This window comes from Actinomadura nitritigenes, from assembly GCF_017573545.1.
In the GTDB taxonomy this organism is placed as follows: domain Bacteria; phylum Actinomycetota; class Actinomycetes; order Streptosporangiales; family Streptosporangiaceae; genus Spirillospora; species Spirillospora nitritigenes.
In genome coordinates, this window is record NZ_JAGEOK010000035.1 from 1 (window position 1) to 57,098 (window position 57,098).

49 protein-coding genes and 1 pseudogene (1 of these 50 running past the window's edge) are annotated in these 57,098 nt (G+C 74.5%); 18 read left to right on the forward strand and 32 right to left on the reverse strand.

The genetic code is table 11. The features are described from left to right. Positions 1-126, forward strand: a pseudogene (locus tag J4557_RS39355) (IS481 family transposase); the annotation flags it as partial. On the opposite strand, the gene J4557_RS39360 reads toward J4557_RS39355, so the two are convergent. The 11 genes from J4557_RS39360 to J4557_RS39405 all read right to left on the reverse strand — a co-directional run bounded on the left by J4557_RS39360 (position 123) and on the right by J4557_RS39405 (position 13,070). Further along, a complete protein-coding gene (locus J4557_RS39360) occupies positions 123-521 on the reverse strand; it encodes a hypothetical protein (protein ID WP_208271919.1) in 399 nt (132 codons plus the stop codon). The pseudogene J4557_RS39355 and the gene J4557_RS39360 overlap by 4 nt on opposite strands. Positions 522-663: 142 nt before the next feature. Continuing rightward, positions 664-6,180, reverse strand: a complete 5,517-nt coding sequence (locus J4557_RS39365; protein ID WP_208271920.1) for an ATP-binding protein — start codon at positions 6,178-6,180, stop codon at positions 664-666. Between the two features lie 198 nt (positions 6,181-6,378). After that, positions 6,379-8,430: a SpoIIE family protein phosphatase gene (locus J4557_RS39370; protein WP_208271921.1), complete on the reverse strand. Its 2,052-nt coding sequence runs from the start codon at positions 8,428-8,430 to the stop codon at positions 6,379-6,381. A 70-nt stretch (positions 8,431-8,500) separates the two neighbouring features. Further along, positions 8,501-8,977 (reverse strand): TetR-like C-terminal domain-containing protein, encoded by a 477-nt coding sequence (locus tag J4557_RS39375; RefSeq protein WP_208271922.1) that lies wholly within the window; start codon positions 8,975-8,977, stop codon positions 8,501-8,503. Continuing rightward, entirely contained in the window at positions 8,881-9,150 is a 270-nt protein-coding gene (locus J4557_RS52305) for a helix-turn-helix domain-containing protein (protein WP_208271923.1), read from the reverse strand. Before J4557_RS52305 ends, J4557_RS39375 begins: the two co-directional genes overlap by 97 nt. A gap of 5 nt (positions 9,151-9,155) precedes the next feature. After that, on the reverse strand, positions 9,156-9,452 hold the full coding sequence (locus tag J4557_RS50225) for an FCD domain-containing protein (protein WP_243777077.1): 297 nt from the start codon (positions 9,450-9,452) through the stop codon (positions 9,156-9,158). Continuing rightward, positions 9,404-9,679: a GntR family transcriptional regulator gene (locus J4557_RS50230; RefSeq protein ID WP_307800467.1), complete on the reverse strand. Its 276-nt coding sequence runs from the start codon at positions 9,677-9,679 to the stop codon at positions 9,404-9,406. The genes J4557_RS50225 and J4557_RS50230 overlap by 49 nt, the downstream gene beginning before the upstream one ends. Continuing rightward, the gene (locus J4557_RS39390) at positions 9,676-10,506 is read right to left on the reverse strand and encodes an ABC transporter ATP-binding protein (protein WP_243777078.1); all 831 of its coding nucleotides are present in this window, start codon (positions 10,504-10,506) and stop codon (positions 9,676-9,678) included. The genes J4557_RS50230 and J4557_RS39390 overlap by 4 nt, the downstream gene beginning before the upstream one ends. A gap of 1 nt (position 10,507) precedes the next feature. Further along, complete coding sequence (locus J4557_RS39395; protein WP_307800468.1) at positions 10,508-11,290, reverse strand: ABC transporter permease; 783 nt, start codon at positions 11,288-11,290, stop codon at positions 10,508-10,510. Further along, on the reverse strand, positions 11,287-12,117 hold the full coding sequence (locus J4557_RS39400) for an ABC transporter permease (protein WP_307800469.1): 831 nt from the start codon (positions 12,115-12,117) through the stop codon (positions 11,287-11,289). Before J4557_RS39400 ends, J4557_RS39395 begins: the two co-directional genes overlap by 4 nt. After that, positions 12,114-13,070 carry an ABC transporter substrate-binding protein gene (locus J4557_RS39405; protein WP_208271924.1) on the reverse strand — a complete coding sequence of 319 codons (957 nt, stop codon included), beginning with the start codon at positions 13,068-13,070 and terminating at the stop codon, positions 12,114-12,116. Before J4557_RS39405 ends, J4557_RS39400 begins: the two co-directional genes overlap by 4 nt. 216 nt (positions 13,071-13,286) lie before the next feature. Between J4557_RS39405 and J4557_RS39410 the strand changes: the two genes are divergently transcribed. Both J4557_RS39410 and J4557_RS39415 read left to right on the forward strand, forming a co-directional pair. Continuing rightward, positions 13,287-15,113 (forward strand): tannase/feruloyl esterase family alpha/beta hydrolase, encoded by a 1,827-nt coding sequence (locus J4557_RS39410; protein ID WP_208271925.1) that lies wholly within the window; start codon positions 13,287-13,289, stop codon positions 15,111-15,113. Positions 15,114-15,346: 233 nt separating this feature from the next. Then, a complete protein-coding gene (locus tag J4557_RS39415; protein WP_208271926.1) occupies positions 15,347-16,141 on the forward strand; it encodes an SAM-dependent methyltransferase in 795 nt (264 codons plus the stop codon). 4 nt (positions 16,142-16,145) lie between these two features. On the opposite strand, the gene speB is transcribed toward J4557_RS39415, so the two are convergent. Both speB and J4557_RS39425 read right to left on the reverse strand, forming a co-directional pair. Continuing rightward, entirely contained in the window at positions 16,146-17,171 is a 1,026-nt protein-coding gene (speB, locus tag J4557_RS39420) for an agmatinase (RefSeq protein ID WP_208271927.1), read from the reverse strand. Positions 17,172-17,257: 86 nt separating this feature from the next. After that, on the reverse strand, positions 17,258-18,178 hold the full coding sequence (locus tag J4557_RS39425) for an SDR family oxidoreductase (RefSeq protein ID WP_208271928.1): 921 nt from the start codon (positions 18,176-18,178) through the stop codon (positions 17,258-17,260). A 217-nt stretch (positions 18,179-18,395) separates the two neighbouring features. On the opposite strand from J4557_RS39425, the gene J4557_RS39430 reads away from it, so the two are divergent. Continuing rightward, positions 18,396-19,139: a TetR/AcrR family transcriptional regulator gene (locus J4557_RS39430; RefSeq protein WP_208271929.1), complete on the forward strand. Its 744-nt coding sequence runs from the start codon at positions 18,396-18,398 to the stop codon at positions 19,137-19,139. A 154-nt stretch (positions 19,140-19,293) separates the two neighbouring features. Then, complete coding sequence (locus J4557_RS39435) at positions 19,294-19,701, forward strand: hypothetical protein (protein WP_208271930.1); 408 nt, start codon at positions 19,294-19,296, stop codon at positions 19,699-19,701. Between the two features lie 125 nt (positions 19,702-19,826). On the opposite strand, the gene J4557_RS39440 is transcribed toward J4557_RS39435, so the two are convergent. Next, positions 19,827-20,540 carry a response regulator gene (locus tag J4557_RS39440; protein ID WP_307800470.1) on the reverse strand — a complete coding sequence of 238 codons (714 nt, stop codon included), beginning with the start codon at positions 20,538-20,540 and terminating at the stop codon, positions 19,827-19,829. Beyond that, positions 20,537-21,829, reverse strand: a complete 1,293-nt coding sequence (locus J4557_RS39445) for a sensor histidine kinase (protein WP_243777079.1) — start codon at positions 21,827-21,829, stop codon at positions 20,537-20,539. Before J4557_RS39445 ends, J4557_RS39440 begins: the two co-directional genes overlap by 4 nt. 223 nt (positions 21,830-22,052) lie before the next feature. Between J4557_RS39445 and J4557_RS39450 the strand changes: the two genes are divergently transcribed. Further along, positions 22,053-22,745: an ABC transporter ATP-binding protein gene (locus tag J4557_RS39450; RefSeq protein WP_208271931.1), complete on the forward strand. Its 693-nt coding sequence runs from the start codon at positions 22,053-22,055 to the stop codon at positions 22,743-22,745. After that, on the forward strand, positions 22,742-25,144 hold the full coding sequence (locus tag J4557_RS39455; protein ID WP_208271932.1) for an FtsX-like permease family protein: 2,403 nt from the start codon (positions 22,742-22,744) through the stop codon (positions 25,142-25,144). The genes J4557_RS39450 and J4557_RS39455 overlap by 4 nt, the downstream gene beginning before the upstream one ends. Before the next feature lie 66 nt (positions 25,145-25,210). On the opposite strand, the gene J4557_RS39460 is transcribed toward J4557_RS39455, so the two are convergent. Further along, entirely contained in the window at positions 25,211-26,116 is a 906-nt protein-coding gene (locus J4557_RS39460) for an oxygenase MpaB family protein (RefSeq protein ID WP_243777080.1), read from the reverse strand. Positions 26,117-26,200: 84 nt separating this feature from the next. On the opposite strand from J4557_RS39460, the gene J4557_RS39465 reads away from it, so the two are divergent. Beyond that, entirely contained in the window at positions 26,201-26,818 is a 618-nt protein-coding gene (locus tag J4557_RS39465; RefSeq protein ID WP_208271933.1) for a TetR/AcrR family transcriptional regulator, read from the forward strand. Here the strand turns inward: J4557_RS39465 and J4557_RS39470 are convergent. Beyond that, positions 26,803-27,477, reverse strand: a complete 675-nt coding sequence (locus J4557_RS39470; RefSeq protein WP_208271934.1) for a phosphatase PAP2 family protein — start codon at positions 27,475-27,477, stop codon at positions 26,803-26,805. The genes J4557_RS39465 and J4557_RS39470 overlap by 16 nt on opposite strands. Before the next feature lie 174 nt (positions 27,478-27,651). Between J4557_RS39470 and J4557_RS39475 the strand changes: the two genes are divergently transcribed. Then, positions 27,652-28,917 (forward strand): extracellular catalytic domain type 1 short-chain-length polyhydroxyalkanoate depolymerase, encoded by a 1,266-nt coding sequence (locus tag J4557_RS39475; protein ID WP_208271935.1) that lies wholly within the window; start codon positions 27,652-27,654, stop codon positions 28,915-28,917. Between the two features lie 48 nt (positions 28,918-28,965). On the opposite strand, the gene J4557_RS39480 is transcribed toward J4557_RS39475, so the two are convergent. Together J4557_RS39480 and J4557_RS39485 are read right to left on the reverse strand one after the other, a co-directional pair. Then, positions 28,966-29,886, reverse strand: a complete 921-nt coding sequence (locus J4557_RS39480) for an NADP-dependent oxidoreductase (RefSeq protein ID WP_208271936.1) — start codon at positions 29,884-29,886, stop codon at positions 28,966-28,968. 29 nt (positions 29,887-29,915) lie between these two features. After that, the gene (locus J4557_RS39485) at positions 29,916-31,160 is read right to left on the reverse strand and encodes an MFS transporter (RefSeq protein WP_208271937.1); all 1,245 of its coding nucleotides are present in this window, start codon (positions 31,158-31,160) and stop codon (positions 29,916-29,918) included. A gap of 60 nt (positions 31,161-31,220) precedes the next feature. Between J4557_RS39485 and J4557_RS39490 the strand changes: the two genes are divergently transcribed. Continuing rightward, positions 31,221-32,282: a winged helix-turn-helix domain-containing protein gene (locus tag J4557_RS39490; RefSeq protein WP_208271938.1), complete on the forward strand. Its 1,062-nt coding sequence runs from the start codon at positions 31,221-31,223 to the stop codon at positions 32,280-32,282. Here J4557_RS39490 and J4557_RS39495 read toward each other — a convergent pair. Both J4557_RS39495 and J4557_RS39500 read right to left on the reverse strand, forming a co-directional pair. After that, a complete protein-coding gene (locus J4557_RS39495) occupies positions 32,257-32,628 on the reverse strand; it encodes a hypothetical protein (protein ID WP_208271939.1) in 372 nt (123 codons plus the stop codon). The two genes, J4557_RS39490 and J4557_RS39495, sit on opposite strands and share 26 nt — an antisense overlap. Before the next feature lie 262 nt (positions 32,629-32,890). After that, entirely contained in the window at positions 32,891-33,508 is a 618-nt protein-coding gene (locus tag J4557_RS39500; protein ID WP_208271940.1) for a TetR/AcrR family transcriptional regulator, read from the reverse strand. Positions 33,509-33,660: 152 nt separating this feature from the next. On the opposite strand from J4557_RS39500, the gene J4557_RS39505 reads away from it, so the two are divergent. Next, on the forward strand, positions 33,661-34,830 hold the full coding sequence (locus J4557_RS39505) for an acyl-CoA dehydrogenase family protein (RefSeq protein WP_208271941.1): 1,170 nt from the start codon (positions 33,661-33,663) through the stop codon (positions 34,828-34,830). A 1-nt stretch (position 34,831) separates the two neighbouring features. Next, positions 34,832-36,937: an acetate--CoA ligase family protein gene (locus tag J4557_RS39510; protein ID WP_208271942.1), complete on the forward strand. Its 2,106-nt coding sequence runs from the start codon at positions 34,832-34,834 to the stop codon at positions 36,935-36,937. A gap of 120 nt (positions 36,938-37,057) precedes the next feature. Here J4557_RS39510 and J4557_RS39515 read toward each other — a convergent pair whose 3' ends face one another. Together J4557_RS39515 and J4557_RS39520 are read right to left on the reverse strand one after the other, a co-directional pair. Next, on the reverse strand, positions 37,058-38,209 hold the full coding sequence (locus J4557_RS39515) for a thiolase C-terminal domain-containing protein (protein ID WP_307800472.1): 1,152 nt from the start codon (positions 38,207-38,209) through the stop codon (positions 37,058-37,060). Continuing rightward, positions 38,206-38,637, reverse strand: coding sequence for a Zn-ribbon domain-containing OB-fold protein (locus J4557_RS39520; protein WP_208271943.1), 432 nt, complete (start codon positions 38,635-38,637; stop codon positions 38,206-38,208). Before J4557_RS39520 ends, J4557_RS39515 begins: the two co-directional genes overlap by 4 nt. Positions 38,638-38,771: 134 nt before the next feature. On the opposite strand from J4557_RS39520, the gene J4557_RS39525 reads away from it, so the two are divergent. Beyond that, complete coding sequence (locus J4557_RS39525; protein ID WP_208271944.1) at positions 38,772-40,280, forward strand: MFS transporter; 1,509 nt, start codon at positions 38,772-38,774, stop codon at positions 40,278-40,280. Positions 40,281-40,328: 48 nt separating this feature from the next. On the opposite strand, the gene J4557_RS39530 is transcribed toward J4557_RS39525, so the two are convergent. Beyond that, entirely contained in the window at positions 40,329-43,124 is a 2,796-nt protein-coding gene (locus J4557_RS39530; RefSeq protein WP_208271945.1) for a hypothetical protein, read from the reverse strand. Positions 43,125-43,190: 66 nt separating this feature from the next. Beyond that, positions 43,191-44,363 carry a M20/M25/M40 family metallo-hydrolase gene (locus J4557_RS39535; RefSeq protein WP_208271946.1) on the reverse strand — a complete coding sequence of 391 codons (1,173 nt, stop codon included), beginning with the start codon at positions 44,361-44,363 and terminating at the stop codon, positions 43,191-43,193. 177 nt (positions 44,364-44,540) lie between these two features. Here J4557_RS39535 and J4557_RS39540 point away from each other — a divergent pair, with 177 nt between their 5' ends. Beyond that, a complete protein-coding gene (locus J4557_RS39540) occupies positions 44,541-45,308 on the forward strand; it encodes a GNAT family N-acetyltransferase (protein ID WP_208271947.1) in 768 nt (255 codons plus the stop codon). After that, positions 45,308-46,420 (forward strand): o-succinylbenzoate synthase, encoded by a 1,113-nt coding sequence (gene menC / locus J4557_RS39545; protein ID WP_208271948.1) that lies wholly within the window; start codon positions 45,308-45,310, stop codon positions 46,418-46,420. Before J4557_RS39540 ends, menC begins: the two co-directional genes overlap by 1 nt. 32 nt (positions 46,421-46,452) lie before the next feature. Here the strand turns inward: menC and J4557_RS39550 are convergent, their stop codons facing one another. From J4557_RS39550 to J4557_RS39565, 4 genes are read right to left on the reverse strand one after another with little or no spacing between them, the layout of a single operon-like run. Then, on the reverse strand, positions 46,453-47,238 hold the full coding sequence (locus J4557_RS39550) for a serine hydrolase (protein WP_208271949.1): 786 nt from the start codon (positions 47,236-47,238) through the stop codon (positions 46,453-46,455). 57 nt (positions 47,239-47,295) lie between these two features. Further along, positions 47,296-48,702, reverse strand: coding sequence for an SLC13 family permease (locus J4557_RS39555; protein ID WP_208271950.1), 1,407 nt, complete (start codon positions 48,700-48,702; stop codon positions 47,296-47,298). Positions 48,703-48,762: 60 nt separating this feature from the next. After that, complete coding sequence (locus J4557_RS39560) at positions 48,763-50,358, reverse strand: N-acyl-D-amino-acid deacylase family protein (protein WP_208271951.1); 1,596 nt, start codon at positions 50,356-50,358, stop codon at positions 48,763-48,765. 13 nt (positions 50,359-50,371) lie between these two features. Beyond that, entirely contained in the window at positions 50,372-51,064 is a 693-nt protein-coding gene (locus J4557_RS39565) for a MurR/RpiR family transcriptional regulator (RefSeq protein ID WP_208271952.1), read from the reverse strand. Between the two features lie 270 nt (positions 51,065-51,334). Between J4557_RS39565 and J4557_RS39570 the strand changes: the two genes are divergently transcribed. The 3 genes from J4557_RS39570 (at position 51,335) to J4557_RS39580 (ending at position 54,168) form a co-directional block, all read left to right on the forward strand. Continuing rightward, positions 51,335-51,706, forward strand: coding sequence for a DUF4267 domain-containing protein (locus tag J4557_RS39570; protein ID WP_208271953.1), 372 nt, complete (start codon positions 51,335-51,337; stop codon positions 51,704-51,706). A gap of 168 nt (positions 51,707-51,874) precedes the next feature. Further along, the gene (locus tag J4557_RS39575) at positions 51,875-53,122 is read left to right on the forward strand and encodes an acyltransferase family protein (RefSeq protein ID WP_243777081.1); all 1,248 of its coding nucleotides are present in this window, start codon (positions 51,875-51,877) and stop codon (positions 53,120-53,122) included. 116 nt (positions 53,123-53,238) lie between these two features. After that, complete coding sequence (locus J4557_RS39580; protein ID WP_307800473.1) at positions 53,239-54,168, forward strand: SLAC1 family transporter; 930 nt, start codon at positions 53,239-53,241, stop codon at positions 54,166-54,168. A 27-nt stretch (positions 54,169-54,195) separates the two neighbouring features. Here J4557_RS39580 and J4557_RS39585 read toward each other — a convergent pair whose 3' ends face one another. The 3 genes from J4557_RS39585 to narJ form a co-directional block, all read right to left on the reverse strand. Next, positions 54,196-55,605 (reverse strand): DHA2 family efflux MFS transporter permease subunit, encoded by a 1,410-nt coding sequence (locus tag J4557_RS39585; RefSeq protein WP_208271954.1) that lies wholly within the window; start codon positions 55,603-55,605, stop codon positions 54,196-54,198. 123 nt (positions 55,606-55,728) lie between these two features. Continuing rightward, positions 55,729-56,472 (reverse strand): respiratory nitrate reductase subunit gamma, encoded by a 744-nt coding sequence (gene narI, locus J4557_RS39590; RefSeq protein ID WP_307800474.1) that lies wholly within the window; start codon positions 56,470-56,472, stop codon positions 55,729-55,731. Beyond that, positions 56,469-57,098 carry the 3' portion of a nitrate reductase molybdenum cofactor assembly chaperone gene (narJ, locus tag J4557_RS39595; protein WP_307800475.1) on the reverse strand. The gene runs 21 nt beyond the window's last position, so only the last 630 of its 651 coding nucleotides appear in the window; its start codon lies beyond the right edge, outside the window — the gene reads right to left on this strand; its stop codon occupies positions 56,469-56,471. The genes narI and narJ overlap by 4 nt, the downstream gene beginning before the upstream one ends.

Below are 57,098 nucleotides of genomic sequence, written 5' to 3' on the forward strand. Positions count from 1 at the left end.
GAAGCCGAACGCCGCCGAGCACTCCCGCAATGGCTGCACACCTACAATCACCACCGCGGCCACACCGCACTCGACGGCCAACCACCCGCCAGCCGCGTCCCCAACCTCCATAGACAGAACAGCTAGCCGTCCACGACCTCGCCGGCGGTGCCCGACGCGCCGGTCCCGAGGCGCCGGACGCGCCGCTCGACGTCCTTGCGGGCGCCGTCGGTGCCGGGCGCCGCGTCCGTCTCGAGGTTCCCGGCGTCCGCGCTGGAGCCGGTCCCGATGTGCTTGACGCGCCGCCGCACGTCCGCCCGGGCCTCCCTGGTCCGGGGACCCTCGTCCGGCGGCACGTCGCCGGTGTCCTCGTGCCCGCCGGTCCCCATGTGCCTGATACGGCGCTCGGCGTCCTTCCCGCCGCCGCCGGTCTCCGTGCCGTCGCCGAGCGTCCCGCGCTCGCCGCTCGCGCCGGTGCCGACGTTCCTGACGCGGCGCGCCACGTCCGCCTCGGCGTCCTTCCCGCCGGATGCCCCGCTCATCGCGCTCCCCCGTGGCCGATGTCCGTCCAGGCCGCGCCGGCGCGCGCGCCGGGGCTCCCGCCCTCCTGCACGCGCGCCGTCACGTTCCGGCTGATACCCGGCTGGCCAGGGGGCAAGCCTCCGCGAGGGTCCCCCGGCCGCGTCAGCCCCGGGCGATCCCGGCCTCGATCGCCTCGATGATCCGGGGACGCAGCTCCGCGGCGCCGATGACGGCGTCGACGGAGCCGACCTCGACCGCGCGCCGGATGTCGTGCACGCGGTCGAACTCCGCCGCCACCTCGCCGAGCTTCTCGGCGCGGACCGACGACCGGAGCTCGTCGAGCTCCGCGATCACCGTGGCGCGGCCCGGGCCGGCGGCGGCCGCGACGCGGGCCTCCAGGTCCCGGACGCGGGGATCGGCGGCCGTGCGGGCGTCGACGTCGCGGGCGAACACCGCCGCGGCGGCGGGGGCCCCGCCGAGCACCGAGGCGAACGAGCCCTCCAGCGCGAACACCGTCATGTTCGGGTTCAGCGCCTTGGAGAACACCACGAACGCGCCGCCGTGGTACCGCGAGATCACGCAGAACACGATGGGCCCGCGGAAGTTGACGATCGCGCGGCCGATCTCCGCGCCGTACTCCAGCTGGAGCTTGCGCATCGACTCCGGCGAGCCGTCGAACCCCGACAGGTTCGCCAGCACCACCAGCGGGCGGTTGCCGCTGGCCGCGTTGATCGCCCGCGCGGCCTTCTTCGACGACCGCGGGAACAGCGTTCCCGCGGTGTAGGCGTCCGGGCCGTCGGTGGGCGGGAAGCCGTGCCGCGGCACCGCCCGCGACTCGATGCCGAGCAGGCACACCGGGACGCCGCCGAGATGGACGTCCTGGACGACCGCGGTGTCCGCGTCGGCCATGCCCGCCCAGCGCTCCAGCACCGGGTGGTCCTGGTCGGACAGCGCCCGCATCACGGTGCGGATGTCGAACGGCTTCTTGCGGTCCGGGTTGGCCTCGGCGGAGAAGATCTCGCCGACGGTGGTGAAGTCGCTGCCCTCGACGACGTGCGGGAAGCCGGAGACGTCGCGGTCGGCCGGGTCGGACGTCGGTGCCCGGCGCGGCCCCCGCTCCCCCGGCACGACGTAGGTGTGGTCGTAGTGCGCCATGAGGATGTCCCGCGCGGCGGCCAGGTTCGGCGCCCAGTACTGCGCCTGCCCGTTCGGGCCCATCACCCGGTCGTAGCCGCCGATGCCGAAGTTGTCCTCGGCCGACACGCCGCCGGAGAAGTCGAGCGCCTGCTTGCCGGTCAGCACCATCGCCGAGTCCGGGGTCATCACGAGGACGCCCTTGGTGTGCATCAGCATCGTCGCCTCGGCGTTCCAGTACGGCTGGGCCCCGACGTTGATGCCCGCGACGACGATGTTGATCTCGCCGCCGTCCTGGGTGAACTCGACGATCCGCTTGAGCGCGGCGGCGACCCAGTCCATGTTCTCGGTGCCGGACTCCATGGAGATCCGGGCGCCCGCGGACAGCGCGTACCACTCCAGCGGCACCCGCATCCGCTCGGCCAGGTCCAGCGCGGCGATCACCCGGCGGCACTCCGGCTCCGACAGGGCGCCGAGCGCCTTCGTCGGGTCGCCGAGCAGCACGACCCGGGTGACCCCTTCCGGGTGCCGGGCGGTCGGCGTGGTGACGACGCCCGCGACCATCGCCGCGGTGTTGCGCCCCTTCGGCCGGTCGACCGGGACGAGCACGTGGTTCCCCGCCTCGTCGACGGCGAGGTCGTGCTCGGTGAAGTCGCCGAGCATCCCCGTCAGCTCGTACGGGTACACGGTGTTGCGGCCGCTCGCCCGCAGCACCTTCTGCCGGTAGCCGTCCACCGGCTCGATCGGCTCGTCGGACGGCTCGCCGACGGTCAGCTCGACGCCGCCCGCGGCGTCGAAGGACAGCCGCACCGCGATCTTGGTCAGCTCGCCGGTGCTCCGGTCGCGCTGCCGCCCGATGAGCAGGATCTCCTCCAGCCCGGCGCCCGCGGTCGTCGGCAGCACCCGCCCGACGATCATCTCCAGCTCGGCGCGGGTGAGGTCGATCGGCGGCCACACGTACAGCACGATCCGGTTGGTGTCGAACCGGTTCTTCGACGGCCGCCGCGACCGGGCGCGGCGGATCGAGTCGACGCAGGTCGCGATGGAGTACTCCGCCATCGGCAGGGTGGCGAGCCGGCCCTCGTGGTCGCGCAGCTCGGTCAGGTCGCGGACCTGCGCGAACGCGACGAGGCGGTCGTCGGACGGGTTGTCCCGCGCCACGCACTGGAACAGGTAGACCTCCTCGTCCGCCGACGGCAGCCGGGTGAGGTCGAACCGGTTCAGCCGCTCCAGCTGCATCCGCTGCGCGATGTACGGGTGCAGGCCGCGGATCAGCCGCTCCTCCGCCATCCCGGCGGTGGTCGGGCGGAACGTGAAGTGGTGGTGCATCACGGCGCCGGCGCTGCCCGCGACGGTGGCGGTCAGCCGGCGGACGCGCGGCGGCAGCGGATGCGCGGCGATGACCTCGTGCAGCGCGGCCGCCATCGCGTCGAAGTCCTCGGGCTGGTTCTCCCAGGCCAGGTAGATGTCGGCGTCGATGGCGTCCGCGCCGCCCGCCAGCTCGGCGAGCCCGCGCAGCGCGCCGCCCAGCTCGTCGAAGCGGACCGCGGCGGACACCACCGACGAGCCCTCGCGCTCGGCGACCACGAACGCGCAGCCCGCGCCGTCGGGGTCGTGTCGGTCGGGGGTGAGGACAGTGCGGACGCCGGTGAGGCCCTTGTTGCCGTAGTAGCGCCGGGTCAGCACCTCCAGCATGACCGAGTTGTCCCGGTCGTGGCGGACGAGCCGCTGCCCGAGCAGCCGGACGAGCGGCTCGGTGCTGCGCACCATCTCGGCGATCCGCTCGGCGCGGTCCGGGGCGTCCGGGTGCGCGTCCAGGTGGCGCAGGTGCCGGCGGACGGCGGCGTAGACGCGGGCGCGGTTGCGGCGCAGCAGCGGCTGCGCGAACCAGGCGAACACCACGCCGCACGCGAGGTCGTAGACGACCGGGAAGGGCACCTGCGTCGCGGCGACGAGGCGCTCCAGCGCGAGGCCGACGGGCTCGCGCAGCGCCTCCGCCGGCGGCGGCTCCAGCAGCCACGCGCGCAGCAGCGCCGTGACGACCGCGGCGTCCGTGGACGCGCGCTGCTGGGCCAGGAAGATCCGGAACACCGCCGCCTCCAGCTCCGGCGAGCGCTCCAGGTCGGTGACGCCGTAGTGGCCGAGCGCCTTGGCGAGCCTCGCCCGGAACTCCTCCGGCAGGCCGGCCCGCTCGACGTCGAGGCTCTGCAGGTAGGTGTGGAAGTGCTCGCGGGCGCTGCGCACGTGGCCGGTGCCGGTCCCGTCGGCTCCGTCGGCGCCGCCGGCCGGGGTGTTGCGGGTCAGCTCGGCGAGGTCGGCGAACACGTCGATGAGCGCCAGCTCCTCCTCCACGGGCCGGTGGCCGTCCGCGGCGGCCGCCCCGCGCGCGGCGAGGTAGCCGTCGAGCGCCCGGCGCTCGTCGTGCGGGTCGGCGTCGAAGCCCAGCAGCAGGCTGCGCAGCTCCTCCAGGCCGCGCGCGGCGCGCTCGCGCGCCGGGACCTCGGCGGGCTCGGCGGGCAGGTCGAGCTCGACGGTCCCGGCGACCGCGGCGTCCTCCTCCTCGGTGCCGTCGGCGAGCGGCTCCAGCCGCAGCAGCGGCGCGCCGGTCTCCACCTGGCCGCCGACGGAGACGACGCACTCCTTCAGCCGCGCCCTGAACGGCGCGCGCAGCACCGTCTCCATCTTCATGCTCTCCAGCACCAGCACCGGCGCGCCCGCCTCGACCTCGGCGCCGACCTCCAGCGGCGTCGCGACCACCAGCGCGGGCGCGGGCGAGCGGACGACGCCGCCCTCGTCCCGGCTGACCCGGTGCGTCACGCCGTCCACCTCGACCAGGTGGATCGGCCCGTGCGTGCCGGTGACGATGCGGTACCGGGCGCCGTTGACGACGATCTGCCCGGTGTGCCGGTCGAAGCGGTCGAGCTCGACGGTGGCGGTGCGGACGCCGTCGCCGCCCGCCTCGATGCCGACGCGGAACCGCTGCGCGCCGACCCGCGCGACGCGCACGCGGTACCCGGCGCCGCGCAGCTTGAGGTCGAGGGGCCGGCCGCTCTCGTGCCGGACCTGGGGGCGCCCGCCGGACGCCGTCGACAGCAGCCGCCGCCGCTCGGCCTCCTCCTCCGCCTCGTACGCCTCGATGGCGGCGGCCGCCAGCGCGACGGCGGAGTGCCGGTGCGAGACGAGGTCGCCCTCGCCGCGGACCCGGTCGATCCAGCCGGTGTCGGCGCTGCCGGCGATCACCTCGGGCCGGTCGAGCAGGTCGAGCACGAAGCTCTTGTTGGTCGCGCCGCCCTCGATGATGACGGTGGTCTGCGCCATCGCCCGGCGCAGCCGGCCGAGCGCCTCCTCGCGGTCCCGGCCGTAGGCGATGATCTTGGCGATCATCGAGTCGAAGTCGGCGGGGATGGTGTCGCCCTCGGCGACGCCGGTGTCCACCCGGACGCCGGGCCCGGCGGGCAGGTCCAGCCGGGCGATGCGGCCCGGGGACGGGGCGAAGTCGCGGTCGGGGTCCTCGGCGTTCAGCCGGGCCTCGACGGCGTGCCCGCGCTCCACCGGGGGCGCGCCCTCCAGCCGCCCGCCGGACGCCACGTGCAGCTGCGCCTTGACCAGGTCGAAGCCGGTGGTGGACTCGGTGATCGGGTGCTCGACCTGGAGGCGGGTGTTGACCTCCAGGAACGCCAGCAGGTCCTCGCCCGGGTGGTAGAGGAACTCGACGGTCGCCGCGCCGCGGTAGCCGACCGCGACCGCGAGCCGCTCGGCGGACGCCTTGAGCTCGGCGGCCCGCGCGGGCGGCAGCACCGGCGACGCCGACTCCTCGATGATCTTCTGGTTGCGGCGCTGCACCGAGCAGTCGCGGACGCCGAGCGCCCACGCGGTCTCGCCGTCGGCGATCACCTGGACCTCGACGTGCCGGGCGCCGGTGACCAGGCGTTCCAGGAAGACGACGCCGCTGCCGAACGCGCGCGCGGCCTCCTGGCTGGTGCGCTCGTAGGCGTCGTCGAGCTCGGCCTCGCTGGTGATGACGCGGATGCCGCGCCCGCCGCCGCCGGCGGTCGCCTTCAGCATCAGCGGGTAGCCGATCTCCGCCGCCGCGGCGCGGGCGGCGTCGAGGGTCTCGACGGCGCCGCGGCTCCACGGCGCGACCGGGACCCCGACCTCCTCGGCGATCAGCTTCGCGCCGATCTTGTCGCCGAGCCGGCGCATCGCGTCCGCGCTCGGCCCGACGAAGGTGACGCCGGCCTTCTCGCACACCTCGGCGAACGCCGGGTCCTCGGCGACGAAGCCCCAGCCGACCCAGGCGGCGTCGGCGCCGGTCTCGACCAGCGCGCGTTCGAGCGCCTTCAGGTCGAGGTACGGGCGCGCGGACGCGGGACCGAGGTCGTAGGACAGGTCCGCCTCGCGCACGAAGGTGGCGGTCCGGTCGACGTCGGTGTACAGGGCGACGGTCTCGATCCGTGTCCCGGTCTCCGCGGCGATGTCCCGTACGGCGTGGATGAGCCGCATGGCGGCCTCACCACGGTTGACGATGGCGACACGACTGAACACGCGACCGAGCCCTCCTGTAGACCACGATGTCCGCCGGGAACGACGGCTCTCGGCTGTGCCCACCCTTCCGGTTACCCGCCGGTAGCTCCATGTCGCTGACATCGCATGCTGCGCGGCCCGAGTTGTGGGAAACGTGCAAAAGCCGGACCGCCGCCGGGTGCCGGCGGACTCCCCTCGGGCGGGGCGGCGCCGATCGCTTCAGCGGCCGGCCGGCGGCGGCACGCGCAGGGCGATCATGGCGAGGTCGTCGATGCCGGCGGTCGGCAGGCGGGTGAGCAGCCCGTCGCAGAACGCCGGCAGCGAACGGCGGGCGAGCCGCCCGGCCTGCTCGCACAGCCGCTCCAGCCCCCTGTCCAGATGCTCGCCCGGCCGCTCGACCAGGCCGTCGGTGTAGAGGAGCACCGTGCAGCCGGGCGGCAGGCGGACCTGCGCGCTCCGGTACGGCTCGTCGAACAGCGGCCCGAGGCCGAGGAGCGGGTTGGCGCCGTCCTCCAGCAGGCGGACGCCGCCGTCCGGGCAGACCAGGACGGGCGGCGGGTGCCCGGCCACCGCGTAGTCGAGCCGCATCCCGTCCGGCCCGTCGTCGGCGACGCGGGCCAGGGCGCAGGTGGCCGAGCCGTCCGGGATCAGCGTCTCCATCGCGATGTTCAGCCGGCGCAGGACGTCCCCGGGGCGCTCCCGGCGGTCGACGATCAGGCCCCGCAGGATGTTCCGCAGCTGGCTCATCGCCACCGTCGCGGCGAGGTCGTGCCCGGTGGCGTCCCCGATGGCCAGCACGGCGGCGCCGTCCGGCGGCACGAACGAGTCGTACCAGTCGCCGCCGACCTCGGCGGTCGCCGGGCTGGCCCGGTACCGCGCGACGATCTCCAGGCCGGGCACCACGGGCGGCTCGGCGAGCAGGCCGTGCTGCAGCGCCAGCGCCACCCGCTGGGTGCGGTGGTACTCGATCGCGCTGCTCAGCGCGTCGTGTGCGTGGTCGAACATCTGCCGCATCAGGTCGACGTCGTCGCGGCTCAGCGGCTCGCGCTCCCCGCAGACGGCGGCGGTCACCACGGCCGCCACGGTCCCGTCCACGGTCACCGGCATCACCACCACGCTGTTGGCGCCGGCCGCGGCCAGCCATTCGGTCGTGCCCTCGGGCAGCAGACCCGCCGGCGGACGTCCCTGCGGGAAGGTGTGGTGCAGCGGGCGGCTCCGCTGCACGGTCCGGGTGAACCCGCTGTCGGCGGCGTACCACTCCCGGCCGAACGGCGGCTGCCGCGGCAGGTCCGCCCGCGCGGCCGTGGCGACGCGCTCGGCGAGGAGCGGCGCGCCCGCCGGGCGGTCCACGTAGTCGGGCAGCAGGTGGACGCCGCAGCCGTCGGCCAGCGCCGGGACGAGCACGTCGGCCAGCGCCCCGAGCATCTCCCGCAGCCCGGTGCGCTCGGCGGTCGCGGTGGCGGCTCCGTCGAGCAGCCGCCTGCGGAACTCGCGCTGCCACTGCTGCTCGATGTCGGTGCAGGTGCCCACCCATTCCATCACGACGCCGTTCTCGTGCACCGGCGCGGCGTTGACCTGGAAGTGCCCGTATCCGCCGTCGACCGTCCGGAGCCGGTAGACGTACCGCCAGGGACGGGCCTGCGCGAGCGCCCGCTCCCACGACCGCGCGGTCTCCTCGCGGTCCTCGGGGTGCAGCGCCTGCTGCCAGCCCTTGCCGCGGAACCCCTCCCAGGACTGGCCGGTCACCCGCTCCCAGCCCGGGCTCGGTTCGACGGGCTCCCCCGCCGGGTTCGTCACCCACACGATCTCGGCGCTCACCCGGATGAGGCTCTGGAACCTGCGCAGGGCGCGGTGCTGCTCCCCGGCCGTGCGGCCGGCCCGCCGGGCCGCGCCGGCGTGCTCGCTGACGTCCACGCCCACCGCCAGCACCGCCGGCTCGTCGCCGGGCACCCGGGTCAGGCTGAAGGAGAAGAAGCGCTCCTCGTAGCCGGTGTCGGGGAAGAACAGGCTGATCGGGGCCTCGGCGAGGGTGACCGGCTCCCCGCCGGCCAGCACGCGTTCGAGGAGGTGGAAGTAGCCGCGCTGGACGAGGTCGCCGAACGCCCGGCGGACCGGCTCGCCGATCGACCGCTCGCCGAAGGTCGAGCGGAAGGCGATGTTCGTGTACGCCAGGCGCTGCTCCGGCCCGCTGATGACGGCGACGATGGCGGGCGCGGCGTCGAACGCCTCGGGCGCGAGGCCGCCGTCCCCCTCCTGCCGGTCATCGACCATGGCGTCTCCCCCAGTCGCCGCCCAGGTCGCTATCGGCTCATCTCCACCTCAACATACATCGGGCCCCCTCTCACCGGCGCTCCGGGCTCGCCGGGGCCCGCCCGTCCCCGCCGCCCTCCTCGGGGGCGCGCAGGCCGAGCGCGGGCGCGATCACGTGGTCGACGTAGCCGTGCAGGAAGCCGAGGTCGACGTCCTCGCCGAGGACGGCCTCGCCGCCCAGCGTGCCGAGCAGCATGTACTTGACGTACGGGAGGGCCTTGCAGCCGGCGGGGACCTCGCCCCGAGCGACGCCGCGGGCCAGGACGGCGTCGAGCGCGGCGAGCCCCGGCTCGACGATGGCCTGCCGGACGGCGGCCATCAGCCGGGGGTCGCGGTGGATGGCGTGGGCGACCGCCCGGTTCATGCCGCGGTCCAGGGCGGCCATCTGGTGGTACCGGCCGATGTAGGCCTTCAGGTCGCCGAGCAGGTTCCCGGTGTCGACGGCCTCGACCTCGGGCGGGCCGAGCGAGCGCAGCGCCGCGATGACGAGCTCGGGCTTGCCCCCCACTGCCGGTAGATGGTGGCCTTGCTCATCCGGGCGCGCCCGGCGACGTCCTCCACGCTGAGGGCCTCGTAGCCCACCTCGCGGAGCCGGTCGAGGACGAGCGCGTACAGCTCGGCCGCGCGGTCGGGCGAGATGCGGCTGCGCCTGCGGACCGGGGGTCGCGTCTGCGGGCCCATGGCGGTCAGATCGCCTGGAGGGCGTCGATGACGCCGCGGAGGTGGCGGCGGGCGGCCCGCTCGGCGGCGTCGGGGGCGCGGGCGCAGATCCCGTCGATGATCGCCAGGTGCTCGGCGACGGACACGGCCGGGCGGCCGGGGACGAGCGCGAGCCGGAACCGGTGCCGGACGTTCTGCGCGCGCAGCCGCCGCAGCACCTCTGCGGCGGTGCGCCGGCCGCTGATCTCGGCGATGCGCCCGTGCAGCGCCTTGTTCAGCTCGGAGTACTCCAGCACGTGCCCCTGCGCGACGGCGGCGCGCATGGCGTCGCCGAGGCCGCGCAGCTCGGGCGGTTCTGCACGCGCTCGACCAGGCCCTCGCTGGTGAGCTCGACCAGCGCGGCGCGCACGCTGCCGCGCCCGACGCCGAACATGTCCGACAGGTCCGACTCGACCAGGCGCTGGTCGGGCGCGAAGTCGCCCCGGACGATCGCCTCCCGGATCGCGGCGGCGACGTCCGGGCGCCCCGCCCCTCGTCCCTCCGGCCTCACTCCACCGGCCGGTGGCCGCCCTTCGCCTGCTGGACGAGCGTGTAGATGCGGGTCCGCAGTTCGGCGAACCGGGGCTCGGCGCGGGTGGTGAGCTGGTCGCGCTCGTCCGGCAGGTCGATCGGGACCTCCTCCAGGACGACCGTCGGGGAGTTCGACAGCACGATGACGCGCTGCCCGAGGTACACCGACTCGTCGATGTCGTGGGTGACGAACAGGACGGTGACGCCGAGCCGCTTCCACAGGGATCGGACGAGGTCCTCCAGGTCGGCGCGGGTCTGCGCGTCCACGGCCGCGAACGGCTCGTCCATCAGCAGGATGTGCGGCTCGTAGGCGACCGCGCGGGCGATCGCGACCCGCTGCTGCATGCCGCCGGACAGCTGCCAGGGGTGCGCGTCGTGCGCCTTCGCCAGGCCGACGGCCTCCAGCGCCTCGTCCACGAGCCGCCGCCGCTCGGCCTTCGGGACCCGCTTCTCCTTCAGCGGCCGCTCGACGTTCTGCCGCACGGTCATCCAGGGGAACAGGCTGCGGCCGTACTCCTGGAAGACCACGGCCATGCCGCGGGGCGGGCCCGTCACCCGCTCCCCTTCGAGCACCACCTCCCCGGACGTGCAGCCCAGCAGGCCCGCGACGCAGCGGAGCAGGGTCGTCTTGCCCGCGCCGGACGGCCCGACGATGCAGACGAGCTCGCCCGCGCCGACGGCGAAGGTCAGGTCCCGGACGGCTTCGACGGAGCGTCCCCGCCCCTGGTAGACCTTCCTCAGCCCGCGGACGTCCAGCAGCGCGGTCGAGGTCCCGGGGGTTCCGGCGCCGGTCGGTGCAGTGGTCATCTCAGCCCTCTCGCTGTGCCCGGCGCAGGCCGGTGTACCAGCGCAGCACCCGGGTCTCCACGACGTGGAAGACGGCCGACAGGGCGATGCCGATCAGGCCGAGCAGGATGATCCCGCTCCACATCTGCGGGATCGAGAAGCCGCGCTGGAACTGGATGATGGTGAAGCCGACCCCGTTGCTCGCGGCGAACATCTCGCTGATCACCATGAGGATGATCCCGATGGACAGCGCCTGCCGCGCGCCGGCGGTGATCTGCGGGCTCGCCCCGCGCAGCACCAGGTGGACGAGCCGCGAGCGCGGGCGCATCCGGTAGCAGCGGGCGGTGTCGCGCAGCACCTCGTCGAGCGCGCGCACGCCCTCGACCGTGTTCAGCAGGACGGGCCACACGCAGCCGGAGACGATGACGAGGATCTTCATCCCGTTGCCGATGCCGGCGAACAGCATCAGGATCGGCACGAGCACGGGCGGCGGGATCGCCCGGAAGAACTCCAGGACCGGTTCCAGCAGGGCGCGCAGCACCCGGACGGATCCGATCGCGACGCCGAGCCCGATCCCGAGCGCCAGGGCGAGCAGGTAGCCCGCGACCAGCCGGCCGAGGCTCGGCAGGACGTCGCTCGTGATCCGGCCGTGGAACCAGGTGTCGTCGAAGGTGCCGAGGATCGTGCTCAGCGGCGGCCAGAAGAAGTCGGTGCTGCCCGCCGTCGCGACCCACCAGGCCGCGACGAGCAGGGCCGGCATCCCCAGCAGCAGCAGCGCCCGCCGCAGCGCGGCAAGGACCGTCACGAGGCCACCTCCCGGCGGACGGAGGGGTGCCAGCGCAGCACGCGGCGCTCGACCGCCCGCACGACCACGTTGACCAGGACTCCGATCAGGCCGACCACGATCACCAGGGCGTACATCGACGCGACGGCGCCGGAGCTCTGCGCCACCGCGATCTGCTTGCCGAGGCCCGGCGACCCGATGACCAGCTCGCCGGTGATCTCCAGGATGAGCGCGACCGCGGCGGCCAGCCGGAACCCGGTCATCACGTACGGCAGCGCCGTCGGCCACAGGACGGTCCGCACCTGCGTCAGCGCGCGGAAGCGGTAGGAGCGGGCGGTCTCGCGTGCGACGGGGTCGACGTCCTGCACCCCGTACAGGACCTGCACCAGGACCTGCCAGAAGGAGGCGTAGACGACGAGCAGCAGCGTGGAGCGCATCGTCGTGCCGTACAGCAGGACGGCCAGCGGGATCAGCGCGACCGACGGGATCGGCCGCAGGAACTCGATCGTCGACGCCAGCGCCGCCCGCACCAGCGGGAGGCCGCCGACCGCGACGCCCAGCACCACGCCGACGGCGGTCGCGACGGCGAGGCCGATCGCCCAGCCGGGCAGCGTCTCCAGCAGGGCGCGCCAGAACGCGCCCGTCCCGGCCTCGTCCGCCAGGGCGGACACCATGTCGCTGAACGGCGGCAGGAACCGCTTCTCCACCAGGCCCGCGCGGGGCACAGTCTCGACCAGCGCCATCAGCCCGGCGAGACCGGCCGGGCCGAGGATCCAGGCGGGCACGGCGCGGTGACGGCGTTCGCCCCGGCCGTCCCCCACGGCGTCCGCCGTCACCGCGGCCGTCACGGCAGCAGCTCCTCGGCGTCCGGGGCCTTCGTGATCAGGCCGTCCTGGACGGCGAGATTCTCCAGCGTCCGGAGGCCCGTGCCGTTGACCTGGGTGGGGAACTTCGGCAGCGTCAGCGCGCCCGCCACCGACGGATCGATCTTGGTGTAGGTGCCGAGGATCTTGCGCACCGCCTCGGGGTGCTGGTCGGCGTACCGCAGCGACTTCTGCATCGCCGCGGCGAACCGCTTGACCAGGTCCGGCTTGGACGCCGCGGTCTTCTGCGAGGTGAAGTACGCGGCGATGGTCAGGTCCGGGGCGGTGTCGACGTAGTTGGACGCGACGAGCCGGCCGCCGTTCTTCAGCGCGGTGGTGAGGAACGGCTCGACGACCTGGACGGCGTCGACGTTCCCCTTGTCGAGGGCGGCGAGCATGTCGGGGAAGGCCAGTTCGGTGAACTTGACGTTCCCGGCGTCGCCGCCGTCCTTGCGGATCGAGGCCCGGACCGTCGTGTCGTTGATGTTGTTCAGCGTGTTGACGGCGACGCGCTTGCCGGCGAGGTCCTTGGCGGTCCTGATGGGGCTGCCGGACTTGACGACGACCCCGCCGAAGTCCTTCCTGTCGACGCCGGTCGAGGCGTTGCCGGGGGCGACGACCTTGAGGGGCAGTCCCTTGGACCGGGCGAGCACCAGCGAGGTGTAGTTGCTGAACCCGAAGTCGACCTGGCCGCTGACGACGGCGGGCACGATCGCCGCGCCGCCCTGGGCCGTCTCGAACCGGAGCCTCAGTTTCTGCTCGGCGAAGAAGCCCTGCTGGTTCCCGAGGTAGACGGGCGCCACGTCGACGATCGGGATGACGCTCACCTTCACCGTGGCGGGGCCATTGCCGGAGGCGTTCGAGGTGCCGCCGCCCCCGCCGCACGCGGCGAGGAGGAGTACGGAGGTGGCGGCCAGTGCCGCCCGGATTCGTTTCACGGTGCTTCTCCTGGGCGTCGGTCGGGTGGGGTCCCCTCTGGCGTGACCGCGATGCTAAGGACGCCTCGCCAAGATTGTCAACGATTTGGGTTCCAAAGTAGGTCTCTCGGATTGCTTGTTGGATTGTCAACATTTTTGTAGCATCCGCTTGCGGTTCACCCGGCCGCGGCGGCGCCCGGCGGCGGCCGGCCCGCCCATCCGAGGAGGCGGTACTCCATGAACGGGTTCTTCACTCGGGGCACGGTGTTCGGGGCGGGCGTCCTGAGACGCGCGCGCGGCCGGTTCGGGCCGCCCGGCCGGCCGATCCCGGCGGTGCTCGCCGCGGTGCTCGCCGCGGCCCTGGTGTCGGCGGCGGGGCCCGGCGCCGCGTCGGCGGCGCCGCGACATCAGCGGATCACGGCGGACGGCCTCGCGGACCTCCCCGCGGTGCGGCCGGTGGCGGACTGCGCCGGGCTGGCGGGCCTGCGCCTGGACGGCGTGACCGACGCACCGGTCACCATCACCTCCGCGACCGTCTCGACCGCCGGCGCGCCCGCGCCGTACTGCGACGTCCGGGGCACCATCGCCCCGGCCGACACCATCGTGATGCGCCTGCCCGTCAACGGCTGGACGCAGCGGTACCTGCAGACGGGCTGCGGCGGCGAGTGCGGCAGCTCGAACATCAACTACACGCAGGCGTCCACGTGCGCGCCCGTGCAGGACGGCACCATCGCCAGCGCGACGACCGACATGGGCCACCAGGGATCGCCGGACGGGTCGTGGGCGGCGAACGCCCCGCAGGCGCAGATCGACTTCGCCTACCGGGGCGTGCACGTGACGTCGCAGGTGGCCAAGGCGCTCATCAAGCGGTTCTACGGCCGCTCCCCCGCCTACTCCTACTTCGACGGCTGCTCGGACGGCGGCCGCGAGGCGCTGATGGAGGCCCAGCGGTACCCGGGCGACTTCGACGGCATCGCCGCCGGCGCGCCCGCGAACGACATGGTCGTGCAGAACACCTTCCACCACGCCTGGAACGTCCTGACCAACCTCGACGCCGACGGGCGTTACATCCTGCTCGCCGGGAAGCTCCCGCTGGTCCATCAGGCCGTGCTGAGCGCCTGCGACCGGCTCGACGGGCTGAAGGACGGGCTCATCGACGACCCGCGGCGCTGCGACTTCGACCCGGCGACGCTGGTGTGCGCGTCCGGCCAGGACCCGTCGACGTGCCTCACCAAGGCGGAGGCCGGTGTGGTCCGGCGGCTGCACGACGGCGCGGTCGACGAGCAGGGCCGCCGGCTGGAGCCCGCGATCTCCCACGAGTGGGGCTCCGAACTCGAATGGACGCTGTTCGTCCCGGCCCGGCAGGGGCAGACGGTGGGCAGCCAGAACTTCGTGGAGTCCTTCGCCCGCTACCTCGGCTACACCAACCGGGTGAGACCCGGCTGGAAGCTGTCCGACCTCGAGTTCACCGCCGAGTCGTTCTGGAAGACGGTGCAGTCGTCCTCCTACCTGTCCGCGATGGACCCGGACCTCGGCCGCTTCCAGCGCGGCGGCGGGAAGCTGCTGCTCTGGCACGGCTGGAGCGACCAGCACATCTCGCCGCAGAGCACGCTCGCCTACTACGACGCCATGCGGAAGACCATGGGCCGAGAGGCCGTCGACGACTTCGCCCGGCTCTACCTCTTCCCGGGCGTCGCGCACTGCGGCGGCGGCGAGGGCCCCGACACCTTCGACGTCCTCACCCCCGTGATGGCGTGGACGGAGAGCGGGCGGCGCCCCGGCGCGATCACCGCGTCGAAGATCGCGGACGGCGCGGTCGCCCGCACCCGGCCCGTCTACCCGTACCCGCGGGTCGCCCGCTACGACGGGACGGGCGGCATCGACGACGCGTCCAACTTCGCCCCGAGCACGCCCCGCCACGAGCCGGCCGCCGGCTACCACTGGCTCGGCGAGCGGCTCTACTCCGGCGGCTACCAGACCTGGTGCGCGGCGGACGGAACGCGGCTGGCATGCCGCCCGTCGCAGACCTGGCTGACCCGCAAGGCCGGCGCCATTTCGTCATGAACGGCGCCCAATAGGCCGCTCACCCCCGACCCGGGACGGACCCCGTTCAAGCGGTCATCCGAAACCGGGATCCGCGGTTCGCCCTTTATGCGGCCGGACGAAGACCCGGAACCGTTCGCCCGGCGCCCCGGAATTCCGCGCCGCCCGGGCGCCTGTTCTGCAGGAACAATTCCCGGGATGGGGGCTGCTACTTTTGTTCCCCGAAGGGCGAACCGCGAATTGGGGAGTAAGCCGTGACCGACGAGCCGGGCAGCATCATCGACACGTCCGTGCCGCATTCCGCGCGTATCTGGAACTACTGGCTCGGAGGCAAGGACAACTACCCCGTCGACCGCGCGGCAGGCGACCAGTACGTGCAGGTGTATCCGGGAATCGTGGACGTCGCGCGGGCCGGCCGCAACTTCCTCGCCCGCGCCGTCCGCTACCTGGCGGGCGAGCAGGGCATCCGGCAGTTCCTCGACGTCGGCACGGGGCTGCCGACCGTCGACAACACCCACGAGGTGGCGCAGCGGGTCGCGCCCGAGTCGCACATCGTCTACGTCGACAACGACCCGCTCGTCCTGTCGCACGCGCACGCCCTGCTCACCAGCCGCCCCGAGGGCGAGACCAGCTACATCCAGGCCGACATGCTCGACCCGGAGCAGGTCCTGCGCGCGGCGCGCGACAAGCTCGACTTCGACCGGCCGGTCGCGGTGATGCTCATGGGGGTGCTCGGCCACGTCCAGTCCTACGACGACGTCCTGAACATCATCCGCACGCTGACGGGCGGCCTCTGCTCCGGCAGCCACCTCGCCCTGTACGACGACACCGACACCGACGAGGCGCACAACGAGGCGCAGCAGCAGTACGACGACACGGGCGCCGTCCCCTACCGGCTCCGCCCGCCCGAGCAGATCATCGGCTACTTCGACGGCCTAGAGCTGGTCGAGCCCGGCGTGACGGCGTGCGAGGACTGGCGTCCCGAGCCCAACCCGTTCAACGACGCGCCGAAGACGTCCACCCTCTGCGGCGTCGCCCGCAAGCCGTGATCCCCTAGCGGCCGTCGAGGAGGGGGCGCCGCGGGTCCCAGGACGTGCCGTCGCGGTCGTCGCGGCGGCGCCGCGCGATGCCCGACAGGACCTCGAGGACGACGCGGTTCGCCAGCGCCGAGGTGATGTCGGCGTGGTCGTAGGGCGGTGACACCTCGACCACGTCGACGCCCGCGACCGGCAGCTCGTAGGCGACGCGGCGCACCGCGTCCAGCAGCTGGCGGGCGGTGAGGCCGCCGGGCTCGGGGGTGCCGGTGCCGGGCGCGTGGCCCGGGTCGCACACGTCGATGTCGACGGACAGGAACACCCCGTCGCAGTCGTCGGTGGCGATCGCGAACGCCTCGGTCAGGCACTCCTCCAGCCCGCGCGCGACGATCTCGGCCATCTCGTAGGAGCGCATGCCCTGCCCGGCCATCCACGCGAGGGTCTCGGGGCCCGGCCAGTAGCCGCGCAGGCCGAGCTGCAGGAACCGGTCGCCGCGGACGGCCCCGGACTCCAGCAGCCGCCGCATCGGGGTGCCGTGCCCGACCAGCGAGCCGAACTCGATGTCGCCGGTGTCGGCGTGCGCGTCGAAGTGGATCATCGAGACGCGGCCCTGCCCGACATGCCGCGCCACCCCGGCGGCGTCGGGCCAGGCGATGGTGTGGTCGCCGCCGAGCACCAGCGGGATCGCGCCGTTGCTCGCGATGGCGTACACCGCCTCCTCCAGGTCCCGGACGGAGCGCTCGGCGTCGCCGGAGTACATCTCGACGTCCCCGGCGTCGCGCACGGTGAGGTCGCCCCGGAGCCCGTCCACGCGCAGCGCCAGCGACGGCCGCGACCCGACCTGCGGCAGGTAGCAGGTCTGCCGGATGTACTGCGGGCCGAACCGGGTGCCGGGCCGGTGGGACGTCCCGCCGTCGAACGGGGCGCCGAGGACGACCACGTCGGCATCGGCGTAGGTCGCGGGGTCCGACCAGGTGCAGCGCGGCACTCCGAGGAAGGTGATGTCGGGGCCGTACTGCGGTCCGTACCTGTTCTGCGGGGTCATCCGGGCCCTCCCTGCCACGACGGCGATGCCGGGTGTTCCTTCCCGGTCCGGGCCGGGCCGTCACCTGGGCGCACGGGCCCTGCGGATCATCCCTCCGGGTCGGGGGTGACGCCGTCGGGCAGGACGTTCGGGCGGGCCTTCCCCACCAGCGCGGGGATCACGTCGTCCAGCTCGTGCGGGTCCCAGCGCGCGCCCTTGTCGACGACCGGCCCGGCGCGCCAGCCCTCCGCGACGCTGATCCGCCCGCCGCGCACGTTGAACACCCGGCCGGTTATCCCGCGCGCCCCTGGGCTCGCCAGCCACACCACCAGCGGCGCGATGTTGGACGGGTCCGCCGGGTCGAAGCCCTCGCCCGGGCGCTCGCGGCCCGGCACCAGGTTCTCGGTCATCCGGGTCAGCGCGGCGGGCGCCACCGCGTTCACGGTCACGCCGTACCGCCGCAGCTCGCGCGCCGCGATCACGGTCAGCGCGGCGATCCCCGCCTTGGCCGCGCCGTAGTTGCCCTGCCCGGCGTTGCCGTAGATGCCCGACGACGAGCTGGTGTTGATGACGCGCGCGTCGACCTCGTGGCCCGCCTTGTGCCGCTCCCGCCAGTACGCGGCGGCGTGCCGCAGCGGCGCGAACGTCCCGCGCAGGTGGACGGCCATCACGGCGTCCCACTCCTCCGCGCTCATGTTGACCAGCATCCGGTCGCGGAGGATGCCGGCGTTGTTCACCAGGACGTGCAGGTCCCCGAACCGCTCGACCGTCGACGCCACGAGCCGGCGGGCGCCCTCGAAGTCGGACACGTCGGTGCCGTCGGCGACGGCCTCGCCGCCCATCGCGCGGATCTCGTCCACCACCTCGCCCGCCGGCCCGCCAGACGAGCCGGTCCCGTCGACCTGCGCGCCCAGGTCGTTGACGACCACCCGGGCGCCGTGCCGGGCGAACTCCAGCGCGTGCTCGCGGCCGATGCCCCGGGCCGCCCCGGTCACGATGACCACCCGTCCGTCGGCGATCGCGGTCATGGTCGCTCCCTCCGTCCCGGGCGGGCCGGGTGCCCGGTCGCCGCCGCGCGCTAGAAGCCATTTCTAGAATTGGCTTTCAAAACGATGCGACGGGACGACCGCGATGTCAATGGGCCGCGCGCGGGCGGGCCCGGCGGATCGCCCGCCGGGCCCGCCGCCGGATCCGGATGAACGGGACACCGGCGCCGCGAAGGGTCGATGAGATAGCTTTCCAACAGTGGAAAACGCTGGAGTGTCCGTCGGCGGGGCACGGCGGCCCGGTCGCGACGATGCCCTGCCCGCGGACGGCACGCCCGCCGAAGGCGCGCCCGCCGAGGGCGCCGGGGCCGCGGCGTCCTTCCGCGGGCGCCTGCTGGCGGGCCTGGCCGACTCGATCCGCGAGCGCGGCTACCGCGAGACCACCATCTCCGACATCGTCCGCCACGCCCGCACGTCCCGGCGCACCTTCTACGAGGAGTTCCCGACCAAGGACGCCTGCTTCGTCGAGCTGCTCCAGGTGACGAACCGGATGCTGCGCCGGCGCGTCGCCGAGGCGATCGACCCCGCCGCGCCGTGGGAGACCCAGATCCGCCAGGGCGTCGAGGCGTACGTCGACATGGTCGCCTCCGAACCCGAGATCACGCTGAGCTGGATCCGCGAGCTGCAGGCGCTCGGCGCCAGCACCGCCCGGCGGATGCAGCGCGAGGCCGTCGACACGCTGTTCCGGCTGTTGCAGGACGTGACCGGGAACGCCGGGATGGTCCGCGCCGGGGCCCACCCGATCACCCGCCCGTTCGCCCTGATGCTGATCGGCGGGCTCCGCGAGCTCACCGCCACCCTGATGGAGGACGGAGCGGACGTCCGCGACATCACCGAGGTCGCCGTCGAGGCGACGATCGCGCTGTTCCGCCCGGTGCCGGAAAACCGCGGCGGAGCGCCGTCCGCGCGTTGCCTCGACGGTTTTCCGGATCCCCGGAACTGACCTTTCGGCTTCCGGCCGCGGCACCGCCGAATTTCCCTTCTCCGGCACGGTATGCGGGCGTACCGCACCGTGGTACCGTCCCGTACCACACCACCTCCGTGTCCGTCGGCACGCGAGGCCGCCATGCCGAGAGCATCGTCCAGAAGAGCGCGCGATGACCGACATTGACGAGGACGACTTCACCGATCACGCCGTCCACCTGGAATACACATGGCGGACCTGGCGGTACATGCTCACCAGCGCCACCGCGCCGGCCCTGCTGTGCGTGAGCGCGAACGGCATCCTGCGGCTCGGCAGCTTCGTCGACTGCTCCGCCGCGGAGCGGGTGTTCTGGGACGTGGTCACGCTGGCCATCCAGGACGCCGGCGACCACCTCGCGGACATGCGCGTCAACAGCACCCGGGCCGCCGTCGTCCTGGAGGGCCCGCCGGACGGCCGCGCGCACCTCGCGGTCCGGTCGGCCTCCGGATTCAACCTCGCGCACTGCTACGACACCTCCTACGACGCGCTCGACGCGTGGGCGCAGATGGCGAGCGAACTGGCGCTCGGCCCGTGCGGATGACCCGCACCGGACCGCGTTTCCCGGAAATCGGAGCGAGAACGGCGGCGGGCCGCCGAATCCCGCCGCCCGGCGCCGGAGCCCTTTGAATTCGCCGCGCCGAATGAACGATCTTCGGAACGCGCGGTTCAGCGCGCCGGATCGCCGTTTCCCGACGGCCCGCGCCCCGCGGACACCAGCCCGGTCTCGTAGGCGAGCACGACGGCCTGCACCCGGTCGCGCAGCCCCAGCTTCGACAGGATGCGCGCCACGTGCGTCTTGACCGTCGCGGCGCTGAGCGTGAGGCGGTCGGCGAGCTCGGCGTTCGACAGCCCGGTGGCGAGCAGCCCGAGCACCTCCAGCTCCCGGGGCGTCAGCCGGGACAGGTCGCGGTGCACGGGCCGCGTCCCGCCGCCGGCCTCGTCGCGCGGCGCGAAGCGCTCGATGAGCCGGCGGGTGATGGCGGGCGCGAGGAGCGCGTCCCCGGTCCGGACGAGCCGGACCGACGCGGTCAGCCGCTCGGGCGTCACGTCCTTGAGCAGGAACCCGCTGGCGCCCGCGGTGAGCGCCGCGTAGACGTAGTGGTCCAGGTCGTAGGTGGTGAGGATGAGCACGCGGGCGCCGCCGCCGGCCGCGGTGATCTCCCGGGTCGCCTCGATGCCGTTCATCTCCGGCATCCGGACGTCCATCAGCACGACGTCGGGGCGGGTGCGGCGGACGGCGGCGATCGCCTCGAAGCCGTCCGCGGCCTCGGCGACCACGTCGATGCCGTCGGCGGCGAGGATCATCCGGAAGCCGGTGCGGACGAGCGCCTGGTCGTCGGCGATCACCACCCGCAGGGCCGGGCCGTCCTCCGCCGTCACGGCGTCCTCCAGGGGATCGTCGCGGTGACGCGGAACCCGCCGGCGAGGGTGCGGCCGGACTCCAGCGTCCCGCCGTAGACCGCGAGCCGCTCGCGCAGGTTGATCAGGCCGCGGCCGGTGCCGGTCCGCGCGCCCGGCGGGCCGCCCGTGCCGCCGCCGGGCGCGCCGCCGGTGTCGGTGACCTCGACCCGCAGGTCGTCCCCGTCGCACCGGACCGCCACCGCGGCGGACGCGCCCGACGCGTGCTTCATCGTGTTGGTCAGCGCCTCCTGGACGACCCGGTAGGCGGTGAGGTCGACGCCGGGCGGCAGCGGTCCCGGCGGCGGGTCGAGGTCGGCGGTGACGTGCAGGCCGGTGGCGCGGACCCGGTCGATGAGCGGGGCGAGCCGGTCCAGGCCCGGCTGCGGCACCGGCACGCCGCCGTCCGCCTCCCCGTCGCCGTCCCCGGAGGGCGCCAGCAGGCCCATGACGTGCCGCAGCTCCGCCATCGCGGCCCGCCCGCTCGCCTCCACGTCCAGCATCGCCTTCTTCGACAGCTCGGGGTCGGCGTCCACCACCTTGCGGGCGGCGCCCGTCTGGATCACCATGACGCTCACGTTGTGGGTCACCACGTCGTGCAGCTCCGCCGCGATCCGGGCGCGCTCCACCTCGATCGCGCGGCGCGTCGTCTCCCGCTGCTCCCGCTCGATCTCGGCGAGCCGTCCCCGCCAGGACCGCACCGCCATGGCGAGCACGCCGGCCGCGAGCAGCACGAAGAACGGCGCGGACCAGTTCGGCAGGGAGGCTGCGGTGCCCCGGTAGACGAAGCCGGCGAGGACGGCCGCGGCGCCCAGGCTCGCGACGGCCTGCACGCGGTAGCGGCTGTGGGCGATCGCGCCGAACCCGGCGATCAGGCAGGCCAGCACCGTCACCCAGGTCATCCCGTAGCGCAGCGCCCACGCCGCCACCAGCACCACCCAGAACGCGGCGAGCGGGTGCCGGCGCCGGAACGCGAGGGGCAGGGTCGTGAGGACGGTCAGGGTCCAGGACGGGTGGACGGGCGCCGGGTGCTCCCCGAACCCGGGCGGCGGGACGGGGGCGACGGGCGCGATCGGCCCGCCGAAGTCCGCCCTCTCGGGCTCGTCCCCGCCGCCCGTGTTCGCCACCACGAGCAGCGCCACGGCCGTCATGGCGAGGGCGAGCAGCGCGTCCGCGACGAAGGCCCGGCGCGGCGGGGGCTCCCCCGCCGGGTCGGGCCGGAGCAGGCCGCGCAGCCACCCGCTCCGTTCGCGCGCCGTTCCCACGTGCATGCCCCACATTGTGACCTTCTCCGCGCGAACCCGGTATCGGCTTCGCGGGCGGGACGGTCGGCCTCGCGGCGTACATCGCGAGGATGACGCCCGGCGGGATCGGCCGCACGGCGTACGGAATGTCGGTGCGGCGGCGGACGCCCCGGGCGCCCGGCCGCGCATAGCTTCACGTCGCTGACACCGGGCGGCCGCACGCCGCCCGCACGCGGAGGGCGGGAGCCTCATGGGACATGTGATCGAGCTGGACGGCGCGGCGAAGGCCTACGGCGGCGCGGGCGCGCCGGCGCTCGGGCCGGTGTCGCTGGACGTGGCGGAGGGCGAGGCGCTCGCGGTCGTCGGGCCGTCGGGCAGCGGGAAGTCCACGCTGCTGAACCTGGTCGCCGGGCTGGACCGGCCGACCGCCGGGACGGTGACGGTGGACGGGCGGCGCGTCGACCGGCTCGGCGAGGCGGCGCTCGCCCGGTTCCGGCGCGAGCGGATCGGGTTCGTGTTCCAGTTCTTCAACCTGCTCGACGACCTCACCGTCGCCGACAACGTCCGGCTGCCCGCCCAGCTCGCGGGGATGCCGCGCCGGAAGGCCGCGGACCGCGCCGCCGAGCTGCTGGAGATCCTCGGTGTGGCCGGGCACGCGGGCGCCTATCCGGGACGGCTGTCGGGCGGGGAGCGGCAGCGCGTCGCGGTGGCGCGCGCACTGGTGAACCGTCCGGCGCTGCTGCTCGCCGACGAGCCGACGGGCGCGCTGGACACCGCGTCCGGCCAGGAGGTGCGCGAGCTGCTCGCCGAGGTGCACCGGGGCGGGCAGACGATCGTGCTCGTCACCCATGACATGGCGCTGGCGCGGTCGCTCGCGAGCCGGACGGTCACGCTGGTCGACGGCGCGATCGCGGCCGACGAGCGGGCGGGGGCGGTCCGATGAGCGCGCCCTTCACCGGGTCGGCGCTCGGCCGGGTGGTGCGGTCGGGCGTCGGGCGGCGGCGCGTCCAGACGCTGGTGGTCGCGCTCGCCACGCTGATGTCGGTGGCGTCGGCGGTCGTCGCGGGCTCGCTGGTCGTCGCCTCGTCGGCGCCGTTCGACCACGCGTTCGCGCGGGACCGCGGCGCGCACCTGACCGCGCAGATCGACGCCGGGAAGGCCACGGCGGCGCAGGCGGCGGCGACGGCGCGGCTGCCCGGCGTCACGGCGAGCGCCGGGCCGTTCCCGGTCACGGTCGTCGCGCTCACGGCGCAGGGCGGGGGGCACCTGCCCGAGCTGACCGTGGCCGGGCGCTCCTCCCCCGCCGGCCCGGTGGACCGGCTGGAGATCACGGCGGGCCGGTGGCCGACCGCACCGGACGAGATCGTCATGCCGCCGCAGGGCCCGCCCGACGCGAGCCTCGGGGCGACGGTGACCGCGCCGGGCGGGCGGACCCTGAAGGTCGTCGGGCAGGCCCGCTCGGTCACCGGCTCGGCCGACGCGTGGACGACGCCGGCCGGGGCGGCCGCGCTCCGCTCGGCGAAGGCGCCCGCGACGGCGCAGATGCTGTACCGGTTCTCGGGGTCGCCCGGGAAGTCCGCGCTGGCCGCCGACCGCGCGAAGGTGGCGGCGGCCCTGCCGGCGGGCGCGCTCGCCGGTGCCCAGTCGTACCTGGACGCCAAGTACGTCGCCGACCGGCAGGCGGCCACGTTCGTGCCCTTCCTGATGGCGTTCGGCGCGCTCGGCCTGGGGATGGCGGTCATCGTCGTCGCCGGCGTGGTCGGCGGCATGGTCGGGGCGAACCTGCGCCGGATCGGGATACTGAAGGCCATCGGCTGCACGCCCGCGGAGGTCGTCCGCGCCTATGTCGCGCAGGCGCTCGTCCCGGCCGCCGCCGGCACCCTGCTGGGCGTGGTGCTCGGGAACCTGATCGCGTACCCGCTGCTCGGGGACGTCCAGCAGGTGTACGGGACGACCGGCCTCTCGGTCGCCTGGTGGGTGGACGCCGCCGTCGCGGCGGGCGCGCTGCTGGTCGTGGCGGCCGCCGCGCTCGTCCCGGCGCTGCGGGCGGGACGGCTGCGGACCGTCGAGGCGATCGCGGTCGGCCGCGCGCCGGGCACGGGGCGCGGCCGGCGGGCGCAGCGGATCGCCGGGCGGCTGCCGCTGCCGCGCGCGGTGACGCTCGGGTTCGCGACGCCGTTCGCGCGTCCCGTGCGGTCGGCGTCGATGCTCGCGGCCGTGCTGTTCGGGACCGCCGCCGCGACGTTCGCGATCGGCCTCGCGGTGTCGCTGAACGTCATCGGCGCGGCCCGCGACCCCGCCGCGAACGCCGCCGTCAGCGTGATGAGCGGAGGACCCGCCCCGCAGGGACCGGGACAGGGGCCCGGGCAGGCCCCGCCACCGGCGGCGCCCGGGCAGGGGCTGGGGCAGGGGCCGCCCTTGATGGACGGCGCGAAGGTGGGGGCCGCCATCTCCGCCCAGCCCGGCACGGCGTCGTTCTACGGAACGCGCACGGCGCAGGTGACCGTGACGGGCGTCGTGGGCGCGGTCCAGTTGCGGCTCTACCAGGACGACCTGCGGGCGGGCGCGTACGAGATCATCGCGGGGCACTGGATCACCGGGCCCGGCCAGGCCGTGGTGCCGACGCGCTTCCTCGACATGACCGGCCACCGCATCGGCGACACGATCACCGTGCTGGACCAGGGCACCGCGGTGCGCCTGCGGATCGTGGGCGAGGCGTTCGACCTCCAGAACGACGGGATGCGCGTGCACGCCGCCGCCTCCTCGTTCCCCGTGGCCGGGAAGCGGAACGCGGCCGAGGAGTACCTCGTCCGGCTGAAGCCGGGGGTCTCGACGGCGTCCTACCTGAGCGGGCTGAACCGCGCCCTCGAGCCGCTCGGCGCCCAGGCCGTGCCGACCGCCGACGACGTCAGCAGCGTGATCGTCGTCCTGGACTCGCTGGCGGCGCTGCTCACGCTGATGCTGGTCACCGTCGCGGGGCTCGGCGTGCTCAACGCGGTCGTCCTGGACACCCGGGAGCGCGTGCACGACCTGGGCGTCTGCAAGGCGATCGGGATGTCGCCGCGGCAGACCATCGCGATGGTGCTCGCCTCCGTCGCGGGCCTGGGCGCGGTCGGCGGGCTCGCGGGCCTGCCGGTGGGCGTCGCCCTGCACCACCTGGTGATGCCGCTGATGGGGGACGCGGCGGGCACCCGGCTGACCGCGCACATGGTCGCGGTCTACCACGTCCCGCTGCTGGTCCCGCTCGCGCTCGGCGGCATCGCCATCGCGGTCCTGGGCGCGCTGCTCCCGGCGGGCTGGGCCGCGAAGGCCCGCACCGCCACCGCCCTGCGCACCGAGTGATCCGCTGACATGCGGCGCGTCGTCGTCACGGGGCCGCTCGTGACGACGACTCGCCGCGAGCCGACGTCAGAGGGGCCGGGTGTCCAGGACTTCCCGGAGCCTCTCCTGGGCGCGGGCGGCTTGGCGGGCGCGGTAGGCGATCGGCATGTAGCGGACGCGTTCGGGCAGCAGCGGCGTGCTGCGGCCGATGACCTGCCCGACGGCGCGCAGCCGCCGCTCGTCGGCCTTGCTCCACGCCAGGCCGAGCTTGTCGCGGGCCGCCGGGGGAAGCGTGCCGACGCTGATGAAGCGCCCGAGCCGTCCGGTGGCCGCGACCAGCGGCGCGGCCACCGGACGCAGCGCGGCGGGCATGCCCGGCGGGAGCTTGTCCATCCGGTCGAGGACCTCCAGGGCGACCTTGTGCGGGACGAGGGTGTTCTCCACCATGTCGTCGAAGTACGCCCAGTACTCGTCGATCGTCTTCGGCATCATCCGCTCGGGCACCTGCAGGATGCGGCCGAGGTTCAGGAACTCGTCGAACACCTGCTGCTGCTCGTCCGCGCCCATCGGCTCGGGCGCGAAGTACTTGGACGCGGTGACGGCCGCGTAGAAGCCGGTGAGGTGCACCCACGCCCACGGCTCCGCCGACAGCGCGTGGTGGCTGCGGCCCCCCTCGTCCACCGCGCTGAGCGGCTTGTGCATCTCGCGGAGCCGCCGGCCCTCCTCGATCGCGGTCCGCCCGCCGTACACCCAGGTCTGCACGGACGCGAAGCTGCGCGCGGCGCGGCCGAGCGGGTCGCGGCGGAAGCTCGACAGCCGGTCGACGACGGTGCCGATCGCCGGGTGCATGGTCTGCAGGATGAACACGCTGTTGCCGGCGATGGCCGACGTGTAGAGCCCCATGGTGTCCCACAGGATCGAGCCGGGCTCGAACGGGACGGGCTCGGGGCGCGCGACGGCCCGTGCGGCGGGCGCGTTCTCGGTCATCGTCATGGTCTCGCCTCCCGATGGCGTCTCGGCTACAGTGAAACGCGAATAAGTAGTCGCTTACAAGTCGCGTCCGGGAAGGCCCCGCCGATGCCCCGCCCACCTGCCCTCTCACCGCGCCGGACGCCGCGCCAGGACCGGTCGCGGCACACGGTGGAACGGATCCTGGACGCCGCCACTCGCGTTCTGTCCGAGCGCGGGTACGACGGCGCGTCCACCAACCGCATCGCCCGCGCCGCCGGGATCGGCAACGGCTCGCTCTACCAGTACTTCCCGAACAAGGACGCCATCGTCATCACCGTCATCGACCGGTTCGCCGACCACCTCGCCGACCGGCTCGGCGCGCAGATCGAGTCGACCATGAACGAGTCGTGGCAGGAGGCGGGCCGCGCGCTGCTCGACGTGCAGATCGGGCTGTTCGAGGAGCACGCCGACCTGCTGCGCGTCATCGTCGAGCAGATCCCCCGGCTCGGCCCGTTCGACAAGCTCGCCGCGCTGCAGCGCAGGCTGACCGACCTCGTCCGCGTGTACCTGCTGGTCGACCGGGACGCGTTCCGCGACGACCTGGACGTGGACGCGGCGCTGTGGATCCTCGCCGAGACCGTCGGCACACTGTCGATCCGGTACGTGCTCGACCGGCCGCCGATCCCCCGCGAGCGCATGATCGACGAGCTGGCCGAGCTGGTGATCCGCTATATCCGCGGGTAGCGGCCGCGGACCGGCTCGCCCGGCCACAGCGGGCGGGTGAACGGCTCCGCCGCCACCAGCCCGGCCAGCAGCACCGGGCCGAGCGCCAGGCTGAACAGCACGTCGGTCAGCCAGTGCTCGTCGGCGGCGGTCAGCGCCGCCCCGGTCAGGATCCCGGTGACCAGCGCGAAGTCGCGCCTGCCGCGCACCGTCAGCCACCGGTCGAGGACCGGGAGAACGACGATCAGCAGCTCGATCCCGACCCAGATGAGCAGGAAGCCGTTCAGCGTGTGCCCCGACGGGTAGGCGTCGCCGTGCTTCCACAGCACGTCGGCTCCGCCGGCCGGGTACGTCCGCGGGATCACCGACTTCAGGCCCTCCTGGAGCAGCGACAGCAGGAGCACCACCACGATCGGCACCAGCACGGGACGCAGCGACCGCGCCCGGATCGCCCCGAGGATCGCCAGCGGGACGAGGACGAACCCCGCGATGACGCCCCGCTGCCCGAGCTGGGTGAACACGTGGACCACCGACATCCACCCGCCTTGGACGTGGGCGTCGCAGAACGTGTGGACCGTCATGTCGAGACGGCGGAGCGGGCCGTCCACGAGCACGTCCGCCGTGACGCCGGCCATCACCGCGACGGCCAGGACGTACCAGGCCCACGACCGTCGGCGCATACGGACGGTGTTCCCCGCTCACCTCTCGTGACGCATGGGGTACGGAGCCATAACCGGAACGGGCAGGCATGGGCGCCCGGCACATTTCCCGGGCGGCCCGGATCGGTTTGACTTCCGGATGGGCGCCCCTCCTTCCCGATCCCACCCCGTTCCACCGATCCGGGAGAGCCCCTCATGCATCGACGATCCCCCCGCGTCCTGCGGCGCCTCACGAGACGGCTCGCGTCGTCCGCCGCCTTCGCGCTCCTCGCCGCCGCGTCCGGCATGGCCGGCGTGGCCGGGCTGGCCGCCACCGCCGCGCCCGCTCACGCCGACGGCGGCACCTACCAGCAGGTCACCGGCTTCGGGTCCAATCCCGGGAACCTGCAGATGTACGAGTACGTGCCGGCCGGGCTGCCGTCCGGCGCCCCGCTCGTGGTGGCCCTGCACGGCTGCACGCAGAGCGCCGACGACTACTACGGCCATTCCGGCTGGCCCCAGTACGCCGACCTGTGGAAGTTCGCCGTGGTGTTCCCGCAGACCACCACGTCCAACAACATCCAGAAGTGCTTCCAGTGGTTCGATCCCGCGAAGGACGCGCGCGGCGGCACCGAGGCGGCGTCGATCGTCCAGATGGTGTCCGACGCGGAGCAGCGGCACGGCTCGGACCCGCACCGGGTGTTCGTGACCGGCCTGTCGGCTGGCGGCGGGATGACGGCGGACCTGCTCGCCGCCTACCCGGACGTGTTCGCCGGCGGCGCGGTCGACTCGGGCCTTCCCGCGCAGTGCGCGACCAGCCTCGTCGCCGCCACCGGCTGCCAGATGAACGACCAGAACCTGACGCCCGCGCAGTGGGGCGACAAGGTCCGGAACTCCTATCCCGGATACGCAGGCCCGTGGCCGCGCGTCGCCATCTGGCAGGGCACCGCCGACTACACCGTCTATCCGGTGAACGCCACGGAACTGCGCGACCAGTGGACGAACGTCTGGGGCATCTCGCAGACGCCGTCGAGCACGCAGAGCCTGCCGGGCGGCACGACGCAGAGCGTCTACAACGACGCGAACGGGAAGCCGGCCGTCCAGGTGTACTCCATCTCCGGGATGGGCCACGGCCTCGCCGTCGACCCGGGGTCGGGCGCCGACCAGTGCGGCAGCACGGGCGCGTACTTCCTCGACACCATCTGCTCCACGTCGTACACGGCGAGGTTCTGGGGCCTCGACGGCTCGACCGGGACCGACCCCGGGGACCCGGGCGATCCCGGTGACCCGGGCGGCGGGACGCCGCAGTGCTTCACCGCGACCAACTACGCGCAGGTGGTGGCCGGACGGGCGCACACCACCGGCGGCTACACGTACGCGAACGGCTCGAACCAGAACATGGGCCTCTACAACGTGTTCGTGACGCACACGCTGAAGGAGACGTCCGCGAACTACTACGTCATCGCCGATTCCGGCTGCTGACCCCTGGCCGCGCCGGGCCGCCCGCGGCGGGCGGCCCGGCCGTGCCGGTCACGGCGTGACGACGAGCTTCCCGCGCGTGTGGCCGCCCCGGCTCTCGTCGAAGGCGGCGCCGACCTCGTCGAGGGAGAACGTCCCGGCGATGTCGACGCGCAGCGCGCCGCGCTCGGCCATGGCGGCGAGGTCGGCGAGCTTCGCGCCGTCCGGGCGGACCCAGATCCAGTGGCCGCCGTGCTGCTCCACGCTGTTGTCGGCGACGGACACGTGCCGCCCGCCCTCGGCGAGGACGGCGAGCGTCGCGTCCAGCTGCCCGCCCACGAAGTCGGCGACCGCCGTGACGCCGTCCGGCGCGAGGTCGCGGACCCGCTCCACCAGCCCGTCCCCGTAGGAGACCGGTTCGGCGCCGAGCTCGCGCAGGTAGTCGTGGTTCGCCTCGGACGCGGTGCCGATGACGCGGGCGCCCCGGTCGACGCCGATCCGCACCGCGAGGCCCCCCACTCCCCCGGACGCCGCGTGCACCAGCAGCACGTCGCCCTCGCCGACCTCCAGCCGGTCGAGCGAGCGCTGCGCGGTCATCCCGGCGAGCGGCAGCCCGCCCGCCTCGTTCCAGCCGAGCGCGGCGGGCTTGCGCGCGCAGTGCACGGCCGGGACCGCGACGTACTGCGCGAACGTCCCGGCGTGCACGACGTTCTTGCGGGCGTAGGCCATGACCTCGTCGCCCGGCGCGAACTCCGGCGTGTCCGGCCCGAGCTCCCGGACGACCCCGGCGACGTCCCAGCCGGGGATCACCGGGAAGACCGCGTCCATCATCCCGTCGAGCCCGCCGGCCATCACCTTCCAGTCGACCGGGTTGACGCCCGCCGCCCGCACCTCGATCAGCACCTCGCTCGGGCCGAGCTTCGGGTCGGGGGCCTCGCCGGCGGTGAGGCGGGAGTTGTCGGAGGCATAGGAGTCATAGGTGACGGCACGCATGTCCCTCAACCTGCCTCCGGTCCCGCGCGCTAAACCCGCTGCGCGCTCGCCTCACCGGGCGCCTCACCGGACGCCTCACCGGACGGCTCGCCGGACGGCTCGCCGGACGGCGCCGCGGGGCGCACCCGCAGCGCGGGCGCCAGGGCGGCCGTCACCGCGACCGACGCCACCGCCATCAGCGCCATCCCCGTCGCGGGCGAGGTGAGCTGGGCGGCCCCGCCGGCGAGCGAGGCGCCGACGCCCTGCATGCCGAGCATCCCCGACGAGTGCAGGCCGAGCGCGTGACCGCTCAGGTCGTCCGGGGTCAGCTCCAGCAGCCGCTCCTGGAGCAGCAGGGTCGCGCAGTACCCGACGCTCGCCACGGTGATCGCGGCGACCGCGACGGGCAGCGGCGGGCGCAGGGCGAAGACCAGGTAGGGGGCGGCGAGCACCAGCCGCAACGGCGCGTCGAGGCGCCTGCGCCAGCCCGGCGGGACGAACCGTCCGGCCAGCGTGTCCCCGGCGAGCATCCCGGCCGCGCCGGCCGCGAACAGCAGCCCCGCGTGCCCCGGCGCGTACGGGACGAACAGCGACTCGCAGCCGACGATCAGCCCGTTCGGGACCCACAGCGCGAGGTAGACGGCCCGGCGCCGCGGCGACGACATCAGCCGGACGTTGTTGCGCCACGTCTCGCCCGCGGTCGCCCGCCCCGTGGCGCGCGGTCCGCGGGCGCTCAGCCCGAACCGCCCGGCCGCCGCCGCGGCGAGGTACAGCGCCGCCCCGGCCAGCAGCGTCCCGCGCGGCGACAGCGCGGTGACCATGACGCCCCCGGCCGCGAACCCCGCGATCTGCATCAGGCCGACCGACATGTTGAGCACCGACCGGCCGAGCACGTAGCCCTCCCGGTCGAGGATCTCGTTCAGCAGGCCGTACCGCACCCCGCCGCCGACCGCGCTCGCCGCCCCGAGCACCAGGACGATCGCGAACACGCCCCAGACGGGCAGCCCCGGGACGGCCTGGGCGGCGGTGCCGGCGGCGAACAGCAGCGACAGCCCGGCGAGCGCGGCGCGCGGCGGCAGCCGGTCGGCCGCCGACAGCAGCGCCAGCGCGCCCGCCAGCTGGGCGAGCGCCGGGCCGAACATCGCCAGCGACGACAGCAGCGGCGAGCCGGTCCGGGCGTAGACGAGCGTGCCGAGTGCGAGCCCGCTCACCGTCTGCGCCGCGACGTTGCCCGCCGACGCCAGGAACAGCGGCGCGAACTCGGGCGTGCGGAACAGTTCCCGGTAGGTGCGCATGATCGGAGTCTCCGGGGCGCTCCGCCACGCCGGTTACTCTTTCGCGGGGAGGCGAAACCATTGGGCTGGTGGGAGATCAACGCGGACACCCTCGCCGGGAGCCGGTTCGCCGTCTCGCCGCTCGCGGAGGCCACCGCCTGCCTGAAGGCGCTGCGCTGGGAGCGGGCGGCGAACCCGGCCGAGCGCGCCTGGCTGGACGCCCACCTGCCCGCCTACCGCGCCCGGACGGCCGCCGATCCGGTCACGGCGCTGCTCGTCCGGTCCATGTTCGCCCCCACGTGGAACGCCGACTTCGTCACGACCACCCCGGCCGGCGGGTCCGAGGCGTCCTTCGACGCGGAGCTGGAGCGGATGCGGTCCACGCCGCCCGACGTCGCCCGCGAGGACCTCGCCGTGGCGCTGGACGGCCGCCTCCCGCCCGCGCTCGACCGCGACGACCTGGCGGACCGGGCCGCCGACCTGATCGCGTGGGTGTGGACGGAGACGGTCCGGGCGGACTGGCCCCGGCGCCGCCGGATCTTCGAGGCCGACATCGTGGCCCGCGCCGCGCACCTGAGCCGGGGCGGCTGGGCCGCCGCGCTCGCCGACATGCGCCCGGGCCTGCGCTGGCTCGGCGAGAACCGGCTGCAGATCAACGCCCACGACAACCCGCCCCGCGCCCTGTCGGGGGAACGGCTGGTGTTCGTGCCGGTCACCGTCGGCGAGACCTGGTCGTCCTGGAACCGGGCGCGGTCCCGGTACGCCATCGTCTATCCGTGCTCGGGGGTGCTGGCCGGCGCGGGCGCCGCCCCGTCGCCGGGCGCGCTGGGGGCGCTGCTCGGCCCGGTGCGCGCGTCCGTCCTGCTCCTGCTGGACTCGCCGAAGAGCACCACGCAGCTGGTCGCGCTGACCGGCCGGGGCCTCGGCTCGGTCGGGCGGCATCTGAGGATCCTGCTGGACGCGCGGCTCGTCGAGCGGCGCCGCGCCGGGCGCTCGGTCCTGTACTACCGGACGGAGGCGGGCGAGGCCCTCGTCGCCGCCCAGCACGACGCAGCGCCCCAGCGCGGGACGGCGCCCCAGCGCGGCACGGCGGCCCGGCACGGGGCGGCGGCAGGGGTCAGCAGCGGGCCGTCGTCAGCTTGATCTTCCCGGCCCGGTCCCAGTTCACGCCGGCGATCGCGGTGCCCGCCGCGACGCAGGCGGCCTCGGCGCCGGACCGGTCGTCGACCCTGGCAGCGGCGCCGCCCGCCTGCTCGTTGACGACCGTTCCCCGGCCGCGCCAATTGCTCAGGCCGTAGGTGCCGTACCGGTAGAAGTCGAAGACGTGATATTTGCCGCCATAAGCGACGGTGGCGCACACATGACCGGGGCGGCATTTCGGAATATCGCCCGCATTCCCGTAATTCTTCGCCGGGACGGACGGGAAGGTGGCCGGGGCGGCCGGCGCGTCCCCCGGCGAGGCCGCACCCATGGACGCGGCCAGTGCCACGCCTGCGACCAGGGCGGCTCCGGCCCCACCTACCCCGCGCCGGACGGCCCCACGAGATACCTTCACGAATTTCCTGCCTTCACCCTCACGCGAGCCCGCGGGCCCAGCGGCGATTACCGCTCGTCACCAGCGATCGACATCGGTGACTATAAAGGCGTGCGAGATGGTCCGCAAAGGCACCGCAAGGCATTCGTCATGGCGCCAGAAATTCGACTCCGCTTTTCCCGGAAAAGAGATGTCCGTAACTGCGGGCGGCGGTCGGTCAGGTAGCCGCGGCGGCGCGGTCGAAGCGGCGGATCAGGTCGATCGCCGCGTCGATGACCTCCTGGGCCTCGTCCTCGTCCTCGCTGGTGGCGACCTCGCGTCCGGCCTCGCCGATGACGGTGGTGAGGACGGCGACGGTGAGGCGGTCCATGGGCTCCCCGCCGAGCGCGAGCAGCACGGCGTTCTGCCGGACCCAGTCGCGCCGGCGGGTGCGGCGCATCAGGTCGAAGCCGGGCGGGCCGTCGCCGTCCATGAACAGCCGGGCGAGGTCGCGGCGCTCCCACGAGCCGGCGAGGAACGCGCGGGCGCCCGCGATGAACAGCTCGACCGGGTCGTCGACGCCGGCGGCCTTGGCCTCGGCGACGCTCGCGGTCGCGGACCTCTCGTGCGCGCCCTCGTGCTCCTCCCACAGGGCGAGGAACAGCTCGGTCTTGCCGCCGAAGTGGTGGTAGAGGCTGCCCACGCTGGACCCGGCGCGCTCCACGACCTCGGAGATCGCGGCGTCGGCGAACCCGTGCGCGCAGAACACCTCGCGCGCGGCCTCGAGCATGGTGCGGCGCGTCTGCGCGGTGCGGCTCCATTCCCATCCGCCCCTGCCGCTCGGCTTGCGGGCCATCGGTCCCCCGTCCGGTGCGGCGGCCGCCGTCCGGCCGTCGTTGAAGCAGATTCTAGAAAGCGGGCGGGACGCCTTGACGCCGGGACCGCCCCGCGCGCAGCCTAGAACCGATTCCTAGAAACTGATTCTAGGATTGATCGGAGGACCGGTCCATGGACTTCTCGCTGAGCGCCGAGGAACGACAGATCCGCGACACCGTCCGCTCCTTCGTCGAGAAGGAGGTCATGCCGCTCGAACCCGAGGTGCTGCGCAACGAGCGGGCCGGGCGCCCGGGGCTCGACCCCCAGGTGCTGCGCGACCTGCGCGACAAGGCCCGCAGGTCGGGGTTCTGGGGCATCAACACGCCCGAGGAGTACGGCGGCGCCGCGCTCGGCCCGCTGATGTCGGCCATCGTCGCGATGGAGACGGGCCGGACGTTCGTCCCGTTCAGCTTCGGCGGTACCGCCGACAACATCCTGTACGCCTGCGACGAGGCGCAGAAGCGCGCCTACCTGATCCCGACGATCGAGGGCGAGCGGCGGTCCTGCTTCGCCATCACCGAGCCGGGCGCCGGATCGGACGCGCGGAGCATCCGCACCCGCGCCGTGCGCGACGGCGGCGACTGGGTCATCAACGGCGAGAAGACGTTCATCACCGGCGGCAACGAGGCCGACTTCGTCATGGTGTTCGCCGTCACCGACCCCGCTCTCGGCGCGGACGGCGGTGTGACCTGCTTCCTCGTCGACCGGGACATGGGCTGGAAGTCCGAGCCGATCCCGACCATGGGCGAGTGGGGACCGGCGTCGCTGGTGTTCGAGGACGTCCGGGTGCCGGGCGCCAACGTCCTCGGCGAGGTCGGCAAGGGCTTCGAGCTGGCGATGCGGTGGATCGGGCAGGGCCGCTACATGATCCCGGCGCGGGCGATCGGCGCGGCGGAGCGGATGCTGCAGATGGCGGTCGACTACGCCAAGGTCCGCGTGTCCATGGGCCATCCGATCGCCGACTACCAGGCGATCCAGTGGATGATCGCCGACTCCCAGGTGGAGGTCGAGGCGGCGAAGTGGCTGACGCTGTACGCGGCGTGGCGGGTGCGGGAGGGCCTCGACGCGCGGCACGCCTCGTCCATCGCCAAGCTGAACGGCGCGACGATGGCGAACCGCGTCGTGGACCGGGTGCTGCAGATCCACGGCGGCATGGGGTACACCAAGGAGCTGCCGATCGAGCGCTGGTACCGGGAGCTGCGGCTGCTGCGGATCTTCGAGGGCACCGACGAGATCCAGCGCCGGACCATCGCCCGCAACCTGCTCAAGGGCCACGCCCGCCTCGGCCTCGTCGGGGAGTGAGATGGGCTCCCGCGATCCGCGGGCGGGTGTCCGCGCGCTGTTCAACCCGGGCTCGATCGCGCTGGTCGGGGCGAGCGACAAGTCCGGCTGGTCGGCGAGCACGTTCGGGAACCTGCGGGCGCACGGGTTCGGCGGGCCGGTGCACCTGGTCAACCCGCGCGGCGGGCTCGTCCACGGCCATCCCGCGCACCCGAGCCTGGCGGAGCTGCCCGGTCCGGTCGACCTGGCGTACGTGATGGTGCCGACCCCCGCCGTGCTGCCGGTGCTGCGGGACGGCGCCGCGGCCGGGATCCGGAACTACGTCGTGCTGACCGCCGGGTTCGGCGAGGCGGGCGAGGACGGCGCGCGGCTGGAGGCGGAGGTCGTCGCGTTCGCGCGCGAGGCGGGGCTGACCGTCCTCGGCCCGAACGGCAACGGCTACATCAACGCGGCCGCCGGCATCACCCCCTACGGCCTGCCCGTCCCGCCGCCGCTGCTGCGCGGCCCCGTGGGCGTAGTGCTCCAGAGCGGCGCGCTGGCCAGTTCGGTGCTGGCGTTCGCGCAGGCCCGCAACATCGGGCTCAGCCTGCTCACCTCGATGGGCAACGAGTCGCTGGTCACGGTCCCCGACGTGATCGACTACCTGGTGGACGACCCGGCGACGACGGTCATCGCGCTGTTCCTGGAGTCGGTGCGGGACCCGGACGCGTTCGCGCGCGCGGCGCGGCGGGCCCTGGCGGCGGGCAAGCCGGTCGTCGCGCTGAAGATCGGGCGCAGCCGGCTGGCGTCGCGCACCGCGCGGGCCCACACCGGCGCGCTCGTCGGCGACGACGCCGTGGTCGGAGCGGCGCTCCGGCGGCTCGGCGTCGTGCGGGTCCGGTCGCTGGAGGACCTGATCGTCACCGCGGGGCTGCTCGCGTCCGCCGGGCCGCTGCCGGGGCCCCGGATCGGCGTGGTCACCCCGTCCGGCGGCGCGTCGGAGATCATCGCCGACCGGGCCGAGGACGAGGGCCTCGACCTGCCCGCGTTCGCGCCGGAGACGGCCGCCGCGCTCGCGGAGATCCTGCCGCCGTTCGCGACCGTGCAGAACCCCCTGGACGTCACCGGGTACGTGCTCGTCGACCGGACGCTCCTCGGCCGCGCGCTGGACGTCGTCGCCGCCGATCCCGGCATCGACGCGGTGATGCTGCTGACCGACCTGCCCCGGTTCGCTCCACCCGATCCGTCGGTGCCGATGGCGACCTTCGCGGCGCACGCCCGGCGGATCGCCGCGTCGCCGCGCCCGGTCGTCGTGGTCGGGAACACGCTCACCGACGTGTCGGAGTTCGGGCGCTCGGTGCAGGAGAGGACGGGGTTCCCGCACGTCGTCGGCGGGATCGAGCACGGCGTGCACGCGATCGGCGCGGCCGTCCGCTGGTCGGCCGCGCGGGAGCGCGCGCTCGAGCGGCGTCCTGCGGCCGGCGAGCGCGTCGCGGTGGACGGCGCGACCGGCGTGTGGGCCGAGCACCGCGCCGCCGCACTGCTCGCCGGCGCGGGGCTGCCCGTGGTGCCGTCCGAGCTCGTCGGCGGGGAGGACGCGGCGGTCGCGGCGGCGGACCGGTTCGGCTACCCGGTCGTCCTCAAGGCCGCGGCGGACGGCCTCGCGCACAAGAGCGACATCGGCGGCGTCCGCCTCGGGCTCGCCGGACCGGACGCCGTCCGCACCGCGTACCGGGAGGTGATGGCCGCGCTCTCCGGCCGCGACGGCGCCGGGGCGCTCGTCCAGCCGCAGCGGTCGGGCGGCGTGGAGCTGCTCGCCGGGATCGTCCGCGACCCGGCCTGGGGCCTCACCCTCGCGGTCGGCCTCGGCGGCGTGTGGGTTGAGGCGCTGCGCGACTCCGCGCTGCGCCTGCTGCCGGTGGACGCGCGGGACGTCCGCGAGGCGCTCGGCGAGCTGCGCGGCGCCGCCCTGCTCCGCGGCGCGCGGGGCATGGAGCCCGCCGACCTCGACGCCGTCGCCGGCGTCGTCGCCCGGGTCGCCGCGCTCGCCGCGTCGCTCGGCGACCGCCTCGAATCGCTGGAGATCAACCCGCTCCGCGTCGACGGCGCCGAGGTCGAGATCCTCGACGCCCTCGTCACCTGGGCCTGAGACGCGGATCTGCGGCGTGCCGCCCCGATGACGGCCGGCCGAGGGACGGCACGCCGCGGCTCAGTATCCCCCCGCGAGGGCGCCGGCGGCCCGCTCCTTCCCCGGCGCTCGGTCGACGGCTCAGCGATGGGAGGCCAGCACGAGGACGGCGGCGGACATGAACATGCCGCCGTTGCCGAGCACGACGCTGACCTCCGCGTCCGGGACCTGGGCGGCGGCCTCCTTGCGGAGCTGGCGGACGGCCTCCTGGATCGCGAACATCCCGTACATGCCGGTGTGGGTGTAGGACAGGCCGCCGCCGTTGGTGTTCAGCGGGAGGCGCCCGCCGGGCGAGGTGTGGCCTTCGGCGATGAACGCGCCCGCCTCGCCCCGCCCGACGAAACCCATGTCCTCCAGCCCGTAGATCGGCAGATGCGCGAACGCGTCGTAGATCATCAGATGGTCGACGTCGCCGTGCCCGATGCCCGCCTCGGCGAACGCGGCGCGGGACGCCCGGCGGAACGCGGCCGAGCTGGTCAGGTCGGCCATCTGCGAGATGACCGGCGACTCGGCGGACTCCCCCGCCCCCAGCAGATGGACGAGCGGGCGCCGGGTGCCGAGCGCGCGGGCATGGTCCTCGGACGTGACGACGAGCGCGCCGCCGCCGTCGGTCACCAGGCAGCACTCCAGCAGATGGAACGGGTAGGCGACCATCCGGGACGCGAGGACGTCCTCGACGGTGATCGGGTCGCGGTACATCGCGCGCGGGTTGAGGTTCGCCCAGCGGCGCTGCGCGACGGGCACCTCGGCGAGCTGCTCGTGGGTGAGGCCGGTCTCCTTCATGTACCGCAGCGCGGTGAGGGTGAAGGCGCTCGTCGGGCCGAACACGCCGTACGGGGCCTCGAACTGGCCGCTCAGGGAGTCGGGCGTGCGGGCGTAGCGGGGCGCGCCGACGCGCGAGCGGCCCGACTCGCCGTGCGTGACGAGGACGGTGCGGCACATCCCGGCGCGGATCGCGGCCGCGGCGTGCCGGACGTGGAACAGGAACGACGAGCCGCCGACCTGCGTGCCGTCCAGCCAGGCGGGCTCGATCCCGAGCGAGTGCGCGATCTCCACCGGGCCGGGGGTGCCGACGGCGGCGACGCCGTCGATGTCGTCCTTGGTGAGCCCGGCGTCGGCGAGGGCGTTGCGGGCGGCCTCCAGGTGCAGCTGCCGGGTGGACCGGTCGGGCAGCCGGCCGATCCCGTCGGTCTCCGCGGCCCCGGCGATGACGATGTTCACCGGGCCGTTCACCGGGCCTCCGCGGGGGCGAAGAGCGGGAGGCACACGTCGCCGCGCTGCTCGAAGACGACCCGGAGCGGCAGGTCGAGGGGCAGGTGCTCGGGGTCGGCGGGGACGCCGACGAGGTTGCTCATCATCCGGACGCCCTCCTCGAGTTCCACGATGGCGATGACGTAGGGCGCCTCGTCCTCGAAGCCGGGCGCCGGGCGATGGTTGATCACGTACGAGTGGAGGGTGGCGCGCCCGGTGGCGGTCACCCAGGCGACGTCGCCGGACCCGCAGTGCGGGCAGGCGGGGCGGGGATAGAAGAAGTGCCGGCCGCAGCCGCGGCAGCGCTGGACGCGCAGCTCCCCGGCGGCGGTGCCGTCCCAGAACGGCCGGGTGTCGGGGGTGGGCCGCGGGACGGCCTTGGCCGGTGCGGGCCTGGAGGCGGTGGACATCGCCCTCCTCGGAATAGTTCTAGATCGAGATTCTAGAACTTAGCTCTGGAAAATTTAAGGACCCGAACCTAGAGTTCGCTTCAAGAACCACCGGGCCCGAAAGCCCCCCGCCGGGACAACCGGAAAGAGGTGCCATGACCACCCTCGATCACCCGGCCGCCCCCGAGTCCAGAGCCGCGATCGACCGCCTCTGGAAGCGCGACCTCGACCGCTACCCCGACACCGGCCCCCGCGTGTGGTACCTCGCGGTGGTCGTCCTCGCCACGATCGTCCTCTACTGCGAGCAGTACGTGACCGGCGGCGTGGCGCCGCTGGTGCTCGCCCACTTCGAGATGTCGTTCCTCTTCTACGTGAACGCGCTGGTCGTCGGGGGTCTGCTCGGCGCGTTCGGTGCCCTCGCCGCCGGGCTGTGCGACAAATGGGGGCGCGCCAACCTGGTCGCCTACGGGCTCGGCGTCACGGGGGTGCTGACGCTGCTGCTCCCCTCGATGCCGAACAAGTGGGCGTTCGTCGTCCTGCTGACGGTCATCGGGATGGTCGAGGGCGTGATCCTGGTGGCCACGCCCGCCCTGGTCCGGGACTTCTCCCCGCAGCTCGGCCGCGCGTCCGCGATGGGCTTCTGGACGCTCGGCCCGGTCGTGGCGAGCCTCGTCGTCAGCTTCGTCGCGAACCGGACGCTGGAGCGGTTCGACAACAGCTGGGCCAGCCAGTACTACATCATGGGCGCCTTCGGGCTCGTCGTGTTCGCGATCGCGCTCGGCGGCCTGCGGGAGCTGAACCCGGGCCTGCGCAGCCAGGTCATGGTCAGCGCCGAGGACCGCGCGAAGGTGGAGGCGCGCGCGGCGCAGGCCGAGGCGAGCGCAGACCTCGGCCGGCCGTGGGCGCAGATGCTCAAGCTCGACATCCTCGCCCCGGCGATCGGTGTCTCGATCTTCCTGATCATCTACTACACCGCGGTCGGGTTCTTCACCATCTACCTGACCACCACGTTCGGGTTCACCACGTCCCGCGCCAACGGCATCAACACCTGGTACTGGGCGATGGACGCGATCGCGCTGGTGGTCGTCGGGCTCGTGTCCGACCGGCTGCGGGTGCGCAAGCCGTTCATGGCCGGCGGGACCGTCCTCGCGGTCGTCATGACGTACGTGTTCCTGACCCGCGCCACCCATCCGCACACGAGCTTCGCGGCGCTCGCGACCATCGTCAGCCTGCTGGCGGTCGGCCTCGCGATCGCGTACGCGCCGTGGATGGCCGCGTTCACCGAGACGATCGAGCGGCGCAACCCGGCGCTGATGGCGCACGGGCTGGCCGTCTGGGGCTGGACGACCCGGATCGCGGTCGCCGGCTCGGTGTTCGCGCTCCAGTACGTGGTGAGCAGCGCGAACACCCTGGTCAGCGCCCCCGAGAAGCTCGCGGAGGCGAAGGCGGCGCAGCAGGCGGGCCACGCGCCGCCGGCGGGGCTGCTGCACCAGCTCGCCGACATCAAGCAGGCGGCGGCGGACGCCCCGCACCAGTGGCAGCACTGGTGGTGGGTGTGCATCGCCGCCCAGGTGCTGTTCTTCGCGCTGATGCTGCCGCTCGCCGGGCGGTGGAGCCCGCGCGCCGCGAAGGCCGACCTGGAGGCGGCCGAAGCCGGGAAGTAGGAGGTGCCGCGCGGCCGTCCCGCGGGCCCTCGGCCTGCGGGGCGGCCGTCAGTGGTGCGCGTGGGCGCGGGCCCACAGGGCCGTCCAGCCGCCCGCGCCGAGCCAGGACGCGGGGACGCGCAGTCCCCGCCCGGCCACCGCGTCCCAGAAGGAGCCGGTGTCGGCGCCGAGCTCGGCGGCGTCGGGCAGCGCGCGCCGCCACGGGCCGTCCTCGTCCTTGAGGGTGGTCGCCGGGTAGCCGGGCACGTGGACCTTGCGCGGCGGGACGACGCCCGCGAGCGGGATCTCCGGCGCGGCGCAGGTCACCAGGACGGTCAGCGCGCACAGCAGCGGCTCGGTCGTCCGGTGCCCAACCGCGCGGGCGACGACCGGGTCGTCCCGCACCGCCAGCCGCCCGATCGCCGCGCGGACGCGCCGCCCGACGAGGTCGAGCGCGTACGGGCCGGCGATCGCGGGCCCCGCGACGAGCCTGCGCAGCGTCTTCGGCAGCGGCGGCTCGCCGAGCAGCAGCGGAAGCCGGTCGTAGCGCTCGCGGAGCACCGGGTCCAGGCCGCCGAGCGCGGCGGCGAGCGGCCGCGCCCCCGTCGCCTCCCACAGCCGGACGAGAGGGACGGCCCGGGTGTCGAGCGCGCGGCGGACCGCGGCGGTGAGCTGCGCGGACCCGAGCCGGCGCAGCCTGGTGAGCGCCGCGTCCGGCGGGGTCGCGGCGAGCGCGGCGAACACCTCCAGGACCGCGGCGCCGGACGCGTCCCACTCCGCGCGGGCGAGGTCGCCGAGCACCGGCCCCACCTCCTCGACCAGGCGCGGTGCGGCGCGCCGCCGCGCCGGCCGGGCGGGCGGGACCTCCTCCGTTACCGGCGCCTCGGGCGGGCGGGTGCCGGGAAGGGCGTCCACCCACGCGCGGAACGCGCGGTCCAGCTCCTCGCCGGGCGCCTCGTTGAACCGCGCCGCGATCTCCGAGACCCGCCAGCCGCGCGACTGCGGCCGCAGCGGGCTGATCTCCGCGTTGGCGACGAGGACGCCCTTGCCGTCGTAGAGGCCGAGCAGGGCGACGCGTCCGTCGCGGGCGTCGTCGATGTACGCGGGCCCGGCGATGCAGTTGCCCATGTAGTCCGACCACTCGGCCAGGTCGCGCGCGCTGCGGGCCACCCGCACCCGGACGGCCGCGCCGGGCACGGCCGCCCCGTCGGCGGCGGCCACGGGCGGCGGCACCTGGAACCCGCCGGTCAGCGCCGCGCTGATCGCCGTTCCGGCGGCCAGCCCCTCGGTGAACGCGGTCCAGGTGCGCGCGCCCTTCGGCGGGACGCCGCCGAGTTCGACGAGCTGCGCGGCGCCGGACACGGCGAGCGTCACCGAGCCGAGCCGGGGCGTGAGCGGCTCGGGGTCCTCCGGCGGCGGGTCGTGGTCGAACCAGGGGGCGCCGGTGCCGTCCACCGAGCGCGCCGCGTCGTGCCCGTGCAGCTGGGCGAGCGCGTCGATCAGGTCGACGTACCAGAGCAGGTCGCCGGCGAGCTCCTCGCGGTCGCGCAGCGGTTCGCGGTCGCCGAGGAGCGGGCCGGTCCACGGCGGGATGCCGTCCCAACCGGCTGGCGGGCGCGCGGCGCCGTACCCGGCCGCGTCGCGCCAGGCCCCCAGGCCGGTCGCCCCCCAGTCACGGAGCACGTCGCCGCGCTGCCCGATCATCCGCTCCATCACCGTCTCGACGGTCTCGATGACGAGGAGGGCGAACTCCCGCGCGCGCGTCAGCCTCGGCTTGACGAAGCCGACGAGCCGCGCGTCGACCGGTCCCCCGGCGGACAGCCTGCGGTGGATCTCGCCGGCGTGGACGGTGGGCCGGGAGGGCAGCCCGCCGTCGCGGCGGCGGCCGTCGCCCCACGCGGGGCACTGCTCGACGACGGCGGCGATGAGGGGCGCGGAGCGCGCCAGGCCCTCCTCGTAGCCGTGGTCGGCGACCGCGACGGCGGTCCGGAGCAGCGCGGTGGCGGCGATCGCGTCCTCGAACATCCGGACGAGCTGCTCGTGCCAGTAGCCGTCGGGCGGGATCCACCGCGCGGCGTCGGCGAGCGTGGGCTCGCCGACGCCCAGCGTCCGCGTCATCCAGCCGACGACCAGCTCGTCCTCGTGGCGGGCGCGGCGTTCGCGCAGGTCGGAGAGGCGGTCGCGGCGGCCCTGCGTGGCCATGCGGCGGGCGCGGCGGGCCGACCGGTCCCGCTGGTCGAGGACCAGCGACCACAGGTCGAGGAGCAGGTCGAGCCGGCGCGGGCGCGGCACCCCCTCGAACGCCCGGCCGAGGTATCCGGCGAGCACGGACGGCGCGCCCGGCACGGCGTCGTCGGGGCCGTCCAGGCCGAGGACGCGCTCCAGCTGCTCGGGCCCGAGCACGTCGCTCGCGGCGGACGCCAGATGCAGCGCGGCCCACCGCCCGTCCCCGGCCGCCTTCGCCGCCGCCGCGCCCACCCGCCGGGTGACCGACGGGCCGAACAGGGCGACGAGGAACCCGGCCCGGTCGCCCAGCCGTCCCGCGTTCTCCAGCCCGAGCGCCCGCAGCGCGGCGAGGACCGCGTCGCGCTGGTCGCCGCGCGCCCCGTCCAGCCGGGCCGACCGGAACCCGTCGCCGAGGTCGACGCCCGCGCCGGCGGCCGCCGGCCCGCCCGCGCCGACCAGCGCGGACAGCTCGGCGAGCGCGCGCCGGACGTCCTCGTCGGCGGCATCGGCGGGGCCCAGTGCGACGGCCGCGCCGGGCGGCGCGGACGGGCCGCCGGTGACCCGCTCCGGACCGGACGGACGGGCCGTCCACGCGGCCAGGTCCGTGGCCACCACACCACCCGCGAGCCGAACCTTCACGCCGGTGATTCTGCTCGTCCCGCCCCGTCCCGTCGACCCGGTTTCTGCCGGTTCGCCGCTTCGGGGTCAGGGGCGGTACGGGACGGCGAAGAGGGCGGCGAGGAGCGCGGCGCAGCGGGCCAGGTCGGCGGCCTCGATGCGCTCGTCGGCGGCGTGCGCGCCGCGCCCGCGCGGGCCGAGGCCGTCGAGCGTCGGAAGGCCGCGCGAGCCGGGCAGGTTCGCGTCGCCCGCGCCCGCCGCCGGGCGCCCCCGGACGGTCTGGCCGAGCGCGGCGCCCACCTCCGCCAGGTGGGCCAGCAGCGGGTTGGCGGGGTCGTCCGGCCAGGTCGGCCGGGACGTCAGCACCTCGGCCTCGACCTGCGCGCCGTCCCGGACCGGGCGGGCGCCGCGCAGCGCGTCCAGCATCCGGCGCTCGGATCCGGCGTCGGTAAAGCGGAGGCCGATCTCCGCCCAAGCGTCCCCGGCGATCACGTTGGCGCGGCGGCCGCCCTCGATCCGGCCGATGTTGCACAGGGTGGTGCCGTCGTCCGGGACGGCGGCGCGGACGGCGGCGAGCTGGTCGAGCAGCTCGTCGATCGCGGACACGCCGCGGCCCGGGTCGAGGGCGGCGTGCGCCTCGCGGCCGCGGACCCGCAGCGCGACGCGGGTACTGCCGCGCCGCGCGGACTTCAGCGCGCCGTCGGGATGCGGGGACTCCAGGCCGACGACCGCCGCCGCCCCGTCCATCTCGGCCTCGACGAGGTCGCGGCCGGTGGGGCTGCCGACCTCCTCGTCGGCGACGACGACCGCGCGGACGGGCGCGGGCACGGCGATCCCGGCGGCGTCGAGGGCCTGGAACGCCGTCTCCAGCGCGACGAGGCCGCCCTTCATGTCGAAGACGCCGGGGCCGGTGATGGTCGTGCCGTCGTCGGTGTAGGGCATGCCGTCGAGGCGCCCGACCGGCCAGACGGTGTCGTAGTGGCCGACGACGAGGAGGTGCCCGGGCCCCTCCGGCCCCCAGGAGGTGACCAGGTGGTCGCCGCTCGGCGAGGGCACCCGCCGCACCCGCCCCCCGGCGGCGGCCTGCCCGGCCTCGACCAGGTCGGCGCAGCGGGCCAGCGCCACGGCGTCGCCGCTGGGCGACTCGGCGAGCGCGTACTCGCGCAGGCGGGCCCGCGCGGCGTCCAGCAGGGCGGCGGCGGCCTCGGTGATGCGGGTCGCGTCGCCGGGGTCGAGCACGGGGCGGTCGAGCGCGGTCATGTCCCTCCAGGTGCTGGAAGATCATTGACGAACATACGGATCGTATAACCGTCATGATCACGGCAATATTTGACGCTGACAAGGCGTGATGCTACAACGAGGACATAGATCCACAACATATCTAGGTCAGGACATGTGCCGACAGTAAGCGATGCGATGCCTGTGAGATCCCCGGCCGTGCACGTGCGGCCCCTGTCCGGGCCCGCGGAGATGCGCGCCGCCGTCGCCCTCTACCGCGAGGTCTTCCGGCTCGCCGAGACCGACCCCGCGGTCAGCCCCCGCCTGCTCATCTCCCTCGCGCACAACGGCGGCTCGGTCGTCGGCGCGTTCGACGGCGGCGACCTCGTCGGGTTCGCCTACGGCTTCGGCGGCGTCGATCCCGCGGGCCGCGTCTACCACTACTCGCAGATGGCCGCCGTCCGCGACGACCAGCAGGGCCGCGGCATCGGCCGCGCCCTCAAGCTCGGGCAGCGCGAGCAGGTGCTCGCCACCGGCGTCACCGCGATGCGCTGGTCGTTCGACCCGGTCCGCACCCGCAACGCGCACTTCAACCTCGACGTCCTCGGCGCGGTCGCGCGCTGGTTCGAGCCGAACCTGCTCGGCGTCGAGGACGTCGGCCGGGACCGCGGCATGCGCACCGACCGGCTCATCGTCGAATGGGACCTGACCGCCGCCCTCCCCTCCGCACGGGACCGGGCGCCGAAGCCGCCGCCCGTCGGCTGGGGCGAGACCGCCCGCGACGGCGACGCCGTCCTGTTCGGCCTACCCAGCGACTGGGACGCGTACGTCGCCGCCGACCGGGACGCCTCCGTCGCGCTCCGCGAACGGGTCGCCGGCGTCATGGGCCGCCTCATCGAGGGCGGCCGCGCCGCCGTCTCGTGCGAGGTCGCCGCCCCCGGCACCGCCGTCTACCGGTTCGTCCCCGACCCGCAGGAGAAGCACTGATGACCGCCGTCGCCGCCGTCGAGGCGTTCCGGCTGAGCCTGCCGCTCGTCCACACCTTCCAGACCAGCTCGCACCGCAAGTCGCACCTGGAGCACATCGTCGTCCGGGTGACCGACGGGTCCGGCGCGTCCGGCTGGGGGGAGATCGCCTCGCCGAGCGACCCGTACTACAGCCCCGAGACCGTCGACACCTGCTGGATGATGCTGCGCCGCTACCTCGCGCCCGCGCTCGTCGGCACCGGGTGGGACCACCCGTCCGAGGCGGGGCGCGCGTGGGCGCGGATCCGCGGCCACCACTTCGCCAAGGCCGGGCTCGACATCGCCTGCTGGGACCTGTGGGCGCGCTCGTCCGGCACCCCGCTCGCCGCCGCGCTCGGCGGCACCCGGCGGAGCATCGCCGCCGGCGTCAGCCTCGGCATCGAACCGACCGTCGACGACCTGCTCGCGCAGGTGGAACGGCACGTCGCGGACGGCTACCAGCGCATCAAGCTGAAGATCGCGCCCGGCTGGGACGTCGCGCCGACCCGCGCCGTCCGGGAGGCGTACCCGGACCTCGCCGTCCAGGTCGACGCCAACGGCGTCTACCCCGAGACGCTCGAGGCGCTCGCCACCATGCGCGAGCTGGACGTCCTCGGCCTGCTGCTCATCGAGCAGCCGTTCGCGCCGGGCGCCCTCGCCGCGCACGCCCGCCTCGCCGCCACGATCGGCACGCCCGTCTGCCTGGACGAGTCGGTCGACGACCTCGACCAGCTCGACACGGCGATCGCGCTCGGCGCCGGGAGCATCCTGAACGTCAAGGTGTCGCGGATGGGCGGCCTCACGGCGGCCCGCACGGCGCACGACCGGGCCGTGGCCGCCGGCTGGAGGGTGTGGTGCGGCGGCATGCACGAGTTCGGCGTCGGCCGCGCCGCGAACGTCGCGATCGCGTCCCTGCCCGGCTTCGACCTGCCCAGCGACGTGTCCGGCTCCGACAAGTACTACGCGCACGACATCGTGTCCCCGCCCATCCGCGCGACCGGCGGCATGGTCCCCGTCCCGGCCGCCCCCGGCCTCGGCCACGACGTGGACGAGGATCTCATCCGCGGCCAGGCCACCGACACCTTCCACACCTGACCCTTGGTCGCGTCGTGGCGTGGCGCCCTTGATCAGAGGAGGCCGGTGGCGGCGTAGACGGCCCGGCCGGTGTCGGCGATCAGCGCGGCGGCGTCGGCCTCGGACGCGATGCCCTCCGTCATGGCGACGAGGACGATCGGGTCGCGGTCCTTCGGCAGGACGATCCCGGCGTCGTGGCAGACGCCCGCCAGCTCGCCCGTCTTGTGGGCCAGCGTCACGCCCGGCGGGAGGTGGCGGGGCAGGCGGTCGTTGAGCTGCTGGCGGGCCAGCGCGTCGAGCGCGAACGCGGTGCCCTCCTCGCCGAGCAGCTCGCCCCTGACCAGGCCGGTCAGCAGCGCCGCGACGTCCGCCGGGGTCGTGACGTTCTCGTCGCCGCGCGCGCGGGCCGCCGCGTCCATCATCACCCGGGCCAGCACGGTGGAGCCCAGCCCGTGCCGGGCGCACCAGGCGTTCACCGCGTCCCTCCCGACCAGGTCGATCAGCAGGTTCGTCGCGGTGTTGTCGCTGACGATGATCATCAGGGTGAGCAGGTCGCGGACGCTGAACTCCGCCGCGTCCGCGAGGTCCTTGATGACGCCGCTGCCGGGGACGCGGGCGTCCGGCGGCGCCGGCAGCCGGTCGGCGAGGGACAGGCGACCGGCCTCGGCCTCCGCCAGCACCGTCGCCATGACCGCGATCTTGATCACCGACGCCGAGGTGAAGCGGCGGTCCGCGTTCACCTCCGCGCGTTCACCGGTGCCGAGGTCGTGCGCGACGACGCCGAGCGTCCCGCCCAGGCGGGACGCCCGCCGCACCAGTTCGTCCAGTTCGTCGCGCACGTCAGACCTCCGGGGGCAGGGCCGCCCCGGGACGCCCCCGGGGCGGCTTCGTCGGGACTAGAGCAGGATCGCGAACAGGACCAGGAATCCCGCCGTGTTCGCGACCATGATGGCCCAGCCGTTGAACAGCATCATCCGCAGATCGCTGGAACGGGCGAGACCCATCTGCCCCATCATGTCCGCGGTCGGGTACGGGCCGAGCTGGTCGATCTGCGCCGTCCCGAGCAGCGACACCGCCCACGCCGCCGGCGGCACGCCCAGCGACGTCACCAGCGGCCCGAACAGCTTGTTGATCAGGACGACCTGGGCGACCGCCGCGCCGGGCACCGCGTGCACGTACCCGAGCAGGACCACCAGCAGCAGGAACGCGTACGGGCCGACGTCGGGCATGACGCCCTTGAGGTGCTCGAAGATCGTGTCGAACGCGCCGGTCTTCTGCACCAGGGTCAGCAGCGGGTCCAGCAGCCAGAACAGCATGAACAGCCAGATCAGCCGGGCCGCGCCCGCGTAGACGGCCTCCGCCGTCCCCTTCGCGCCGAGGCCGCCGGCCAGGCCGGTCGCGGCGGCGGTGACCACCATGACGACCAGCGCGTAGGAGTAGCCCGCCTTGACCCACACGCCGTACACGGCCAGCGCGATCAGCACGCCGATGAAGGCGAGCGCGGCCGCCTGCCCGCGCCTGTCCGGCGCGGCGTCGGCGTCGTCGTCGCGCGCGGCGTCCTCCGGCGCGTACTCGTGATCGGTGTGCTTCTGGATCCAGCGGGCCATGAAGAACCCGGTCACGATGGTGATCGCGCCGACCGGCAGGCCCGCGTGCAGCAGGTAGTCGCCGTACGACAGCTTCGCCGCGGCGGTGATCGTCACGACCGGCGGGGTGAACGGGCCGAGCATCAGCCCGGCCGCGCCCGCCGCGTGGAACATCGCCGCGACCGCCGGGGGCCGCCAGCCCATCCGCGCCGCGATCGGGATGACGATCGGCGCGATGATCGCGTTGCCGCCCGCGAGGGTGCCGAGCGCGCCCACGATGACCAGCGACGACACCATGACGCCGAGCTGGACGCGGGTGGGGGTGCTGAGCCCGATGCGGCCCATCACCGTCCGGACGAGGGTCTGCGCGGCGCCGGTCTCCTGCGCGACGTGGCCGAGGCCGGCGCCGAGCAGGATGATCAGGCCGATCACCGCGACCAGCGACCCCATGGACGTGGCGAGCTGCTCGCCGAGCGGGACCGGCGCCGTCCTGGTCATGATCGCCGCGACGATGACGGCGCCGATGGTGGCCAGCACGACGTCCACGCCGAGCAGGGCCAGGACCGCGTACATGATGATGGGGACGAGGCCCCAGATGCCGGCCTTGCCGCCTGCGACGGCCAGCACGATGCCCGCGACGACGCAGACCGCGAAGCAGGCCACCGAGGTGAGCTGCCTGCGGTCCAGCCGTCCGCCGAGCGAGATGGCGCTGCTCAATAGCGCTCCTGTTCAACGGGGATCCGGGGGGATCCGGGGGGGATCCGGGAAACGACGTGCTCAGCCGGCCCGGCGCAGCACGCATCCGGGACGCGCGCCGGTGGCCGTGCCGTCGCGCAGCACGGGGACGCCGCGCACGAGCACGTGCCGCACACCCGTGGCGAGCCGCCAGGGGTCTGCGAAGTCGGAGGTGTCGGCCACCGCGGCCGGGTCGAACACGGCGATGTCGGCGACGCGGCCCGCGCGGAGCTCGCCGCGGTCGGCCAGCCCGAGCCGGGCGGCGGGGAGGGAGGTCATCTTCCGGACGGCCTCGGGCAGCGTGAGCAGCCCGTCCTCCCGCACGTAGCGGCCGAGGACGCGCGCGAACGTGCCGAAGCTGCGCGGGTGCGGGCGGCCCTCGCCGGACGGCGCGAGGGTCCAGCCGTCGCTGGCGACGCTGACCAGCGGGTGCGCGAGGACGGTGGCCACGTCGGCGGCGGACATCGCGTGGTTGACGATCGAGACGGTCGCGCGGTGCTCGGCCAGCAGTTCGAGCGCCGCCTCCGCCGGGTCCATGCCGGTCTCGTCGCCGATCTCGGTGAGGCTGCGGCCGATGAACCGGGAGTACGGGCCGTCCGGCAGCCCCGCGACGACGACGCCGGCGGGGTCGATGTCGCGGCCGAAGCGGGCGCGCAGCTCCGCGGCGATCCGGTCTCGGGTGGAGCGTTCCATCAGCCGTTCGAGCAGCCGCGCGGCGCCGCCGTCCATCGCCCAGCCCGGCAGCCGGGACGTCAGCGTCGTGGAGGACGCGGTGTAGGGGTACACGTCGGCGGTGACGTCCACGCCTCCGGCGCGGGCCGCCTCGATCTTCGCGAGCGCCGCGCGCACCGCCCCGTGGTTGGCCGGCCCCAATGCCTTCAGGTGCGAGATCTCCAGCCGCGCCCCCGACCGGCGCGCCGCGTCCAGCGCCTCGTCGACCGCGGCGAGCAGCTCGTCGCTCTCGTTGCGCATGTGCGTGGAGTAGAGGAGCCCGTGCCGCGCGGCCTCGGCGGCGAGCGCGGCGACCTCGCCGGACGACGCGTACGACCCGGGCGCGTAGATCAGCCCGGTGGAGAAGCCGAACGCGCCCTGCTCGGCGGCGGCCGCCAGCAGCGACCGCATCGCCGCCAGCTCGTCGGCGGTGGCGGGCCGCTCGTCCGGGCCCATCACCAGCGTGCGCAGCGCCTGGTGCCCGACCTGCGTCGCCAGGTTGATCGCGGGGCGTTCGGCGTCGACCGCGCGGGCGTAGCCGTCGAGGTCCGTCCACCGGAAGTCGACGCCGGACGCCAGGAACCCGGCGGCGCCGCGCAGCTCCTCCGCTTCGGCGACCGGGAACGGCGAGAACCCGCAGTTGCCGCCGAGCAGCGTCGTCACGCCCTGGTACACGGCCGTGTCGGCGGCCGGGTGCTCCTGGAGGGTGAAGTCGGCGTGCGAGTGCAGGTCGATGAAGCCGGGGGCGACCACCAGGCCCGTGGCGTCCAGCTCCGGACCCTCGTGCGCCTTGCCGGGCGGGACGACGTCCTGGACGCGTCCCTCGCGCACCACCACGTCGGCGCGCCGCGCCGGCGCGCCGGTGCCGTCCAGCACCTCGCCACCGGTGATGACGACATCGTCCGTCTCGCCCGTCGTGTGCCTCATGGGTGCGCGCCCCTCATTCGTCGGAGTAGATGGCCAGGGCGTGGGCGAGCCCCTCGCGCCTGGCCAGCCGCCGGCGCGCGCCCTTCGCGCTGGCCGCGGTGAGCGTGGCGAGCGCGTGCACGACGGCGGAGATCGCGGTCGGGGAGTCGGCGAACGACGCGCTGCCGGTGCCGACCACCACGGTGGTGTGCGCCGCGGCGGCGAGGGGGCTGCCCGCGTCGTCGGTGATGGCCACGACGTGCCCGCCGGCCGCGGCGAACTCGCGCGCCACGACGATGGTGGGACGGGCGTAGCGGCGGAACGAGAACGCGATGAGCACGTCGGTGGGCCGCACGTCGCTGAGCACGTCGATGGCCCGGACGGCGCCCTCGTCGATCAGGCTGACGCCGGCGAGGCTGGCCGACAGCTCCAGGTGCAGGAGGGTCGCGTGCGCGCGGCTCTTGGCGCTGCCGAGGATGAACCGGCGCCGGGCCGCGACGACCCGCCCCGCGGCCTGCTCCAGCGTCCCGTCGGCCTGCAGCGCGGCCATGGTGCGCTCCAGGTTGGCGCGGTCGGCCTCGACCACCGCGTTCAGCAGCACCGAGGCCGAGGACTGCCGCCGCAGGCGGGCGCCGTAGCGGGCGTCCGGGCTGCTCAGCCGGCGGTTCTCGGCGGCCGCCTCGGCCTGGCGGTCCGCTGCCGGAGGCCGGGGGGACTCCTCGCTCACAAGCCTCTCCCGTCCGTGGATACGTAACCTATGTGGCCGCGCCCTGTTTTCTAGCAGTATGCCGCAGCGCACGTCAATGATGCTGTTCATCCGAATCCCTGCCGGTGATCCAAGGGAGACCGAATGGCCGGTCCCCCATGGCGATATGGAACGTATCCCGCCGCAATCGATGCATCGCGGCGGCATTTCTTCTAGCAACGCTAGAAGTCCTGCTCATGCTCTGTTAGTGTCGGTCTTGTTCCTAGCAGCGCTAGAAGTTGGAGCATTGCCATGCTGACCCCCCTCGCCTACGGGCTCGCCACCGTCCTCAGCCTCCTGGTCCTGTTCATCGGCGTCCGTTTCCTGGTCTCCCCGCGCTCGGCGGCGACCGGCTACGGTGTGCCCGCCAAGGACGGTGGCGATTCCGCCTACCTGGCCATCAAGGGAGTGCGCGACGCGACCTTCGGCGTCCTCGGCCTGGCCCTGCTCGCCTTCTCCACCGCGCACGCCGCCGGCTGGTACATGCTCGTCGTCGCCCTCGCCCCGCTCGGCGACACGCTCATCGTCCTGCGCTTCGGAGGGACGAAGGCGGCCGCGTTCGGCATCCACTTCGCCACCGCCGTCACCGTCCTCATCAGCGCCGCCCTCCTCTTCGCGATCTGAGAGCGCTGGATGGCCGGGGCGCCCGGCGCGAGGCGAGCACGCGCCCCGCGCCGGGCCGACGCGTCTCCGCTTCAGGGCCGCCGGCCGGCGGTATGCCGGACCTTGGAATTTCCTGGAGAAGTTGACGAAATTAGCGGCGTTTCTTCCCAATCGGTCTAGCCTGTCGGGATGATCCCGCCTTTAGGTGTTTCCGCCCCAACGGCGCGCCTCGGATGGCTGGACGTGCTGCGGGGATGGGCGGCGCTGGCGGTGGCCCTGCACCACGCGAGCTACGTGTACCTTCCCGACGTGCGGATCGCGCTGCAGGGCTGGTTCGATCCCGGCACCTACGGGGTCCTCGTGTTCTTCCTGGTCAGCGGCTATATCGTGCCCGCGTCGCTGGAGCGGCGGGAGAGCGTCCGCGGGTTCTGGGTCGGCCGGTTCTTCCGCATCTACCCGCTGCTGGCGGTGTCGTGCCTTCTCGCGGTGCTGCCGTTCCTGCTGGGCGTCCGCGGCCTGCGGGCGGGCCTGGAGCACTACCACCCCGTGACGGCGGTCCTCGCCCACCTGACGATGATGCAGGACCTCCTCGCGGTCCCGAACGCGATGAACGTGCTGTGGACGCTGTCCTACGAGATGGCCTTCTACCTGCTGATCGTCGCGCTGTTCGTGGTCCGGGTGCACCGCCGGTCCGCACCCGTCTCCGTCGGGCTCGCGGCGGCGGCGCTGGCGGTGGGCGGGCTGATGCCGACCTGGCTGCTGTCGGGCCTGCTGTCCCGCACGGCCGGTGTCGGCGTCGTCGTCTCGGTCTGCTTCGCCGCGCTGGTGGCGGCGATCGCGGCGGCGGTGTCGGGCCGCGCGGCGGCGCGGGTCGCGGGCGGGCTGCTCGGCGGGCTGCTCGCGGCGCTGCTGGTGGTGCTGAACGGCCGGGTCGGCGCGTGGCAGGGCCTCGCGATGATGGCGCTGATGTTCGCCGGGACCGCCGTGTACCGCGCCGAACGCGGGCAGATCCCGGCCTGGTCCGGCGGCGCCGCCGCGGTGCTGGTGCCGGCCGGCGCGCTCGCCGCCGGCGTCTGGAACTTGCACGGCTCCTGGCACGCCCAGCTCGTCTGGGCCGGGTCGGTCCTCGCGGCGACGGCGACGTTCGCGGCGGCCTGGCTGCTGCGGCACCGCCGGTTCCCGCGCTGGGCGACGGGCCTCGGCACCGCGAGCTTCTCGGTCTACCTGCTGCATCCGCTGCTGCTGATGGTGGCCGCGCAGTTCCTCGGCACGTCCGGCCGCGAGGACGTGCCGGGCCTGCTGGTCTTCGTCGCCGTGCTGCTGGCCGCCGGCTGGGCGTCGCAGCGCTGGATCGAGGCGCCCGCGCAGCGACTGGGCCGCCGCCTCGCGCGGCGCGCCCCGTCCACCGCCGCCGAGCCGCCGGTGCTGGTGTCCTAGGGCCGCTCGCGCCGGAGCCCGCGCGCCGCGAGACGGCGCCCGGCCGGATGCGGGTGCGCGGCTCCTTCGTCCGGGGCGGGTCGAAGATCCGGGACGGGCGGCGGTAGAAGTGTTCGGTGGGCAGTGCGGAGAGCGCGAGCGGGCCTCAGCCGTGGGGCTCGATGGTCATGGCCACGGGCATCGTCGCGGTGGGGCTCGACCTCGCCGGGTTCAGGTGGGCGGCGAGGGTCCTGCTGGTGGTCACGGCGGCGCTGTGGGCCGTGATGGCCGTGACGTTCGGCCGCCGCCTGCGGAGCGGGCGGGAGGAGCGCCGAGCCGCGGGGGGCGAACCGGTCACGCTGACGAGCGTCGCGGGCAGCGGGGTGCTCGGCGCGGGCCTCCTGCTGTTCCGCTACGACGTGGCGGCCGAGGCGCTGCTCGCGGTGATGGCGGTGGCGTGGCTGCTGCTGGTGCCGCGGGTGGTGCGGCGCCTGCGGCGGCGGCTGCCGGGCGCGGCCTACCTGGTGACGGTGTCGACGCAGTCGCTGGTGGTGCTGGCGTCGACGCTGTCGAAGCAGCTGTCGGTGCGCTGGCCCGTCTGGCCGGCGGGCGTGCTGCTCGCCCTCGGCCTCGTCCTCTACCTGTTCGTGCTCGGCCGGTTCGACTTCCGCCAGGTGCGGGACGGCGCGGGCGACCACTGGGTGCTGGCGGGCGCGCTGTCCATCTCCGCGCTGGCCTGCGCGAAGCTCGCCGTCGCGGCCGGGACGCCCGCGCCGCGGCCGCTGGAATGGCTGATGCTGGCGATTCTCGCCGCGGCGTTCGCCTGGTACGTCCTGCTGGCCTGCGCGGAGGTCGGCCGGCCCCGGACGAGCTATGACGGGCGCCGCTGGTCGACGGTGTTCCCCCTCGGCATGACGGCGGCCGCCGCGATGACGGCCGGGACCGTGGCCGGCCTGCCCTGGCTGGGCGCGCTCGGCCGCGCGCTGCTGTGGCCCGCGGTCGCCGCCTGGGCGGTCGTCGCGGTCGGGGCCGTCCGCCATGCCGCCGCCCCCCGCGCCCCGGGCTGAGCACCCGGCCGGGGACGGCGCCCGGGGTCAGCGGCGAGTGCGCGGCAGGAACGCGACCAGCGCGGTGCCCGCCGCCGTGATGATCGCCGCGATCAGGAACGCGGTGGCGTAGCCGTCCGCGAGGTCGGAGCCCGACCGGGCCGCCGCGGTCGCGAGGATCGTGAGGCCGATCGCGCCGCCGATCGTCCGGGAGGTGTTCACGACTCCCGCGACGGCGCCCGCCTCCGCCCGGTCCGCCCCGGCCGTCGACGCCTCCACCAGCGGGGTCATCAGCAGCCCGAACCCGGTCGCCATCACGATGCCGGGGCCGAGGATCGACCCCGCGAACGTCCCGCCCGCGTCCAGGACGGCGCTCTGCCACGCGAACCCGGCGGCGGCCGTCAGCCCGCCCCCGGCGGCCAGCAGCCGGGCGTCCATCCGGGCCATCAGCGTGGGCGCGAGCTTCGAGCCGAGGATGATGCCCGCGGTGTGCGGCAGGAACGACACCCCGGTCCGGACGGCGCTGTAGTGCAGGACGTTCTGCATGTAGAGCGACAGGAAGTACCAGAGCGCGAACCCCGCCATCGTGCTGACGAGGGTCGCGAGGTTGCCGACCGCGACGCTGCGCAGCCGGAACAGCCGCAGCTGGACGAGCGGCCGGGCCGTCCGCGCCTCGACGGCGACGAACAGCGCCAGCAGGACGAGCCCGGCGAGCAGCGGGACGAGCGAGTCCCGCGACGTCCAGCCGTGGTGCTCGGTCCGCCCGATGCCGAAGGCGAGCAGGCCGACGCCACCGGTGACGAGGACCGCGCCCGGCAGGTCGAGGCGCTGCCGGGCCGCGGCGCCCCGCTCGTCGCGCAGCCACCGCCCGGCGATCACGGCGACGGCGACGCCGACGGGGACGTTGATCAGCAGCACCCAGCGCCAGCTCAGGTAGTCGGTGAGCAGGCCGCCGACGAGCCCGCCGGTGGCGCCGCCCGCGGTGCCGACCGCCGTCCACGTCGCGATCGCCCGGGTCCGCGCGGGCCCTTCGGGGAACGTCCCGGTGATCAGCGACAGCGTGACGGGCGCGAGGATCGCGGCACCGAGGCCCTGGACGGCGCGGGCGCCGATGAGCATCCCCGCGTCCTGCGCGAGGCCGCCCGCGAGGCTGGCCGCGGTGAACAGCCCGAGACCGGTCACGAACACCCGCTTGCGGCCGAACAGGTCGGCGGCCCGCCCGCCCAGCAGCAGGAACCCGGCGAACGCCAGCGAGTAGGCGTTGACGACCCATTGCAGGCTCGTGGCGCCGAGCCCGAGCCCGGCCCGCATGCCGGGCAGGGCGACGTTGACGACGGAGATGTCGAGGACGACGAGGAACTGGCCGATGGACGCGGCGAGCAGCGCGGCCCACGGCGGGGTCCCGCCGGCCTGCCGGTCCCCCGCCTCGACGGCGCCGCCTTCTTGGATCGTGGTCATGGATCCCATGCTGGCGGCGGGGGCCGCCGCCGCGCGTCGGCCGCCGGACCCAATCCGCCACGTCCGATCGTCCTAGGACCAGCCTCCGCCCGCCCCGGCCGGCGACCGTACGGGGCCGCCGGGTCAGTACGGCACGCCGATCTTCCGCCACTTCCGGCCTCCGGTCCCCGGCTCGTGCGGCGGCCGGGCGCGCCGGTCCCGGTACACGACGTAGGGCCGCCACAGATACCACAGCGGGTAGCTCCAGGCGTGCACGAGCCGGCTGAACGGCCACACCGCGAAGATCATCCAGGCGGCGGTGGCGTGCACCTGGTACATCACGGGCGCGGCGCCGATCGCCCGGTGGTCCGGGGTGCCGGCGAACAGGCTCCGGAACCACACCGACACGGTGGTGCGGTAGTCGTAGCCGCCCCCGAACTCCTGCACGCCGAGCGTCAGGTAGATGCCGAGCACGCTGATGATGCCGAGCAGGACGAGCGCGAGGTAGTCGACGCCGCTGGTGGTGGCGCGGACGCGGGGCACCCCCATCCGGCGGAAGATCAGGATGCCCGCGCCGAGCAGCACCCCGATCGCCGCGACCGACCCGGCGATGCCCGAGAACAGGGTGTACGCCCGTTCGCTGATGCCGAGCCACTCGGTGAACGACCGCGGGACGAGGATGCCGATGGCGTGCCCGGCGATGGCCGCGAACGCCGAGTAGTGGAACAGCGGCGCGCCCCACTTCAGCAGCCGCCGCTCCTGCAGCTGCGTCGACCGGCTCGTCCAGCCGAACTGGTCGTAGCGCCACCGCCAGATGTGCCCGACGACGAACACGACCATCGCCGCGTAGGGCAGGATCACCCACCACCACAGGTCGAAATCGCTCACCGCCGCGCCTCCGTTCCGCTGCCGTCGAGGTACCCGGGCGGAGCGAACGGCTCCAGCCCCACCTCCTCCTCCGGTGGTCCCTTCTCCCAGGCCCGGCCGACCAGCGCCAGGTCCCTGCGGCCCAGCCTCGGAAGCCGGGCGCACACCGCCGCCACCACGTCCGCGTAGGGGGTGCCCGCGGCGGCCAGCGCGCGGCGCAGCAGTTCCAGGTCGGCGCGGTGCCCGCGCAGCAGCTTCTCGCCGCGCGGGGTGAGCGCCGCGAAGTCCAGGACGAGCGGAAGGTAGTCGGGCAGCTCGTCCTCCGACGGCTCGAACCCGGCCGCGCGGTAGGCGGCCTTGAAGGTGAGCATCGCCATCCCGCGCTTACGGGTGTCGCCGTACCGGTGGTACGTCAGGTACAGCGCGCAGCGGCGGCGCAGGTCGAACGTCTCGACGTAGTGCTGCGCGACCTCGGTCGGCGGGGTGGCGCGCAGCCAGCCGAGGAAGCGGCCGAAGCCGTCCCTGGTCGCGCGCGGCGAGACGGCCGACGCGGCGGCGCCGAGGTGGTCGAGCCCGTCGAACAGCGCCAGCGTCGGGTACTGCAGCAGCACCGAGGCGAGCTTGTACGGACCGGCTTCGTGCTGGTC

Bases quoted from the DNA above. Each gene is read 5' to 3' on its own strand.
- J4557_RS39470 (WP_208271934.1), bottom strand. From the start codon at position 27,477: ATGCGCCGACGGTCGTGGGCCTGGTACGTCCTGGCCGTCGCGGTGATG.
- J4557_RS39465 (WP_208271933.1), top strand. From the start codon at position 26,201: ATGCCCCGCCCACCTGCCCTCTCACCGCGCCGGACGCCGCGCCAGGAC.
- J4557_RS39525 (WP_208271944.1), top strand. From the start codon at position 38,772: ATGACCACCCTCGATCACCCGGCCGCCCCCGAGTCCAGAGCCGCGATC.
- J4557_RS39585 (WP_208271954.1), bottom strand. From the start codon at position 55,605: ATGACCACGATCCAAGAAGGCGGCGCCGTCGAGGCGGGGGACCGGCAG.
- J4557_RS39570 (WP_208271953.1), top strand. From the start codon at position 51,335: ATGCTGACCCCCCTCGCCTACGGGCTCGCCACCGTCCTCAGCCTCCTG.
- J4557_RS39460 (WP_243777080.1), bottom strand. From the start codon at position 26,116: ATGACGATGACCGAGAACGCGCCCGCCGCACGGGCCGTCGCGCGCCCC.
- J4557_RS39455 (WP_208271932.1), top strand. From the start codon at position 22,742: ATGAGCGCGCCCTTCACCGGGTCGGCGCTCGGCCGGGTGGTGCGGTCG.
- J4557_RS39360 (WP_208271919.1), bottom strand. From the start codon at position 521: ATGAGCGGGGCATCCGGCGGGAAGGACGCCGAGGCGGACGTGGCGCGC.
- J4557_RS39435 (WP_208271930.1), top strand. From the start codon at position 19,294: ATGACCGACATTGACGAGGACGACTTCACCGATCACGCCGTCCACCTG.
- J4557_RS39575 (WP_243777081.1), top strand. From the start codon at position 51,875: ATGATCCCGCCTTTAGGTGTTTCCGCCCCAACGGCGCGCCTCGGATGG.
- J4557_RS39560 (WP_208271951.1), bottom strand. From the start codon at position 50,358: ATGAGGCACACGACGGGCGAGACGGACGATGTCGTCATCACCGGTGGC.
- J4557_RS39505 (WP_208271941.1), top strand. From the start codon at position 33,661: ATGGACTTCTCGCTGAGCGCCGAGGAACGACAGATCCGCGACACCGTC.
- J4557_RS39450 (WP_208271931.1), top strand. From the start codon at position 22,053: ATGGGACATGTGATCGAGCTGGACGGCGCGGCGAAGGCCTACGGCGGC.
- J4557_RS39500 (WP_208271940.1), bottom strand. From the start codon at position 33,508: ATGGCCCGCAAGCCGAGCGGCAGGGGCGGATGGGAATGGAGCCGCACC.
- J4557_RS39410 (WP_208271925.1), top strand. From the start codon at position 13,287: ATGAACGGGTTCTTCACTCGGGGCACGGTGTTCGGGGCGGGCGTCCTG.
- J4557_RS39425 (WP_208271928.1), bottom strand. From the start codon at position 18,178: ATGACCGCGATCGCCGACGGACGGGTGGTCATCGTGACCGGGGCGGCC.
- J4557_RS52305 (WP_208271923.1), bottom strand. From the start codon at position 9,150: ATGGGCCCGCAGACGCGACCCCCGGTCCGCAGGCGCAGCCGCATCTCG.
- J4557_RS39370 (WP_208271921.1), bottom strand. From the start codon at position 8,430: ATGGTCGATGACCGGCAGGAGGGGGACGGCGGCCTCGCGCCCGAGGCG.
- J4557_RS39480 (WP_208271936.1), bottom strand. From the start codon at position 29,886: ATGCGTGCCGTCACCTATGACTCCTATGCCTCCGACAACTCCCGCCTC.
- J4557_RS39520 (WP_208271943.1), bottom strand. From the start codon at position 38,637: ATGTCCACCGCCTCCAGGCCCGCACCGGCCAAGGCCGTCCCGCGGCCC.
- J4557_RS39510 (WP_208271942.1), top strand. From the start codon at position 34,832: ATGGGCTCCCGCGATCCGCGGGCGGGTGTCCGCGCGCTGTTCAACCCG.
- J4557_RS39445 (WP_243777079.1), bottom strand. From the start codon at position 21,829: ATGCACGTGGGAACGGCGCGCGAACGGAGCGGGTGGCTGCGCGGCCTG.
- J4557_RS39485 (WP_208271937.1), bottom strand. From the start codon at position 31,160: ATGCGCACCTACCGGGAACTGTTCCGCACGCCCGAGTTCGCGCCGCTG.
- speB (WP_208271927.1), bottom strand. From the start codon at position 17,171: ATGACCCCGCAGAACAGGTACGGACCGCAGTACGGCCCCGACATCACC.
- J4557_RS39390 (WP_243777078.1), bottom strand. From the start codon at position 10,506: ATGACCACTGCACCGACCGGCGCCGGAACCCCCGGGACCTCGACCGCG.
- J4557_RS39475 (WP_208271935.1), top strand. From the start codon at position 27,652: ATGCATCGACGATCCCCCCGCGTCCTGCGGCGCCTCACGAGACGGCTC.
- J4557_RS39535 (WP_208271946.1), bottom strand. From the start codon at position 44,363: ATGACCGCGCTCGACCGCCCCGTGCTCGACCCCGGCGACGCGACCCGC.
- J4557_RS50225 (WP_243777077.1), bottom strand. From the start codon at position 9,452: ATGCGCGCCGCCGTCGCGCAGGGGCACGTGCTGGAGTACTCCGAGCTG.
- menC (WP_208271948.1), top strand. From the start codon at position 45,308: ATGACCGCCGTCGCCGCCGTCGAGGCGTTCCGGCTGAGCCTGCCGCTC.